At 58.7% G+C, this 51,890-nt stretch carries 50 protein-coding genes; 28 read left to right on the top strand and 22 right to left on the bottom strand.

The features are described 5' to 3' along the window. The 7 genes from VGC33_RS17080 to VGC33_RS17050 form a co-directional block, all read left to right on the top strand. Window positions 1–504, top strand: a 504-nt coding sequence (locus tag VGC33_RS17080; RefSeq protein ID WP_414636951.1) for an ABC transporter permease, incomplete at its 5' end; no start/stop codon positions are given. After that, complete coding sequence (locus VGC33_RS17075) at window positions 501–1,535, top strand: ABC transporter permease (RefSeq protein WP_331121966.1); 1,035 nt, start codon at window positions 501–503, stop codon at window positions 1,533–1,535. The genes VGC33_RS17080 and VGC33_RS17075, both read left to right, overlap by 4 nt. Before the next feature lie 49 nt (window positions 1,536–1,584). Further along, window positions 1,585–2,808, top strand: coding sequence for a sugar ABC transporter substrate-binding protein (locus tag VGC33_RS17070; RefSeq protein WP_331121965.1), 1,224 nt, complete (start codon window positions 1,585–1,587; stop codon window positions 2,806–2,808). Between the two features lie 69 nt (window positions 2,809–2,877). Continuing rightward, complete coding sequence (locus VGC33_RS17065; protein WP_331121964.1) at window positions 2,878–4,410, top strand: sugar ABC transporter ATP-binding protein; 1,533 nt, start codon at window positions 2,878–2,880, stop codon at window positions 4,408–4,410. Window positions 4,411–4,493: 83 nt separating this feature from the next. After that, complete coding sequence (locus tag VGC33_RS17060; protein ID WP_331121963.1) at window positions 4,494–5,303, top strand: ABC transporter ATP-binding protein; 810 nt, start codon at window positions 4,494–4,496, stop codon at window positions 5,301–5,303. Window positions 5,304–5,356: 53 nt separating this feature from the next. Next, the gene (locus VGC33_RS17055; protein ID WP_414636953.1) at window positions 5,357–6,301 is read left to right on the top strand and encodes an ABC transporter substrate-binding protein; all 945 of its coding nucleotides are present in this window, start codon (window positions 5,357–5,359) and stop codon (window positions 6,299–6,301) included. Window positions 6,302–6,365: 64 nt separating this feature from the next. Continuing rightward, window positions 6,366–7,370 (top strand): FecCD family ABC transporter permease, encoded by a 1,005-nt coding sequence (locus tag VGC33_RS17050; RefSeq protein ID WP_331121961.1) that lies wholly within the window; start codon window positions 6,366–6,368, stop codon window positions 7,368–7,370. A gap of 76 nt (window positions 7,371–7,446) precedes the next feature. Here VGC33_RS17050 and VGC33_RS17045 read toward each other — a convergent pair whose 3' ends face one another. The 6 genes from VGC33_RS17045 to VGC33_RS17020 form a co-directional block, all read right to left on the bottom strand. Beyond that, window positions 7,447–8,487: an aliphatic amidase gene (locus VGC33_RS17045; protein WP_331121960.1), complete on the bottom strand. Its 1,041-nt coding sequence runs from the start codon at window positions 8,485–8,487 to the stop codon at window positions 7,447–7,449. Between the two features lie 73 nt (window positions 8,488–8,560). Then, window positions 8,561–9,394, bottom strand: coding sequence for a HoxN/HupN/NixA family nickel/cobalt transporter (locus VGC33_RS17040; protein WP_331121959.1), 834 nt, complete (start codon window positions 9,392–9,394; stop codon window positions 8,561–8,563). Next, a complete protein-coding gene (locus VGC33_RS17035) occupies window positions 9,391–10,386 on the bottom strand; it encodes a CobW family GTP-binding protein (protein WP_331121958.1) in 996 nt (331 codons plus the stop codon). Before VGC33_RS17035 ends, VGC33_RS17040 begins: the two co-directional genes overlap by 4 nt. Before the next feature lie 74 nt (window positions 10,387–10,460). After that, on the bottom strand, window positions 10,461–12,116 hold the full coding sequence (locus VGC33_RS17030) for a hypothetical protein (protein ID WP_331121957.1): 1,656 nt from the start codon (window positions 12,114–12,116) through the stop codon (window positions 10,461–10,463). A gap of 85 nt (window positions 12,117–12,201) precedes the next feature. Further along, on the bottom strand, window positions 12,202–12,528 hold the full coding sequence (locus VGC33_RS17025) for a hypothetical protein (protein ID WP_331121956.1): 327 nt from the start codon (window positions 12,526–12,528) through the stop codon (window positions 12,202–12,204). An 11-nt stretch (window positions 12,529–12,539) separates the two neighbouring features. Next, window positions 12,540–14,051: an FtsZ/tubulin family protein gene (locus VGC33_RS17020; RefSeq protein WP_331121955.1), complete on the bottom strand. Its 1,512-nt coding sequence runs from the start codon at window positions 14,049–14,051 to the stop codon at window positions 12,540–12,542. A 661-nt stretch (window positions 14,052–14,712) separates the two neighbouring features. Here VGC33_RS17020 and VGC33_RS17015 point away from each other — a divergent pair. Together VGC33_RS17015 and VGC33_RS17010 are read left to right on the top strand one after the other, a co-directional pair. After that, window positions 14,713–15,864, top strand: coding sequence for a transporter substrate-binding domain-containing protein (locus VGC33_RS17015; RefSeq protein ID WP_331121954.1), 1,152 nt, complete (start codon window positions 14,713–14,715; stop codon window positions 15,862–15,864). Next, window positions 15,854–16,498 (top strand): ANTAR domain-containing response regulator, encoded by a 645-nt coding sequence (locus tag VGC33_RS17010; RefSeq protein WP_331121953.1) that lies wholly within the window; start codon window positions 15,854–15,856, stop codon window positions 16,496–16,498. The genes VGC33_RS17015 and VGC33_RS17010 overlap by 11 nt, the downstream gene beginning before the upstream one ends. A gap of 73 nt (window positions 16,499–16,571) precedes the next feature. Here VGC33_RS17010 and VGC33_RS17005 read toward each other — a convergent pair whose 3' ends face one another. The 6 genes from VGC33_RS17005 to atoS form a co-directional block, all read right to left on the bottom strand. Continuing rightward, window positions 16,572–17,753, bottom strand: coding sequence for an acetyl-CoA C-acetyltransferase (locus tag VGC33_RS17005; protein WP_331121952.1), 1,182 nt, complete (start codon window positions 17,751–17,753; stop codon window positions 16,572–16,574). Between the two features lie 11 nt (window positions 17,754–17,764). Beyond that, window positions 17,765–19,087, bottom strand: a complete 1,323-nt coding sequence (locus tag VGC33_RS17000) for a TIGR00366 family protein (RefSeq protein ID WP_331121951.1) — start codon at window positions 19,085–19,087, stop codon at window positions 17,765–17,767. Continuing rightward, window positions 19,084–19,749 (bottom strand): 3-oxoacid CoA-transferase subunit B, encoded by a 666-nt coding sequence (locus VGC33_RS16995; RefSeq protein WP_331121950.1) that lies wholly within the window; start codon window positions 19,747–19,749, stop codon window positions 19,084–19,086. Before VGC33_RS16995 ends, VGC33_RS17000 begins: the two co-directional genes overlap by 4 nt. Then, a complete protein-coding gene (gene atoD / locus VGC33_RS16990) occupies window positions 19,746–20,411 on the bottom strand; it encodes an acetate CoA-transferase subunit alpha (RefSeq protein ID WP_331121949.1) in 666 nt (221 codons plus the stop codon). Before atoD ends, VGC33_RS16995 begins: the two co-directional genes overlap by 4 nt. Before the next feature lie 320 nt (window positions 20,412–20,731). Further along, window positions 20,732–22,111, bottom strand: a complete 1,380-nt coding sequence (atoC, locus tag VGC33_RS16985; protein WP_331121948.1) for an acetoacetate metabolism transcriptional regulator AtoC — start codon at window positions 22,109–22,111, stop codon at window positions 20,732–20,734. Window positions 22,112–22,115: 4 nt separating this feature from the next. Continuing rightward, window positions 22,116–23,948 carry a two-component system sensor histidine kinase AtoS gene (atoS, locus tag VGC33_RS16980; RefSeq protein ID WP_331121947.1) on the bottom strand — a complete coding sequence of 611 codons (1,833 nt, stop codon included), beginning with the start codon at window positions 23,946–23,948 and terminating at the stop codon, window positions 22,116–22,118. Between the two features lie 262 nt (window positions 23,949–24,210). Between atoS and VGC33_RS16975 the strand changes: the two genes are divergently transcribed. Continuing rightward, a complete protein-coding gene (locus tag VGC33_RS16975; RefSeq protein WP_331121946.1) occupies window positions 24,211–24,780 on the top strand; it encodes a DJ-1/PfpI family protein in 570 nt (189 codons plus the stop codon). A 79-nt stretch (window positions 24,781–24,859) separates the two neighbouring features. Here VGC33_RS16975 and VGC33_RS16970 read toward each other — a convergent pair whose 3' ends face one another. The 6 genes from VGC33_RS16970 to VGC33_RS16945 all read right to left on the bottom strand — a co-directional run bounded on the left by VGC33_RS16970 (window position 24,860) and on the right by VGC33_RS16945 (window position 32,175). Beyond that, on the bottom strand, window positions 24,860–25,990 hold the full coding sequence (locus VGC33_RS16970) for a M20 family metallopeptidase (RefSeq protein WP_331121945.1): 1,131 nt from the start codon (window positions 25,988–25,990) through the stop codon (window positions 24,860–24,862). Between the two features lie 181 nt (window positions 25,991–26,171). Then, complete coding sequence (locus VGC33_RS16965; RefSeq protein WP_331121944.1) at window positions 26,172–27,248, bottom strand: ABC transporter ATP-binding protein; 1,077 nt, start codon at window positions 27,246–27,248, stop codon at window positions 26,172–26,174. Beyond that, entirely contained in the window at window positions 27,241–29,010 is a 1,770-nt protein-coding gene (locus VGC33_RS16960) for an ABC transporter permease (protein WP_331121943.1), read from the bottom strand. The genes VGC33_RS16965 and VGC33_RS16960 overlap by 8 nt, the downstream gene beginning before the upstream one ends. 91 nt (window positions 29,011–29,101) lie before the next feature. Then, entirely contained in the window at window positions 29,102–30,169 is a 1,068-nt protein-coding gene (locus tag VGC33_RS16955) for an ABC transporter substrate-binding protein (protein ID WP_414636952.1), read from the bottom strand. 245 nt (window positions 30,170–30,414) lie between these two features. Beyond that, window positions 30,415–31,200: an SDR family oxidoreductase gene (locus VGC33_RS16950; protein WP_331121941.1), complete on the bottom strand. Its 786-nt coding sequence runs from the start codon at window positions 31,198–31,200 to the stop codon at window positions 30,415–30,417. A 66-nt stretch (window positions 31,201–31,266) separates the two neighbouring features. Then, window positions 31,267–32,175: a GntR family transcriptional regulator gene (locus VGC33_RS16945; RefSeq protein WP_331121940.1), complete on the bottom strand. Its 909-nt coding sequence runs from the start codon at window positions 32,173–32,175 to the stop codon at window positions 31,267–31,269. 189 nt (window positions 32,176–32,364) lie between these two features. Here VGC33_RS16945 and VGC33_RS16940 point away from each other — a divergent pair, with 189 nt between their 5' ends. From VGC33_RS16940 to VGC33_RS16910, 7 genes are all read left to right on the top strand, one after another. Next, entirely contained in the window at window positions 32,365–33,183 is an 819-nt protein-coding gene (locus VGC33_RS16940; RefSeq protein WP_331121939.1) for an ABC transporter substrate-binding protein, read from the top strand. A 45-nt stretch (window positions 33,184–33,228) separates the two neighbouring features. Further along, window positions 33,229–33,948, top strand: coding sequence for an amino acid ABC transporter permease (locus VGC33_RS16935; RefSeq protein WP_331121938.1), 720 nt, complete (start codon window positions 33,229–33,231; stop codon window positions 33,946–33,948). A gap of 10 nt (window positions 33,949–33,958) precedes the next feature. Further along, window positions 33,959–34,702 carry an amino acid ABC transporter ATP-binding protein gene (locus VGC33_RS16930; protein ID WP_331121937.1) on the top strand — a complete coding sequence of 248 codons (744 nt, stop codon included), beginning with the start codon at window positions 33,959–33,961 and terminating at the stop codon, window positions 34,700–34,702. Between the two features lie 52 nt (window positions 34,703–34,754). Further along, on the top strand, window positions 34,755–35,918 hold the full coding sequence (locus VGC33_RS16925; RefSeq protein WP_331121936.1) for a M20 family metallopeptidase: 1,164 nt from the start codon (window positions 34,755–34,757) through the stop codon (window positions 35,916–35,918). Between the two features lie 9 nt (window positions 35,919–35,927). Further along, entirely contained in the window at window positions 35,928–37,139 is a 1,212-nt protein-coding gene (locus VGC33_RS16920; protein ID WP_331121935.1) for a mandelate racemase/muconate lactonizing enzyme family protein, read from the top strand. Further along, window positions 37,136–38,341 carry a M24 family metallopeptidase gene (locus tag VGC33_RS16915; RefSeq protein WP_414636950.1) on the top strand — a complete coding sequence of 402 codons (1,206 nt, stop codon included), beginning with the start codon at window positions 37,136–37,138 and terminating at the stop codon, window positions 38,339–38,341. Before VGC33_RS16920 ends, VGC33_RS16915 begins: the two co-directional genes overlap by 4 nt. 153 nt (window positions 38,342–38,494) lie before the next feature. Next, window positions 38,495–39,415: a dihydrodipicolinate synthase family protein gene (locus VGC33_RS16910; RefSeq protein WP_331121934.1), complete on the top strand. Its 921-nt coding sequence runs from the start codon at window positions 38,495–38,497 to the stop codon at window positions 39,413–39,415. On the opposite strand, the gene VGC33_RS16905 is transcribed toward VGC33_RS16910, so the two are convergent. Further along, window positions 39,416–40,702, bottom strand: a complete 1,287-nt coding sequence (locus VGC33_RS16905; protein ID WP_331121933.1) for a glutamine amidotransferase-related protein — start codon at window positions 40,700–40,702, stop codon at window positions 39,416–39,418. It lies immediately after the preceding gene. A 200-nt stretch (window positions 40,703–40,902) separates the two neighbouring features. On the opposite strand from VGC33_RS16905, the gene VGC33_RS16900 reads away from it, so the two are divergent. Continuing rightward, window positions 40,903–42,111, top strand: a complete 1,209-nt coding sequence (locus VGC33_RS16900) for an aminotransferase class I/II-fold pyridoxal phosphate-dependent enzyme (protein ID WP_331121932.1) — start codon at window positions 40,903–40,905, stop codon at window positions 42,109–42,111. Window positions 42,112–42,210: 99 nt separating this feature from the next. Here VGC33_RS16900 and VGC33_RS16895 read toward each other — a convergent pair whose 3' ends face one another. Continuing rightward, complete coding sequence (locus tag VGC33_RS16895) at window positions 42,211–43,143, bottom strand: sugar-binding transcriptional regulator (protein WP_331121931.1); 933 nt, start codon at window positions 43,141–43,143, stop codon at window positions 42,211–42,213. A 233-nt stretch (window positions 43,144–43,376) separates the two neighbouring features. On the opposite strand from VGC33_RS16895, the gene VGC33_RS16890 reads away from it, so the two are divergent. The 10 genes from VGC33_RS16890 (at window position 43,377) to frdD (ending at window position 51,356) form a co-directional block, all read left to right on the top strand. After that, window positions 43,377–44,321: a tagatose-bisphosphate aldolase gene (locus VGC33_RS16890; RefSeq protein ID WP_331121930.1), complete on the top strand. Its 945-nt coding sequence runs from the start codon at window positions 43,377–43,379 to the stop codon at window positions 44,319–44,321. 100 nt (window positions 44,322–44,421) lie between these two features. Continuing rightward, window positions 44,422–44,958 carry a P-loop nucleotide/nucleoside kinase family protein gene (locus VGC33_RS16885; protein ID WP_331121968.1) on the top strand — a complete coding sequence of 179 codons (537 nt, stop codon included), beginning with the start codon at window positions 44,422–44,424 and terminating at the stop codon, window positions 44,956–44,958. 235 nt (window positions 44,959–45,193) lie between these two features. Beyond that, window positions 45,194–45,637 carry a PTS sugar transporter subunit IIA gene (locus VGC33_RS16880; RefSeq protein ID WP_331121929.1) on the top strand — a complete coding sequence of 148 codons (444 nt, stop codon included), beginning with the start codon at window positions 45,194–45,196 and terminating at the stop codon, window positions 45,635–45,637. A gap of 105 nt (window positions 45,638–45,742) precedes the next feature. After that, the gene (locus VGC33_RS16875) at window positions 45,743–46,042 is read left to right on the top strand and encodes a PTS sugar transporter subunit IIB (protein WP_331121928.1); all 300 of its coding nucleotides are present in this window, start codon (window positions 45,743–45,745) and stop codon (window positions 46,040–46,042) included. Window positions 46,043–46,092: 50 nt separating this feature from the next. Next, window positions 46,093–47,358 (top strand): PTS sugar transporter subunit IIC, encoded by a 1,266-nt coding sequence (locus tag VGC33_RS16870; protein ID WP_331121927.1) that lies wholly within the window; start codon window positions 46,093–46,095, stop codon window positions 47,356–47,358. A 16-nt stretch (window positions 47,359–47,374) separates the two neighbouring features. Next, window positions 47,375–47,680: a hypothetical protein gene (locus tag VGC33_RS16865; RefSeq protein ID WP_331121926.1), complete on the top strand. Its 306-nt coding sequence runs from the start codon at window positions 47,375–47,377 to the stop codon at window positions 47,678–47,680. A gap of 367 nt (window positions 47,681–48,047) precedes the next feature. Then, entirely contained in the window at window positions 48,048–49,853 is a 1,806-nt protein-coding gene (gene frdA / locus VGC33_RS16860) for a fumarate reductase (quinol) flavoprotein subunit (RefSeq protein WP_331121925.1), read from the top strand. Continuing rightward, entirely contained in the window at window positions 49,846–50,580 is a 735-nt protein-coding gene (locus VGC33_RS16855) for a succinate dehydrogenase/fumarate reductase iron-sulfur subunit (protein WP_331121924.1), read from the top strand. The genes frdA and VGC33_RS16855 overlap by 8 nt, the downstream gene beginning before the upstream one ends. A gap of 16 nt (window positions 50,581–50,596) precedes the next feature. Beyond that, window positions 50,597–50,992 carry a fumarate reductase subunit FrdC gene (gene frdC, locus VGC33_RS16850; RefSeq protein ID WP_331121967.1) on the top strand — a complete coding sequence of 132 codons (396 nt, stop codon included), beginning with the start codon at window positions 50,597–50,599 and terminating at the stop codon, window positions 50,990–50,992. A 13-nt stretch (window positions 50,993–51,005) separates the two neighbouring features. Next, a complete protein-coding gene (frdD, locus tag VGC33_RS16845; protein ID WP_331121923.1) occupies window positions 51,006–51,356 on the top strand; it encodes a fumarate reductase subunit FrdD in 351 nt (116 codons plus the stop codon). On the opposite strand, the gene hybG is transcribed toward frdD, so the two are convergent. Both hybG and VGC33_RS16835 read right to left on the bottom strand, forming a co-directional pair. Then, window positions 51,353–51,637 carry a hydrogenase maturation factor HybG gene (hybG, locus tag VGC33_RS16840; protein WP_331121922.1) on the bottom strand — a complete coding sequence of 95 codons (285 nt, stop codon included), beginning with the start codon at window positions 51,635–51,637 and terminating at the stop codon, window positions 51,353–51,355. The two genes, frdD and hybG, sit on opposite strands and share 4 nt — an antisense overlap. A gap of 18 nt (window positions 51,638–51,655) precedes the next feature. After that, window positions 51,656–51,890: hydrogenase/urease maturation nickel metallochaperone HypA (locus tag VGC33_RS16835; RefSeq protein WP_331121921.1), on the bottom strand; the 235-nt coding region annotated here is incomplete at its 5' end.

Raw genomic sequence — 51,890 nt, 5'->3', positions numbered from 1 at the left:
GGCCTGACGGGCATGCTGTGGCAAAGCCTGCCGGTGTCCGCCCTGGTGCTGGCGTTTTTTGCCCTGGTCTGGCTGCTTATCAAGCGTACCGACACCGGCGTCGCCTTTTATGCGGTGGGCGCCGATGAAACCGCCGCCGCGCTGTCCGGCATCGCCGTCAAGTGGATGCGCTGCAAGGCGTTTATCCTGGCCGGCTGCTTCTACGGCGCGGCGGGATTTATGCTTAGCGCCCAGACCGCCACCGGCGATCCCAACTCCGGCCTGCCCTTTCTGTTGCTTTCCTTCGCCTCGGTGGCGCTGGGCGGCACCAGCCTGGCCGGCGGGCGCGGCGGCGCGTTCGGCTCGATGGTGGGCGCGGCGGTGTTGCTGTTAATGCAAAAAATGCTGTTCGCCCTTGGCGTCTCATCGTTTTATATCGGCTTCTTCCAGGGCGTACTGCTGGTGCTGTCCATCCTGTGCGAGAAGATACTTAACCGTTCGCCGCGCACAGGAGCGCATTTATGAGCAAAATCTCCCTGGCGGCGCCGGAAGCCGCACGTCTCGACCGGCGCGCCAACGCGCGCATGAGTCCCGAGTCGGTCGCGCCGGTATTGCTACTTGGCCTGACGGTGATAATGATCCTGGCGTCCCGCCTGATAAGCCCGTCCCTGGGCTCCTGGTCGCAGGTCCTGATGATCGTCACCCTCGGCTCCTTTTTGCTGGTGGTATCGTTCGGCCAGGGGTTGGTCATCCTGTCCGGCGGCATGGATCTGTCGGTGGCGTCGCTTTTTATGTACGGCGGCGTCATGTCGGCGGGCATGATAGGCGCCAACGGCGACAATATCGCCTATATGCTGCCGCTGATCCTGCTGTCCGCCGCGGCCATCGGCGCCCTCAGCGGCCTGGGGGTCCAGCTGCTGCGCATTCCGCCGTTTATCATGACCATGGGCACCGGCATCATCGTCGCGTCGCTGGCGCTTGGCGCCACCGGCGGCAGCACCCTTGGCGCATCGCCCGAACTGCTGGCTGACCTCGTCAAGGGCAGCGTCTTCGGCGTCCCCTGCATCGTTGTGTTCACCGTGGTTTTCAGCGTGCTGGGCATCGCGGTCCAGACGCGCACGGTGTTCGGACGCAACCTGTACGCGCTGGGAGGCAGCCCGGGCGCGGCCAGGGTCGGCGGCATCCCGGTCGGCGCGGCCACCGTGGCCGCCTATGCCCTGAGCGCCTTATGCGCGGCTCTGGGCGGCGCGCTGCTCACCGGCTATTCGGACGGCGCCACCCTGCGCATGGGCGACCCTTACCTGCTGCCCTCCATTGCCGCGGTGGTGGTGGGCGGCTCCTCGATATTGGGCGGCAAAGGCTCTTTTATCGGCACCATCGCCGGATCGCTGTTTTTGATGACCGTGGACTCGGTGATTGCCGCCACCAGCCTCGGCCAGGGCTGGCGACTGATCGTCTCAGGCGCGATTATTACCGTCGCCCTGTTATGCCAGTCCGGTTCGGCGCATTCATTCATCTTATTATCAGGAAAGGCCAGGACACTGTTTAAACGTTAATTTACACCGAATAGTTGAACTCAACTTAACAAGCCGATTGGGAGTGAATATGTCAATGCAAACACGTCTTAAAAGATGTGCGGCCGCGGCCGTGGTTTTAATAGGATTATCAGGTTATTTTTCGGCGGCGCAGGCGGAAGATGCACCAAAAAAATATAAAATATTCCTGAGCTTGAGTTATAGCGGAAATAATTGGATGAGCGAGACGGCGAATATTATCAAGTCTCTGGCGAAAACACCGCCTTATGACAAAATAGTGGATTTGCAGGAAGTTATTTCCGGTACCGACCCACAGGCGCAAATATCGGCTTATGAAAGCATGATTGCCGCCAAAGCGGACGGCATCATCAGTTTCCCCATTTCACCCACCGCCTTGAACCGCGTGATTCGGCGCGGCTGCAGCCAGGGCGTTAAGTTTTTCATGTTTGATTCCACGGTAACGGAAAAATGCGCCTATAACATCAGCTATATTTCAGCCGGCGCCGGCGAAAATATGGCCCAGCAATTAGTAAACGATCTGGGCGGCAAGGGAAAGATATTTATGAATCGCGGCGTACCCGGTACCTCGGTGGATAAACGCCATTTCGACGGCGCCATGCATATATTTAAACAGTATCCGGGAATTTCCGTGGTCTCGGAATACTATGGCTATTGGGACGACCGCATCAGCCAGCGGGAAACCGCCAAGGCCCTGGCGGCCCATCCGGACGTGGACGGTATTTGGTCTGAACTGGGCGAAGCCGGCGTATTAAACGCCGTCGCCGACCGTAAAGGCCGGATGATGCCCATCATGGGGGAAAACATGAACGGCTTTCGTCTCGGATTCCTCAATGACGACTACCGCAAGCGCGGTCTGACCGGCGTCTCCGCCGGTTCCCCCCCCGCCACCGCCGGCTACGCGTTCAAGCTGATGATGGAAGTCTTGACCGGTAAACGCAAACTGGAGCCGACCAATATCGAGTATCCGCTCCCCTGGGTCGCCGCCGACCAAATGAAGCTGTGCCAGGGCGGCGTCATTGCCGACGGGTGTAATGTGTTCGCGGCCAATCTGGTGCCGGAAGGTTTCTCGACCGAGATCTACCACCCGGTTTTCCTGCCGGAAATCACCCTGGATTCGGCGCTCAAGGGCATCGCCACACCGGGCACGACCATCCAGCCCCTGCCGGCGGAAATCACCAAAGCCGCGGATGAACCGGGTATCAACTGCGAACGCTGTCAGGCGGCGCCGGACCAGTACAAGCTGACCAAAGTCCAGCCGACGGTGAAACCCTAACGCGCCGGCCGGCAAACTCAGACCATTTACCCGATGGCCGCGCGCCATCGGGACAGGAGACCGCAATCCATGCAACAGTCCCTACCCCAAGCAGCCGCGGGCACGCAAGGCATGCGCCTGACCTCGGTATCAAAATCCTATGGCGCCACCGTGGCGCTGGAAAGCGTCTCATTGACTATCGAACCCGGGCAGGTACAGGCGATCCTGGGGGAAAACGGCGCCGGAAAATCCACGCTGGTGAAAATTCTCTCGGGGGTGGTGACGCCCAATACCGGCATCATGACCCTGGAAGGACAAAATTATGCGCCGCGCTCCCTGCTCCAGGCCCGTCATATCGGCGTCAGCACCGCGTTCCAGGAGCTCAGCCTGTTGCCCAATCTCAGCGTCGCGCAGAATTTTTTCCTGCCGCGCTCCCTGAAACAACAGCTTATCATCACTTCGCCAAAACAGATGACGCGCCGCGCCGAAGCGATTTTAGCCGATCACGGCGTACAGGACATCTCGCCGCATGCCTGCGTCGACACGCTCTCCCTGGCCGCGCGCCAGCGGGTGGAAATCGTTCGCGCCATGCATTACCGTCCCAGGCTGCTGTTGCTGGATGAGCCCACCGGCGCCCTGGCCGATGTGGACTGGCTGTTCAGGCTGATACGCCGTCTCACCGCCCAGGGCACCGCGGTGCTCTATATCTCGCACCGTCTGGCGGAAATCCGTGAAATCGCCAGCCATGCCATGGTGCTGCGCAGCGGTAAAACCATCTCGACGGTGGATCTGAAGCGGGTGACCAACGCGGACATTTTCGAGATGATGGTGGGACGCCGCTCGACGCACGCACAGGCGCGCGGACGCCCCTCGCCGTCGCACCCGCCGGGCGCCGCGCTGACGGCCAACGATCTGGGCGGGCAAAATTTCAGCGATATTTCTTTTGAACTGCGGCGCGGGGAAATTCTTGGCGTGGCGGGACTGGAAGGCCAGGGACAACGGGAGCTGTTCCGCACTCTGGCAGGCCTGATGCGCCACGACGCGGGACAAATGCTGCTGCGCGACCGCGAAGTGATATTGCGCAGCCCCCGCCATGCGCTGGGGATACACGGCGGCGTGGCATTCGTGCCGGAGGACCGCAAAAGCGAAGGGATTTTCCCTACCCTGTCGGCCGGCGCCAATATCACGCAATCCATGCTGCATCATTTAAGCCGGCTCGGGTTTATCCGCCGGGACAAGGAGCGCCGGGCGGTCAAAAGCGTGGCGCCGCGGGTGGAGCTTGATGAGCGCTATCTCTCATTTAAAATCAGCGCCCTTTCCGGCGGCAACCAGCAGAAAGCCTTGATTGCCCGCGCCCTGCTGACCGGCGCCAGCACGCTGCTGCTGTTTGATCCCACGCGCGGCGTGGATGTGGGCACCAAAGAAGTGATCTATCAGGCCATCAAGGCGTTTGTCGACAACGGCGGCGCGGTGTTGATCTACTCAACAGACCTGGCCGAACTGCAAACGCTGGTCGACCGCTGTCTGGTTATGTATCGTGGCCGCATCGTGGCCGATTTGCCGCGCGACAAACTGGATGAAGGCCAAATGGTCGGGCTGATGACGGGCAATACCGGCGAATGATGCGCTAAGGCGCCGGACGAGGGGGAGCCAAATCCGCGGTTATGCCTGCCGCCCGTTAATTTTTCACCTAAAGAAAAATATTTATGTATAATGTTATAACATCACATTTAAACTCGGACCCGCCGTTGCTGGAGATTAAAGGGATTACCGCCGGCGCCCATGGCCGCCCGGCGCTGCTTAAGGCGGTCAGCCTGACGCTTGGTAATCATCAATGCCTGGCGGTGATAGGCCCCAACGGCAGCGGTAAATCCACGCTGCTGCGCGCTATTATCGGCGAAATCACGCCGGCGTCGGGTACTATCCTGCTCGACAGCCGGCCCTTGGACAGCCTGTCCAGGCGGGAGCGCGCCCAGGGCATAGCGCTGATGGCGCAAAACGACATGCCCGACCTGCGGCTTTCGGTTGCCGAATACGTCGGGCTGGGACGACTGCCGCATCATGCGGAGTTTAGCGCGCGGCGGCATCAGGAAATCATTGACCAGGCCATCGAGGACACCGGCCTGCCGGCGCTGCGCCGCCGATTGCTGGGCACCTTGTCGGGCGGCGAGCTTCAGCGGGCCGGGCTGGCGCGCGCGTTCGCGCAAACGCCCCGGGTGCTGTTGCTTGACGAACCGACCAATCATCTCGATCCGCTGGCACGGACCCAATTACTCGGCCTGGTGCGCGCGCGCGGCATCGCCACTATCGCCGTGCTGCATGACCTCACCCTGATTGAAACCTTTGCCGACCGGGTGGCGGTACTGCAGCAAGGTCGCCTGGTGTGCTGCGACATCCCGGAACGGGCGCTGATATCCACGTGTATCGAACCGGTGTTCGGCATGCGCAGTTTTACCGTGCCGCATCCCGCCACCGGGCTGCCTTTACGCATTTTCGAAGCATCGTTACGCACGTGACGGCGTTGTTGACCTAAGGAGGGTTATCCGTGAAAAAATGTCCGAAAAAATATCTGCTGTCGGTGGTATTGTGTTTGCTGGCAACCTCGGCCCAGGCCTCGGGTTTCCCGGTTACGGTCTCCAGCTGCGGGCAGCCCTTGACCTTTACCCAGGCGCCGCAGCGCGCGGTAATCCACGATCTGAACATGACGGAAATGGCGTTTGCCCTGGGATTGCAATCCCATATGCGCGGCGTAACGGGTATCACCGGCTGGTATAAGGCCACGCCGGAATTCACCCGCCAACTCGGCGGCATCCCGGAACTGGCGCCCAAATACCCGACCCTGGAAAATCTGCTGGCGGTCAATCCCGATTTCTTTTTTGCCGGCTGGAACTACGGCATGAAAGTCGGCGGCGAGGTGACGCCGCAATCGCTGGCCCGTTTTGGCGTGCCGACGCTGGTATTGACCGAAAGCTGCGTGCATATCGGCCAGCAAAAACAGAAGGCCACCATGGATCTGCTGTACGGCGATATGCTGAACCTGGGCAAGATTTTCGGCCAGGCGGAACGGGCGCAGGCGCTTATCGACGGCTGGCAAGCGCAGATAGCCGCGCTGCGGCAAAAAATCGGCCAACACCCGCCGCTAAAGGTGTTTGTGTATGATTCCGGCGAGGATAAACCGTTCACCAGCGGTCGTTATGCCATGCCCACGGCGCTTATCGAGGCCGCGGGCGGGCGCAATGTCATGGATATGCTGGACACCAACTGGGGCACCACCTCCTGGGAGAGCGTGGCCACCGCCGAACCGGATCTGATCATCTTGCTGGATTACCAGACGGGCGGCGGCGCGCAGTCGCTGCAAGACTTCCTCGAGCGCCACCCCTTGATGAAACACACCCCGGCGGTGATGAACCATCGTTACCTGAAATTGCAGTATGCCCAGCTGACGCCGGGACCGGCCAACATCGAGGCCATCGGCCAACTGGCCCGGGCGCTGTATCCGGACAGTTTCCGGTAAATAAGGCCGTTTTATGCGGGAAAGCGTTTAATGAGGGATGGCATTTAATGAGGGATAGCGTTTCATGAAGCAGCGGGGCGGTGGATTTGCGCTCATCATCACCGTGGCATTGCTGGCCCTGGTGCTGATGGGGATGGCCAATGTGGTGTTTGGCAGCACCTCGCTCACGCCGGATGAAATACTGTCGGCCCTGGGTTTCGGCACCCGACCGGCCGAACCAATGGCGGCGCGGATCGTACTGGAGATCCGCCTGCCCAGGAGCCTGCTGGCGATGTTGACCGGCGCCGGCCTGGCCATGGTCGGCGCGTTACTGCAAACCACCACCCGCAACGATCTGGCCGATCCCTTTTTGTTCGGTCTCTCCTCCGGCGCCTCCGCCGGCGCGGTGGCCGTCATGACCCGCCTGGGCGATCGGCTGGGGGACTGGGCATTGCCGGTGGCGGCCTTTGCGGGCGGCGTGGTATCGGCTCTGGCCGTCATCCTGCTGTTTTTACAGCAAAAGTCGCGCGGCGCGGCGCGTCTGGTGCTCGCCGGCCTGGCGGTATCGTTCCTGTTCGGCGCCCTCACCAACTTCCTGGTGTTTTCGGGCGACCAGCGGGCGGCCAGTTCCATCCTGTTCTGGTCCCTGGGCGGGCTGGGACTGGCCCGGTGGGACAACATCGGTTTTGCCCTGGCGGGACTTTGCCTGCTGGGGGCGCTGGCCGCCCTGCGCTGGCGGGCGCTGGACGCCCTGCTGGCCGGGGAACAGAGCGCGGTGTCGATGGGCATCAACGTCACGGTTTTGCGCATCGAAGTGTTTTTATGCTGCGCGTTCGCCACGGCGCTGTTTGTCGCCCTGACCGGCGTCATCGGGTTTATCGGCCTGATGGTGCCGCATCTGGCGAGGCCGCTGGCGGGGGTGCGCCACCGGTGTTTATTGCCCATGGTGGCGGTGCTGGGCGCGTTGCTGATGTCGGCGGGGGATTTACTCAGCCGCAGCCTGCTGGCGCCGCAGGAACTGCCCATCGGCATTATCACCGCCGGCGTCGGCGCGATATTTGTCCTGGCCCTGCTGATGAGGCGGGATTAAAGCGCATGACCATGCCCGCTTAAGTTTCCTTAAGCGGGATGAATGGTGCGCTTTACCGCCGGCAAACGCTGGCGACTCAGCGTTTGCCGCCGACGGCATCATGCGGCAAATCCCCATAAGGACATTCCGCCACGCCGATGGTGCCGCGGGTGATGCGCTCCACGTTTTCCTGCGCTTTTTTCGCATCAAGCACCCAGGTGCGGTAGAAATCAAACGGACATTCGGCAATGCCCTTTTCGCCATCGCCCGAATGATAGACGCCGGTATAGCCCCGATGGAGCAGTTTAAACAGATGGTTCTGCGACTGATCGTATTTACGCGCATCGCGGATTTCAGGTATCGACAGTTGGGCATACTGGATGCCCATTTCCTCCTCGCCGCATTCGCCCAGCGTATGGCCGTCAAATCCGATAATGGCGGAATGGCCGAAATAGGTATAAACGCCGTCGAAGCCGGTGCAGTTCGCCACCGCGACATAGCAGTTATTCGCCCAGGCCATGGCTTTGGAAATCAGCACCTGCTGGTCTTTCGCCGGATACATATAGCCCTGGCACCTGACAATCAACTCGGCGCCCTTCATGGCGCAGTCACGCCATATTTCCGGATAATTACCGTCATCGCAGATGATAAGGCTGATATTGATCCCTTTCGGCCCCGCGACCACATGGGTGGTGTCACCCGGATACCAACCTTCAACCGGGACCCACGGCAGGATTTTACGGTATTTCTGGACAATCTCGCCCTGGCTGTTAATCAGGATCAGGGTATTGTAGGGGACTTTATTCGGATGCTCCTCATGCCGCTCGCCGGTAATGGAAAATACGCCCCACACCTTGGCCTCGCGGCACGCCGCCGAAAAAACCGCCGTTTCGTCACCGGGAATGGTCGACGCCGTCATCATCATTTCGTCCGGATCGTACATAATGCCCATGGTGCTGTACTCGGGGAAAATAATTAAGTCCAATCCCGGCAGGCCTGATTTAACGCCTTTTACGACATCCGCTATTTTTCGCGCATTCTCCATGACTTCCTCCCGGGAATGCAGACGCGGGATTTTGTAGTTTACAACCGCGACCCCGACACTGGTCGGGCTACTGGAAATATCACCATGGCGCATAATAACTCCTTACACGTATTTAAGAAAAAGGTTATCCATACATCGTTGCGATGTGAAATAGAATAATAATACTCTATGCCAACGTATCCATGGATTTTTTATGGCCGTACTTTTTATTGCGAAAATAATGAAAGACTAAAAACAGCAGCATTAAAATAACAAACCCCGCCCCGATCATAGTGAATACCAGCTCATTAAAAGCAATGCCGGGATTAAATTCGACCGTGATATTATAAACAGCCACAAAGAAGGACATAAATACAATCAGGTAGCCCAGGCTATTGCGCCAAACGGTTTTTGTCTGCATTGACTCCGTTTGCCGGCTCAGCCGGTTAACAATTCTGCCGTCCAGGGTATCTGTTATCATCATGCCGGTGGTAAATACGCATCCCATCACCGCCGCATACACCGTCTGCCAATGTTGACTGGTGTTGCTGGCAACATACCCCCAGGCCGCCGCCTGCGTCGCCGTATCGAATACCGCGGCGAATATGACCCCGACCAGGATAATGGACAGCGGATTGGACTGTTTTAATAATCTGGTAGGGAACAATTTCATTTTCCAGCCGACCGGGCGGTAATGCGCGCTGTTCATAAGCGTCCATAAATTTGTCACGCCAATGGCAAGCAGCATTAACGTCGGCAGCCAATCAAGGGAAAAACGCACCGCCGGGGGCAAGGTAAAGGTTTGCGTAAAATAGCTGACAAAAATGGCTATGCCGGTCACCAGCCCGCCATGGCCGATGGCAAACAATGTCCCCACCCATTTGGCATGGGCGTGCTTATGTTTGATGGAATGCCAGGTCAGGCCGTCAATACAGGCGATATGATCGGGATCAAGACCATGCCTTAATCCCAGGGCAAACATGATCAGTAAACTTGATAGCTGTAGGTTTAATTCAGTCATGATATATTCACTCCGTTCCGGGGGAGATAAACGCAATGGGAAAATTCAGCTTTCAGCATCTCGGGATCAAGATCCCTGCCAATCACCACCAGTTCGCTTTCCTGCACGGCATCCCCCGTCCAGGCATCGAGATGGTCTAGCGCGGTAAGCATGCGCACGCTTTGAAATACCACCGGTTGCGCAAACCCCTTGGCATTCAGAAGACCTTTGGTCCGAAGCATTTTATCGCCATCCACCTCGAGTAATGCGGTCATCCATGCCATGAAACGGTTAATATCCAGCGGTGAGCGTTCCCGTAGCACCAGGGTGGAAATAGAGGGGTCATGCTCATGGGCATGATCGGTTAATAAATCAGGCTCAATTTTCAATTTTTCCGTCAAACTAAAACCACGGGTATTGATCAGTTTGGTCAAATCAACCCCGCCATATTCACTAACGTGAATCCGGGCGATGGGATTGATTGAACGAATACGCTGCTTGACCTGATGAAGCCTTTCTGGCGTAACCAGATCGGCTTTATTCAGGATGATAATATCGGCAAAAGCAACTTGCTCTTTTGCTTCCATACTGCCTGCAAGGTTTTTATCAATATTTACCGCATCCACCACCGAAATAAACGCGTCCAGCTGGGTATGGCGGCTTATCTCATCGGAGACAAAAAAAGTGGACGCCACCGGTGCCGGATCGGCAAGACCGGTGGTTTCGATAAATATATATTCAATATCATCCGAACGCCGCATCAGCTGATCAATGGTTTCTATCAGGTCACCGCGCACCGTGCAGCATAAACAGCCGTTATTAAATTCAATCAGCTGCTCATCGCTATGTGTGACCAACAGTTTTGCGTCAATGCTCATTTCACCGAATTCATTGACGATGACCGCAATTTTAGCGCCTTCATTTTGCGAAAGCATATGATTTAACAAAGTCGTTTTTCCGGAACCTAAATAGCCGGTAATCACGGTTATGGCGATATGTCGTTCATTAATCATAATAGCTCCTGTTGCTGCTGACCTTTATGTCGGCAACCCTGATGATGAAAAATGCATCCTGGAAGAGCGGATTATTATTGCGGCGTGGCGACCACCGTTTCCGTCATTTTCCGGATCGCGTCCTCACGAATCACTTTACGGTTGGCCGGCGGCAACACATCGCCCCGCAGCTGATCGTAGGGCACCACCACCCAGCAAGCGCATCCCCAGATACATTCGCCAGCCATGCCTTTAAAACGAATGGCGGGCTCGGAAATCATCGGTCCGAGATCGATAAGCCAGGCATGTTCAGCCAGCTTTGCCTTCCAGTTGAGCGCATCGTAATTCTTTTGGCTATTCCAGAACGCGGCCAGATCGGTTTTTGCCACCCCGGGTAAAATCACATTGCAGTAAGACGTCAGGGCATCGAAAAATTCGTAATGATAGACTTGCAACGACGAGCCGGTGTCCATCAGATAGTTGCCGGTAATAGCTTCCTTGACGTTGTGCGTCAGCTTTTCCAGGTTCATATCGCGGGAACAATGGATGTGCAGTTCGGCAAAATCGGTTTCGAAACTGTCCGCCAAGCCGTCAAAAGTCGCGATGAATTTGGTCCACTGCGCCAGGGTTTCATCCCAGACATCGCCGCTTTGGCCAGGGAGCACCTGTACCCCGGGATGGGTTAGCTTGGCGACGTTAAACAACGTCCAGTTGCGGGATTTGGAACTGATGGTTTCATGCGGCGCGCCGGTGAAGCCGGTCGGACGTAAAGAACGAAACAGCACCCGGCTCTTGTCAAGCACCGCGAAGCGCATAAAAGAATCGGCGACAAAACGGTTGGTCACCAGTTGTTTAAACTCATGGCGCACCTTTTGATTGCCGGTATCGGTATAGGAAGACAGCCGCTGCCAGCTTTGCTCCGGATTTACCACAAAGAACCCGCCGGTAAAGGGGCTCCGGTACAGATCACCCCAGACCGTGGTCACGCCCGCATTTTTATCGTCATCGAGCATGCAATCGAGTTCATTAAGCGTGGTGTACAGCCCGGGACTTTCCTTATAAAGCGCCGGATCGCCGCTGTGGGGCAACTGGCCGACGCCTATCACCGGCATGCGGCGCCCCAGCTTTACCGTCGCCAGATGACGCGCCAGGTCCACCACGATCCCGCTGCCGGTTCCCCCCGCCAGGCTGAAAGACACGGTGATCATGGAAGGCAGGGTTGCCTCTTCAATATGGCTGACGAATTGGTCCAATGCTTTATGCATGGGACGGTCGCCATCATAATAGGCATTGGCGTATAACCCCTTGGCGATGGATCGCGGGAAGTGCTCGCCCGGCTTGGGGAATTTGGTGTCATGCGGCACATAGGATTCGTAGTTCGGATTCCAGTAATAACGCGGATATTCCAGCTTCAGGTATTCCCGCGTGCGATTCATACCCGAAAAATAGCTTTCCGTATCCTTCATCTCCAGCACAATAGCCTGAAATTGAAAGCGCGAAGCGGGAATGCCGCGTTCCTCAAGGCGTTTTACCAATGCGCCGGCGTAATCCTTAACGATATGGATATCCTGGTCGCCGATATCAACCACCATGGCGGCAAAGCGGGCGCGCGGATCCTCCAGTAAATCCTCGACTTCACCGGTGCGCAGCAAGGCTTCCACATACGCAATGCCGGTCCTGCCAATACCGATGGCATGCAAGCAGTGCGGAGCCTGGACACCGGTAGCGCTGTTATATAAAGAAGCTGTCATTTTATATTCTCCTGGGATACATGAGTAACATTACGCATATTCGGCCGAATATGCGGTATAAAGACCCAACTTAATAACAAAGGATTCAACAGCGAATAGAAAATGTTTCGGTTTTATCCAAAAATCCTAGATCTCGTAAAATATGCGCAACCGAGGTTGCCCGCTCATTGGCGACATATAAGATATAGTCTTCGACAAATAACCCCGGGTCAGGGGATATAATACCTTCCTCTATTAACCTGACGCCTTTTTCCAGGTTTTCCCTGTGCAATTGTGTACGCCAAATAGGTGATGAGATGGTAATAGCCTTATTATCGACTTTCTCGATATGCAGAAATTTGTCGCCCACAATAGTGGGAACCTGATAACCGTCACCGTATTTCTTGATCACATCGTTCCAGCTAAGCGGCATGGCGGACTCCTTTATATTTCGCCCCGGATGGCCGGGTACGGCAGATTTATCCACCGTTTGCCCGTGGTGATATTGCGGGCGGCCACGCCGGTCTGCGTGTCGGAAGGCTCGCAAAGCAGCAAACCTTGTTCGAGCAATAAGGCATGGCAAAGCCGTTTTTCATGTTGGCTGCAGGCGTCATAACGCGCTTTGGCCCGCGCAAACAGCCGCAGGTCGCTTTTCGCCAGGCACGGCAGGACAAACCGTAGCGCTTTAGCCGTCCCGGCCGCGTAATGATTTACCACAATCTCATCGCCGAAAGCCTGGCGGATGGCACGGGTGAGTTGTTCGGCCTCTTTTTTACTGAAACGCGCGCTTACCAGTTCAATAAAAGCCGGTTCATAACCATCGATTATACCGAGCCGTGTGTTCAACGCGGCTGCCGGGGAGGCATCTTTTACCGCCAGCATAACCAAAACATGCAGCCAGCGGCCGCCCCACGGGGTGCGCGCGGCGGAATGTTGCGTTAATGGCGCCGCCAGCCAGTTAAGCTGCCGCAGTATTTCCCACAACCCTGCCCCGGCACGATCCTGCAACAAAGTGGATAACGCCTTATACAGCATTCCCTCTTCCGGTGTGTCCATATCCAGGTCCGGCACCATCAGGAAACCGGCGGTAAAAGGATTTTTGAATAATTCGCCGCATGCCGGCGTCAGGCTCTGGTTCAGCTCCTCATTACACAGGCATTCCAGTTCATTTAATGCGGTATACACATTCGCCGTCGCCCAATCCTCCTCCGCCGCCGGGGACGGTGCAATGCCGATGCCGGTCACCAGGATCCGCCGGCCAAAACGCACGGTGGATAAATGCCGGCTGAGATCCAGCGCCATGGCGCTACCGACCGCATCGGCCAGGGAAAACACAATGCAGACCACCGATTCTGTTTCAGTCTGTCCGACGCTGCGGCTGAATCTTTTCAACGCATGCCAGGCGGGCCGTTCACCGTGATAATAGGCCCGGCTGTACATGGCCTTGACATAAGCGCGGCGCAGGGGGCCCTTATCCGGCGCGTGTCGCTCCGCTTGCGTCAGCCAGGGAGAGAATGTCTCCGGGCTGGGTATCAGGGGATATTCCAGTTGGAGCTGCGCGGCGTGCCGGCTGAAAAAATCGCCCAGCGCGTCGGGGTTACCGCGTTCGATTGACAATGATTCATAAAAGTATTTTTTGCGGTCCAGGGCCGCGGGCAAGGCGGGCAGCCCAGCGCCGGACTCTCCGGCCATATCCACCGACAGAATGCTGAGACGCGACTGTTCATGATCTAAAAGCGTGTCGGGCATCTGGCGGATAAACTGACGCAAAAACGGGTTTGCCGCCGCGCCGATACACACCAGATGGACACTGTAGGGAATCGCCTCATCATCGCTGATACGATGTATGCCCCGGGTTAACGCATCCAATTTGCGCTGGCGCAGTTTGGCGTCGGTGCTGCCGATAGCCGGGACCGGCCTGCCGCGTAATAAATCAATCCCAATCGTTGATGGCATACATTACACCTCATCTCTGTGTGACATTTCAGCCCGGCGAAAACGTTACCCGCCCTCGCTGACCAGCGCGTTCCATCGGCACGTCGGCAGCCTGGCCGGCGGCAAACCGACGGGCGTTATATTCCATCAAGGCAAAAAAAAAGAGCCTCCTGAAATGCGTGGTTGAACGCATTTTTGGAGGCTCTCTTGCCTGGAGTGATATCGGCCATCTGGGCGATAACATGGTTAAACCTTAATCATCAGGATGGCTGAAGTCAACACCCCGGCAACATAAGACCAATTTTTTTAACCTGTTGATTTTAGGCATTATGAATATAGCGTTTTTTAAATTTCCTTTAATATTAAGATAGTTACATAAAGGATGGCCTAGAAGATCTTTTTCTTATAGGGCAAAAAAAATCATTATCAGACTTAAATATCACAAAAAATAATCATATTGAATTTATATGCTGAAGAAAATGAAAATCATGGCGGGTTTGGCAGGATGAAGGAGGATTTATCACGCATTTCATGAGCGGAGAAGTATAAGTTAATATGATTCACAAGCTTGTTGCTTTATTTTAAATTCTGTTTTTAACTACAGGGCATCGCGGTTGGAGATTAAATTCTGACAATTTATTCAGCAAAGTTCCTGGTAGGCGATGAACAAGGAAATGATCAAATGACTACAAAAAAACACAGCGATGCCGTGAGGGTTGGCGTATTATTTTCCTCAACGGGATTTACTTCTAAAATTGAGCGTTCGCAAATGGAAGGGACACTATTTGCCATTGATGAAATAAACCAAAATGGAGGAGTTAATGGCAGGGAAATTATACCTTTTTACTATGACCCCGCCAGTTCACCTCACGCGTTTGCCGCCTATGCGGAAAAGTTGATAAAAAGGGATCAGGTGAACGTGATATTCGGCTGTTATATGTCAAGCACGCGAAAGGCGGTCATTCCCATTATCGAAAAATGGCAAAAATTACTGTTTTATCCCACACCCTATGAAGGATTCGAATTCTCAAATAACATTATCTACACAGGCGCATCGCCTAATCAAAACAGTTTTTTTTTGGCTGACTATATGGCCAGTCATTATGGCACTCGCGTTTATATGGTCGGCAGTAATTATATTTATCCTTATGAATCAAATCGTATTATGAGCGACTTCATGACTAATTTCCCGGGCGGGGCGGTAGTGAGTGAACGTTACATGGATCTTAATGCCGGCCGGGAAGATTTTCGCAGCATTGTGCAAGACATTAAATTGGCGCGTCCTGATTTTATTTTTTCCACGGTGGTTGGCAAAAGTACCCAGGAATTTTATTTGGCTTGCCACGATGTCGGCCTACATCCGGATGAAATTCCGATAGCCAGTCTAACCACCAGCGAAGCGGAAATATCAGAAATGAAAAGTGGCGTGGCGGCCGGGCATATTACTTCAGCACCCTACTTTCAATCTATTGATTCTAAATGTAATAAAGATATTATCAGCCGTTTTAAAAAAAGCCGGTTTTATACTGTTGAACCGAATATGTGCTGGGAAGCCGCCTATTTCCAGGTACACTTATTTGCTAATGCCATGAAAAAATCCAACAGCGATGATATCAGTCAGCTCTTGCCACATCTGCTCAACAGTGAATATGACGCCCCCCAGGGTAAGGTAAAAATCAATCCGCATAATAACCATACGTTATTGTATCCCAAGATTGGCATGGTTGATAATCAAGGCCAATTTTCCATCCTTAAAGAAGTGAGCCAAGGGGTGGATGCGGATCCTTACTTTGTCAACTACTCGCCGCCTGGGGTTGATAACGATGACCAATAAAATTTTCAACCGGGCGAAAAACAAAAGCGCCAGCCTGCGTTTTTTTAAACGGATCAGGAACTGTAAAGTTGCTATATTTCATCCCGATGATGAAGATCTGAAAATCCTCACGGAGCAATTGCACCGTATCGGTTGCCAGAGCCTGATTTTATGGCCGCCGATAAAAGAGGTGCCTGTCGATATAGACGCGATATTCTGGGCGGTGCGCATGGAATATTTAGCCGACGAATACCTGATGCAGCATACGGATATCCCGGTCATAGCCATCATCAATTACGAAAACCCCACCGTTATCGACGCCGCGCTGCATTTGGGAGCCAAGACGCTGATGAGCAGTCCCATTCGGCCCATGGGCGTACTGTCAACCCTGGTGATAGCATTTAATAATCATCTTGACTGGAAGGATTTACACCGGCGCGTGGACAAACTTTCCACCAAATTACGCAGCGCCGACGTTATCAGCCAGGCCAAGGTGATTATCTCGACCGTGCGCGGCGTTAATGAAATCGACGCCTATACGATAATACGTGAGTTGGCGATGAATGAAAGAATGTCGATAGAAGACATGGCGAAATCATTGATTCGCGCCAATGAATTGCTCCAGCTGAATAAAAAAAGACACGACGAAAAATAACCGGCGCCCCTGGCGGCGCGGTTTGGGATACCCCTCTCGCCCGCCGGGCAGCGCCGGCGGGGCCGCCGTTCAATTACAGCCGTTCGATTACCATCGCAATCCCCTGCCCGCCGCCGATGCACAACGTCGCCAATCCCAGGGTTTTATCCCTGGCCTGCATGGCATACAGCAGCGTCACCAGGATACGGGCGCCGCTGGCGCCGATGGGGTGGCCCAGCGCGATGGCGCCGCCGTTGACATTGACTTTCTCCGGGTCCCATTGCAGGCTGCGGCCCACGGCGCCGAACTGGGCGGCAAACGCCTCGTTGGCCTCGATCAAATCGATATCGGACAACGCCACCGCGCTGTTTTTCAGCGCCGCCAGGGTGGCGGGCACCGGTCCCATGCCCATCAGCGCGGGATCGACGCCGGCGCTGGCATAACCACGGATGCGCGCCAAGGGCGTTAGCCCCAGGTCGTGCGCCATCCGCCCCGACATCACCACCAGCGCGGCCGCGCCGTCGTTGATTCCCGAGGCGTTGCCCGCCGTTACCGTACCGTCCTGGTTAAAGGCGGGACGCAGTCCGGCCAGCTTTTCCAGCGAGGTTTCCGCCCGTGGATGTTCATCGGTATCAAATACCCGATCGCCTTTTTTGCTTTTAATCACCACCGGGGTAATTTCCCGGGCAAAGGCGCCGGCGGCAATGGCGGCTACGGCCTTTTGCTGCGAGGCCAGCGCGATACCGTCCTGCGTCTCGCGGCTGATGCCATGCGCGGTCGCCACGTTTTCCGCCGTGATCCCCATATGATAACCCGCCATGGCGCACATCAGGCCGTCCTGCAGGATCACATCCCGCACTTCGTCGTTGCCCAGCCGATAGCCCAAGCGCGCCCTGCTGCCCAGTAGGTAGGGCGCCAGGCTCATATTTTCCATTCCGCCGGCGACAATCGCCCGGGCGTCGCCGGCGCGGATGGCCTGCGCCGCCAGCGCCACGCTTTTCAAACCGGAACCGCACACTTTATTGACGGTCAGCGCGCCGACCCGAAACGGGATACCGCCTTTAAGCGCCGCCTGGCGCGCCGGGTTCTGTCCCAGCCCGGCCTGCAGCACGTTACCCATGATCACTTCATCAATCATATCCGCGTCAATACCGGCGCGGCCTAGGGCCGCCTGAATCACCAGGGCGCCCAGATCCACCGCCGGCGTCGAGACCAGCGAACCGTTAAAACTGCCCACCGCGGTACGGGTGGCGCTGACGATTACCACGTTATCCATGATTTTTGTCCTTAAAACAGAAGGAGGCCGATAATAAAAATCGGACAGGAGAACAACAGGGCGGTGACGCAATAGCCCATGATGTCGCGTACGCCCAAACCGGCGATGGCCAGGGCGGGCAGCGCCCAGAAGGGTTGCGCCATGTTCATCCACTGTTCGCCGTAGGCTATCGCCATGGTGGCTTTGCCCAGATCGGCGCCCAATGCCTTGGCGGCGGGGATCACGAACGGCCCCTGGATAACCCAATGCCCACCGCCCGACGGCACGGCGAAATTGATCAGCGCCGAGCTGAAGAAGGTCATGATCGGGAAGGTATCTTTATTGGCGACGTCGATAAAAAACTGGGTGATCATGCCGCCGAGGCCGGAATGCTCCATCATCAGCTGGATACCGGCATAGAACGGGAACTGCACCAGGATGCCGGCCGTGCTGCGCGCGGCGGCGGTAATGGCCCGCATATAGGCCATCGGGGTTTTGTGCAACAATAATCCGCCAATCAGAAACATCAGGTTGACGGTGTTGATAGTCAGGTTGAAGCCGTTTTTCCAGAAATACATGCCCAGATAGCACAGGCCGATGGCGCTGATAATCAAGGTCATGATCCGGCTTTCTTCCATCCTTTCGGCAATCGAGGCGTCGGCGGCCAGTTTTTTCTGGAAATCGGGTTCTTCCTGCAGCAATGCCGGGTCAATGGTTATCACCCGGCCGGCTTTCGGCACCATCATGCGGGTGACGAAGGGCAGTACCACAATCAGCGCCAGAATGATAAAAATGTTATACCCCGCCAGCAGGGTATGGCTTACCGGGATAATGCCGGCGATATGCTCCACCGGATTGCCCGGCGTCGCCGCCAGCAGCGGCATGGATCCCGAAAAGCCGCCGCCCCAGGTCATAAACCCGATATAGGCGCAGGCTATCAGCAGCGGGTAGTCGGAACCCGGCACCCGCCGCGCCACTTCGCGGGCAAACATCGCCCCGACGATAAGGCCGAACCCCCAGTTGATGACGCAGGCCACCAGCCCGAAGAACGTCACCAGCATCACGCCCTGCGTCGGGGTTTTCGCCAGGGAGGCGATATCCTTCAGCAGGCGTTTGACCGGGGACGAGCTGGCAAGGGCATGACCGGTGACGATAATCAAGGCCATCTGCATGCCGAAGGCGAGCAGGTTCCAGAAGCCGTCACCCCACATCTGCACCATGTCCAGCGGCGTATGCGGGGTAAAGGCCACCCCGATGCCAAACATCAGAATGGTCAGCAGCATGGCGAAGATCAGCGGATCGGGCAGGTAACGGTTCACCACCACCGTCATGGCGCGCGCGATTTTTCCAATCATAAGTCCGCCCCGGCCATGCCGATCGGCATCTCTTTGACATCGGCGGCCACCTGATACTGCGCGGCGGTTCGCGCGCGGATGGTCTCAAGTTGGACCCCGGGCGCGTACTCTTTCAGCACCAGCGTACCGTGGCTGAAAACAAACACCGCCAGTTCGGTCACCACCACGCTGACCTTGTTTTTCGCCGTCAGCGGCAGGGTACATAACGGCATGATTTTCGCCGAGCCGTCTTTGGCGTTATGCTCCATGGCGATGATGACCTTGCGCGCGCCGGTCACCAGATCCATGGCGCCGCCCATGCCAGGCACCATTTTGCCCGGCACCATCCAGTTGGCGAGATTGCCCTGCTGATCGACCTGCAGGCCGCCCAGCACGCTGACATCCACATGGCCGCCGCGTATCAGGGCGAACGAGAAAGCGCTGTCGAACATCGCCCCGCCCGCCACCAGGCCGCAGGGTTTGCCGCCGGCGTCCACCAGGCTGGCGTCCGGCCGGGTCACGGGGCCCAGGCCAAGAAAGCCGTTTTCCGATTGCAAGGTGATATCGATATGCCGCGGCAGATAATTCACCACCTGGGTCGGCAGGCCGATGCCCAGGTTCACCACATCACCATCGTTCAGTTCCAGCGCCACGCGGCGCGCAATGAGTTCTTTGGCGTTCATGCCTGTATCTCCCGGGGAATAACGAGGTAGTCGACCAGCGCGCCCGGCGTAACGATATGTTCCGGCGGCAGGGCGCCAATAGCGACAATACTGTCGGCCTCGGCGAACACCCGATCGGCGGCCAGGGCAATCAGCGGATTAAAGTTGCGGGCGGTGAGCCGGTAGGTCAGGTTGCCGCCGTAATCGGCGGTGTGGGCCTGTATCAGCGCCAGGTCGGCGCGCAGCGGCAGTTCCAGCAGGTAGTCCACCCCGTCCAGGGTGATCTTGCGTTTGCCCTCCTCCACCACGGTGCCGACGCCGGTCGGGGTCAGCACGCCGCCGAGGCCGGCGCCGCCGCAGCGGATGCGCTCGATCAGGGTGCCCTGGGGGACCAGCTCTACCTCGATCTCGCCGGCTATCATGCGCCTGCCGGTTTCAGGATTGGTGCCGATATGGGAGGCGATGACTTTCGCCACGCGTCCGCTGGCTATCAACGGGCCAACCCCGGTATCCACAAATGCGGTGTCATTGCCGATAAGCGTCAACGCCTTCACGCCGGAATCCAGCAATGCCTCGATCAGGCGCGCGGGGGTGCCCACCCCCATAAAACCGCCGAACATAATGGTCATGCCATCATGAAAATGCGGGGTGACATCGGTTATTGTTATTCGTTTATCTTTCATCGTAACTCCTTGGTTTTCTCCGCGCTGGGAGTGGCTAAGGAATTGCAATGAACAGACCAGTTATGGCGGCGGGAAAAATAAAACACCATCCATGGTAATTAATTGAAAATAAACATAAATAAAAAAGGCCAGGGCTGATTATTATTAATAACCAGCCCTGGCCTGTGAAATGAATTGCGCGGGTGCGCAGTTTATTTCTCACACCCCCCCGGTATATTTGTGATCGCGATTAAATAACGCGCGACCCGCGCGGCGCCCAAAAAAATATGCCGTGAATTATGATGTTAATAATTATCAGTCTTTATTAATATATTGTTCACTTATTCAATGCAATATTCTTGCAATTTATATATCAACGCGCGGCGGCTGATGCCGAGCGCTTTGGCGGTTTGCACCCGGTTGCCCTGGTAACGGCTTAATACCTTAACGATAAAGTCCTTTTCATAGGATTTCATGTGCTCCTTCAAATTCAGCTCGCCATCCATGCCGTCCACGCCGTCGTCCGCCGGCCCGCAGGGCTTGACCGGCTGGAGCTGCCCGGGCAGGTCATCGGCAAAAATCATGTATCCGGTGCTCATCACCACCGCCCGCTCAACCGCGTTGGACAGCTCGCGCACATTGCCCGGCCAGCCATAGTCCTCCAGGGCGCTCAGGGCGCCGACATCAAAACCAATAATTTCCTTGTTGTTTTCAGCATTGAATTTTTGCAGGAAATGGCGGGCCAGCAGCAGGATGTCTTGCGGACGTTCGCGCAGCGGCAGCGCCGACAGCTGCATCACGTTAAGCCGGTAGTAAAGATCGCGCCGAAACGACCCCTGCTCGATCATCGCGGCAAGATCGCGGTTGGTGGCGGCGATGATGCGGATATTGGTCTTAATCGTCCGGCTGCCGCCCAGCCGCTCGAACTCTTGTTCCTGCAACACGCGCAGCAGCTTTACCTGCAGGTTAAACGGCATTTCCCCTATTTCGTCCAGCAGCAGGGTGCCTTGGTTGGCGCGTTCAAACAGTCCCTGGCGCTGCATCTGCGCGCCGGTAAACGCCCCTTTCTCATGGCCGAACAGTTCGCTTTCCAGCAGCGATTCCGGCAGCGCGCCGCAGTTGACTTTGATAAACGGCCCTTTGGCGCGCGGACTATTATAATGGATGGCCTTGGCGATCAATTCCTTACCGGTGCCGCTTTCGCCGGTCACCAGCACGCTGGCGCTGCTTTGCGCCACCTTGGCGATGGTGCGGCACAGTTCCATCATTTTCGGGTTATTGGTCAGGAAACGATCGCAGCGATAGCTGTCGGATAATTCGCGGTGCAGCAGATTTATTTCCCGCTTCATCTCCCGTAATTGCAGGGCGCGGCCCATCAGCAGCTTTAATTCATCCAGTTCAAAGGGTTTCACCACGTAATCAAACGCGCCCAGACGCAGGGCTTCCACCGCCGTTTCAATCGCGGCATAGGCGGTCATCAGGATAATCGGCACATCCTGATGTATGCCGCGCATGATTTGCAGCGCCTCGATACCGTCGATATTCGGCATGCGGATATCCATTAAAACAATATCCGGCTTATGTTCTTTGAACAAGGCAATCGCCTGCTCACCGTCATCGGCGCAGGTAATGTGATGGCCATTTTGCGAAAATACGGCGGTCAGCATGATGCGCACGCTTTTTTCGTCGTCGGCGATAAGAATATGATAAGGCTGGTTCATAGCGTTAACCCGTGATTTTTTTAATCGGAAGAATAAGGGTCACCGTGGTCCCGCGCTGGAGCTCACTGTCAATGATAATATCCCCCGCGTGATCGTTGATAATCCGCTGGGCGATGGATAAGCCCAGGCCGGTGCCGGAAGGCTTGGTGGTAAAAAAGGGGGTAAAGACTTTTTTGCGCGCCTCGGCGCTCATGCCGATACCCGTATCGGTAATTTGTATCCGCAGTTTATTCGGCGCCTGCAGACCGGTGGATACCGTAACATCCCCCCTGGCCGGAATAGCCTGCACCGCGTTGATCATTAAATTCAGCATCACCTGTTTAAGCAATCCGGCATCGGCCTCGATATCCGGCACCGTGTCGTCGAGCCGGATATGGAAATCGATGCGGTTATTGAGCGCATTGGTGAGCACCAGCACCAGCGTTTCGCGGATAATCTGGTTAACGGCAATAGGCTGGAAACTGCGCGTATGCGGGCGGGCAAATTCCAGCAGCTGTTCGATGACTTTATTGATCGAGCGTACTTCCTGTAACACTATCTGGATATATTCAAGGCGCTGCGGGTCTATTTCACCTTCTTTTAAATATTGCACGAAACCGCTGATGGCGGTGAGCGGATTACGGATCTCATGGGCGACCCCCGCCATCAGCTCACCCAACGTCGCCAGCCGCTCGGCCTGGGCGATATGGCGCTGCATTTCTTTTTGCGCGGTGAGATCGGTAAAAATGACCAGCGCGCCGATAATATTGCCCTGCGCGTTGCGCAGCTGGCTGCTGCTGGCCTTGATTTGCAGGATTTGTTCCTTGGCCGGATAGTCCACCTCCACCCCGACGTGATCGATGCCGCGCATCAGCGTATCCAGCACCGGGCTGTGATAGCCCTCTTTTTCAAATAAGGATTTGTAATGCTTGCCGATCAGTTCGTCGCGCCGGTAGCCGGTAATGGCGCGCGCCGCGGGATTACACATGATAATGCGGCCATGGATGTCCACGCTTATCATGCCGTCGGCGGCGCTTTCCACGATCAGTTCATTGAGCGTTCGCGCCTCGCGCAGCGCGTGGGAAAGATGATTGATATTATCGGCGATGCCGCCCATCTCGCCTTTCAGCGGCGGGATACGGGTATTTAAATCGTAGGGAAGCTGGCTTAATCCTTTTTTAATCACCTCGACGTCGCGGGACAGCCGATGGGAAAAGGTAATGATCAAAAACAGGCTGCCGACCAGCCCGATGCTTATTACGCTTAAAATACTGGCGTCCATCGCCAGCGCCTGTTTGTCGATATCATGGGATAATTCATTGGCCCAGATATATCCCACCACCTCGCCGTGGCGTCTGATCGGCGTCATGGCGTTCATGATATTGCCGCGCACCTGGGAACCGGATTTGATCAATGGCTCGCCGGTGGCCATCACCGTGCGGCCGGGGTGATCGGTCGGGATGGCGAGGCCCACGGTATTGCCGTACTGCTGTTGCGGCGCGTAGGTAATGATGGCATCCAGCTGGCGGTGATAATAACCCGCCGCAACGTTTGGGAAGGCGGCGGTAATCGTATCGGTGACCTGTGATAAATGGTGGTTGAGCGCCCTGATGCGCTCGTCGCGGGGCAGATCGGGAAATAAACTGAAGCTGTCCCCCAGCGCCGCATTCAGTAAATGGGTCACCGCGTACAGCTTGTTTTGTTTTTCGCCGATCAAGGCGTCCCGTCCTTTCACCTCGACAATATAAGACATCAATAATATTGGCAGGAAGACCATAAAAACGGCCAGCAGGATCATTTTGCCGCGCAACGTCTTGGGCAGCAAACTGGGAAAACCGGAGTATATAATGCTGGACACGGATCCTTTTCCAATGAATAAACTCAAGCCGCAAGCGTAACACGCCGGCAATTCCCGCGGTGCGATCCTGTTAACACCGTGGGCGGCGGGTTGCCGCCGCGGGCAAAGGCCCTCCAGACGCCGTTTTGTTAGCCAAATGCCATTATTCCGGTGATTTCCAGGCTAAAATAACGCCATAGCGGCCGCTATCGCCCGCCGGCCCCGCGCCGGCATGGGCTGAACATCCAGCCTTCCCCCTCCACCTATCCAGGGAGTTTCCGTTATGACAACCAAAAAGATTTTGCTGCTGGTCGGCGATTACGTTGAAGATTACGAAACCATGGTGCCCTTCCAGGCGCTGCAGATGCTGGGCCATGTCGTGGACGCCGTCTGCCCGGATAAGGGCAAGGGCGATTACGTGCTGACCGCCGTCCATGATTTCGACGGCGCCCAGACCTACAGCGAAAAGCCCGGCCATCGCTTTGTGCTTAACGCTGATTTCGCCCAGGCGCGGGCGCGGGATTATGACGCCCTGGTCATACCGGGCGGGCGGGCGCCGGAATATCTGCGGCTTAATCCCGCGGTCATCTCTTTGGTGCAGGATTTCGACGCCGCCGATAAACCCATCGCCGCCGTCTGCCACGGCCCGCAAATCCTGGCGGCGGCCGGCGTGCTGAAGGGCCGCACCTGTAGCGCCTATCCGGCCTGCGCCCCCGAGGTTCGCCTGGGCGGCGGCACCTATGCCGATATCGGCGTCGATCAGGCCTGGGTGGATGATAACCTGGTGACGGCGCCGGCCTGGCCCGCCCATCCGCAGTGGCTGGCAAAATTTGTCGAGCTGCTTAACCGCTGAGTGGCCGTTGCCGTCGCTCGTCGGATGGCGGACGAACAACGGGCAATCGGCGCAGGGGATAACGCGCGCCAGGCGCGCCTCAGTCAATATCGCCGCGGATAATCTCGGCCAGCAGCGCGGCGCGCAGCGGGATATCGGCGATAATGATATGTTCATGCCTGGCATGTATGCCGGCCCCGGTCGCCCCCAGCCCGTCGAGGGTGGCGATGCCCAGCGCGGAGGTAAAATTGCCGTCGCTGCCGCCGCCCACCGCCTTGCCGGCAAGCGCAATGCCGAGGCGCCGGGCGGCCCGTTGCGCCTGCTGGAATAACGCCGTATTTTGCGGCGTTTGCTCCATCGGCGGCCGGGACATGCCGCCCGTGACCTTGATGTCGATACCCGCAACCGTGGGCGCGATACCGTTAATCGCCGCCAGCAGGCGCGCCGCCTCCGCCATATGGGTGACGCGTAAGTCCACGCCGAGCCAGGCCTGGTCGGCCACCACATTGATTTTGCCGCCGCCCTGGGCCGCGCCGACGTTCACGGTGGTGCCGACATCCGGCGCGTTCAGGCCGTGCAGGTAGAGGATCTGCCGCGCCATTTCCTGAATGGCGCTAACGCCCTCTTGCGGATTATTACCGGCATGGGCGGCGCGCCCGGTAATCCTGATATCAAAGCGGCCCACGCCCTTGCGGGCGATTTTCGCCTCATGGGTATCGGCGACGGCCGGCTCCGCCACCAGGACGCGATCGGCGCCGGTCGCCAGCCGTTCAGTCCATTGGCGCGAGCTGGGACTGCCCAGTTCCTCATCCGACGGACAGATAAACGTGACCCGGTGGCCGTGCAGCAATCCGCACTGCCGCAATGCCCGCACCGCCCATATCGCCTGGATCAGTCCCGCCTTCATATCCAGCACTCCCGGACCGAAAAGCTTGCCGTCCCGTTCGGACATCTCCAGTTCGTCAAGGTCCCACACGGTATCGAAATGGCCGAGGATACAGGTCAGCTGGGGACCCTCGCCGACGGTAAAGGCCAGGTGATCGCCAAACCTGTCCTGCAGGCAGACCTGGGCAACCGCGCCCAGGCGCTCGCCGACAATGCTTTGCAGCGCCGCGCCGCAGCGGTCCGCCGCGGCTTTGTCTAACGAAGGCGACTGCGCCGCCACCAGGCGCTTGATATCGTCAAGCAGGGCTGAAGCATGGTGTTGCAGGTAGTCTAGGGGGGTTGGCATGGGTCGGGTTCCTGTCCGGGAGAGCATGTGCGATCGGATATCTATAACGTACTCTCCGTCACATTTCCAGGTTTTACCGGCGATCGGCAGGGCAACCGGACGACTGGCGAAGCACGTCCCCGCCGGTCTGGCCGCGGTGACGGCCGGGTCTTGCTTGCGTTCATGTGCCGCCCGCCGGCGCTTATACCGGGAATATCCAGACATGCCCGGCCGGCAACGACAGCCGGCACAGCCCGTCGCGCGCGGCGCTATCGCTATAGGCGCGCACCGGGATGCCCTCGGCGGCGGTGCGGAACAGATATTCCCACCGGTTGCCCAGGTACATGCGCGTCAGGAGCGGCAGTGATAACTGATTGTCGCCGGCGTCGGCGGCCGGGTCGGCAAAACGCACCTGCTCCACCCGGATCACGGCCGCCGCCGGTTGTCCGACCGCCAGCCCCGCGCCCGCCCCGCCCCACAGCGACCAGTCCTGCCCGTCGATGCGCGCCAGACCGTCGCGCAGTTCCATGACGCGGCCGTTCAGGCGGTTGTTGCTGCCCATGAACTCGGCGGTAAACAGGCTGGACGGCGCGCCGTACATCTCCTGCGGCGTGCCCTGCTGCTCTATCATGCCGTTATTGAGCAAGAGAATACGGTCTGAAATGGCCATCGCCTCATGCTGGTCATGGGTCACCATCAGCGCCGACAGGCCGAGCCGGATAATCAGCTCGCGCAGGAATACCCGCGCTTCCTCGCGCAGCTTGGCGTCCAGGTTGGACAGCGGCTCGTCGAGCAGGATAATCGGCGGGTTATAGACCAGCGCGCGGCCGATGGCCACCCGCTGCTGCTGTCCGCCGGAGAGCTGGTGGGGATGGCGCCGGCCCAGATGGCCGAGGCCCAGCTGATCGAGCATCGCCTGTACCCGCCGGGTCAGCTCCGCTGACGGCACCTTGCGCAGCTTGAGGGGATAAGCCACGTTGTCGAATACCGTTTTGTGCGGCCACAGGGCATAGGACTGGAACACCAGCCCCAGATTACGCTCCTCCGCCGGCAGCTCAACGTTTGCCGCGCCGTCATACAACCGGGTCTCGCCGATGGCGATGCGCCCCTCGGTGGGTTTTTCCAGCCCGGCCACCGCGCGCAGCAGCGTGGTCTTGCCGCTGCCGGACGGTCCCAGCAGCGACACCACCTCCCCCTTGGCCAGTTGCATGGATACGCCGCGCAATACCGAATTATCGCCGTATTTCAGGTGCAGGTTTTCAACCGACAGCTCAATCATACATTTTCACTCCAAAACGTAAGGCGACGCCCAGGCCGAGCACGACAATCACGATATTGATAAACGACAGCGCCGCGACGATGTCGATGGCCCCCGCCGCCCACAACGACACCAGCATCGACCCGATGGTTTCGGTGCCGGGCGAGAGCAGGTACACGCCGGTGGAATATTCACGCTCGAAAATCAGGAACATCAGCAGCCAGGAACCGATAAGGCCGAAGCGCGACAAGGGAATGGTGACATGGCGGGTAACCTGGCCCTGCCGGGCGCCATGCGTGCGCGCGGCCTCTTCCAGCTCCGGCCCCACCTGTAGCAGCGTCGAGGAAATCAGCCGCAGCCCGTAGGCCATCCATACCACCGTGTACGCCAGCCAGACGCTGAAAATGGTGTTGCGCAGGGAGCGCAGCCAGACGATAAAATGCTCGCGCAGTCCGTCGGCGAACGGCAGCGCCGACAATAATCCGTCTTTCAGCGAGCGGTCCAGCCACATGGGGATAAACAAGAACACCCACAAAAACGCCAGCCCCGCCAGCAGGCCCGGCACCGCTCTGGGCACCAGCACGCTGTAATCCATAAAGCGGGTGACGCCGTCGGGTTTGCGATGCAGCGCCAGGCCGATAAACAGATAACACATCACCGCGATGGCGCCGCCAATCACGCCGATGCTGATGGAATTGACGATGGCGCGCATAAGATTGGTCTGCCCGAGGATGAGGCGAAAGGTCTTGAGCGACAGCTGCGCCCAAATATCCACCCCTACCCCCCAGTTGGTGATAAACGCGCGCAGCATCACGCCCGCCAGCGGCACGCCGATGGTGACCGTCAGCCAGACCACCACCACCACGCCCGCCACCCAGCGCCACTTGCCCAGCGGCAGCAGCCTGGCCTGCGCGGCTTTGCCTTTGACGGTGACAAAGCGGTTCGCGGTGCGCATCAGCCGCCGTTGCAGCATCACCAGGGGGATGGTGAGGCAAATCAAGACGACCGCCACCGCCGCCATCAGATGGTAGGACGGCGTGCCGAGCTTATTGGTCAGTTGAAACAGATAGGTGGCCAGCACCAGATTGCCTTCGGGGTCGCCGAGCACCAGCATCAGGCCGAACACTTCAAGCCCAAGGAAAAACAACAGCACGCAGGCGTAGAGGATCGCCGGGCGCACCATCGGCAGACTGACCGACAGCATCACCTGCAGCGGCGTGGCGCCCACCGTGCGCGCCGCTTCCTCCACATCCGAACCCACGCTCCTGAGCGCCGAGGAAATATAAAGATACGCGTGCGGCACGTGGGTCAGCCCGGCAATGACCACGATGCTGCTCATGGCGTAGATATCCCAGGGAATAAACCCCACCAGGCTTTGCGCCCAGAGGGAGAAAAACCCCACCGGCCCCGCCGCCACCACATAGCCGAACGCCAGCACCATCGGCGAGACGAACACCGGCACCAGGATCAGCGGCTCGATAAACCGGCGGCCCGGCAGGTCGGTCCTGATCATCAGGAACGCCAGGATGCCGCCGAGCGGAATGGCGATGGCCACCAGACCGAAAGCCAGGATAAAGCCGTTGCGCAGCGCCTTATAAAAATCGGGGTCGGTGAAGATAAAGCGGAACGCCTCAAGGCTTATCACCTTCGACGGTGAAAAGAACGGAGCCGACAGGAAGCTTTGGATAATAATGAATGACAGCGGTACATAGATAACCAGCGCGGTTAATAGTACCACCACGCCGCGCGGCAAACGCCGCCAGATGTTTCGCAATGTCTGCATGTGGTATCCCGTTGATCAGCGGCGATGGGGCTGCGGCTAAAGCACTGTGCGGGCGCGCTAACGCCTGGGCGCCGCGCGCCGGACGTTATGGCTATTTGTTCACCGCCGCGCGGAATTTTTTGATGAAATCCAGCCGTTTATTTTGTTCCAGGTATTCCAGCAGGCTGTCGTCCACCGGGATGGGCTTGATCGCGCCGGCCAATTTTTTAGTCATGCCGTCCAGATCGTTATCCCCGGCAATATCATTGCGCAGGGAGGTAATATCGGCCTTGTTGGCCAGCACGTCCTGCCCTTGCGGCGATAACACGTAATCCAGCCAGAGCTTGGCGGCGTTTTTATTTTGCGCTTCGTCGCTGATAAACATGACCCTGGAGAGCACCAGGATATAGTCGTTGGGATAAGAAATCCCCATGGACGGATCGGTCTTGATGCGGGCGTCGGCATAGGATCCCAGGATGTTATAGCCTATCAGGTTTTCCCCGGAGGAGACCCGTTCCAGCATGGTGCCGGTGGACGACTGTACCGACAGCCCGCCTTTTGCCGTTTGGGCAAGCTGGTCGTAGTAGTGCGGATCGGCTTTCATATCCTGTACCGCCAGCATAAAGCCGAGGGCGGATTTTTCGATATCGTAGGTGGTGACCTTGTTTTTGAAGCGGTCCGGCTGGCTTTGGACCAATTTGGCCAGCGCCGCGTGGGAGTCCGGCACTTCATTGGCCGCGATCAGCCGTTTATTATAGATAAACACCAGCGGCTCATAGGTGGTGCCGTAGGCCTTTTCTTTCCATACCGACCATTTGGGCAGGCTTTTCTCCTCAGGCGAGGCGTATGCGAGCGCATAGTCGGCGGCCAGTTTCAGCGCGGTATCCATGGAGGAGCTCCAGATAACGTCGCCGCTGTTGCCGCCGGCCGCCTGTTCGCTGATATAGCGGTTATAGAGTTCGGTGCTGTTCATATCGTTATATTCCACCTTCACCCCGGGATACGCCGCCTCGAACCCCTGGATCAGGGGTCCCGCGGCCTGGGTGTCGGTGGTGGAATAAATAACCACCTTGCCTTCTTTTTTAGCGCCGTCCACCACCTGTTGGTAATCGGCCGGATAACCCGCCGGCAGCGCCAGCGCCGGCGCGGCCGCGCCCAGTAAAACAGCAAAACCGATCATGGGTTTACAGAATTTTATCGACATGGGTCGTGTCCCATAACAATTATTGTAAGAAAAATTAACATATAGTTAAAGAATCCATGGGCGCAAGAGCGCCATTTCGTTATCTTCCCGATTTGTGAGTGGACGCATATAAAAAAATTGATGCATGGCCGGGGAGCGCCTGCACCATTTTGAGGCGGCACGCGTGGCGTCGTGGCAGGGGATGACGTCGCCGGCCAGGCGTGGCCGGCGGTATGCTTGGCTTAGAGGGAGGGGATCATGCCGCCGTCGACGCGGATCACGCCGCCGGTCATATAAGAGGCCGGGCTGCTGGCGAGGAATGCCGCCACCGCGCCGTATTCCGCGGGGTTGCCATAGCGTCCGGCGGGGATGGCCGCCGCGCTTTTGGCCGCCACCGCGTCCACGCTGACCCCTTCGCGTCCCGCGCGGGCGGCGTCAAGCTGTCCTACCCGGCGGGTGGCGATGCGGCCCGGTACCATGACGTTTACCGTGATGCCGTCGCGGGCGACCTCGGAGGCGAGGGTTTTCGACCAGCCGGCGAGTGCGATGCGCAGGGTATTGGAGATGCCCAGGTTGGCGATGGGCGCCACAATGCCGGACGAGGTACTGGTGATAATGCGGCCCCAGCCCGCCGCGCGCATGTCCGGCAACACCTTGTCGGTCAGCAGGATAAGCGATCCGACCATGGCGGAAAACTGGGCGTTCCACTGTTCGGGCGCCACGCCCGTGGCACCGCTGGGCTGGGGTCCGCCGGAATTATTGACCAGGATGCCCACCGGCCCGAGGCTGGCGCGAATATCGGCCAGTACGGCGTCAAACGTGTCCTGGCGGGTGAGATCCAGCGTCCAGGCGCGGGCGCTGCCGCCTTGTGCCGCGATAAGCGCCACGGTTTCATCAAGCGTGGTTTGCGTGCGTCCGCAGACCGCCACCTTTACGCCTTCCGCCGCCAATGCCAGGGCGATGGCGCGCCCCAGGCCGCCGCCGGCGCCGCTGACCAGCGCCACGCGCCCCTGAATGCCAAAATCCATTACCGACTCCTGATTTATTAAACTAAGGTTAAACAGCGGAGTATTCCGCCTGCGTTAAGCCTGGTGTTAGCGTTCCTGGCTGATTTTGCTGACTTTATTAAGTACGTTTTCATAGGCGGACTGCAAATGGCGGCGCATCATTTCGGCGGCTTCAGCCGTGCGGCTCTCCAGCACGGCGTCGATAATCGCCACATGTTCGCCGCACCATTCGCGCACCCGCTGCTTGTTGGTATAGCTGCCGAACTCCAGCAGCCGGCGCAGGCGGTTCTGCTGTACGATGGCCTGCAGGACAAAAATATTGCCGCTGAATTCCGCCAGCGTTTCGTGGAAACCGGCATCGGTGTCAAAAATCAGCCGTCCGTCGACGCTTAGGATATCCGGGTGGGAAATCAGGAACATATGCTGTTGTCGCAGCCGTTTAAGCGCGCTTTTGTCCGCCTGGAAACCGTCGGACAGCAGCCCGCCCGGCTCGATCATCAGCCGGAACCGGTAACCATTGCTGAGCGCCACGTCAGTATTGAGCGTCGGCAGAAACGACCAGCCGTGGCCCTTATTGCGCGCGATCAGCCCGTCCTCGGATAGCCGCAGCAGCGTGCGCGCCAGTACATTGCGATCGACGTCGTAACGCTGGGAGATTTCGATCTGGGTCAGGGATTCCGGCAGTTTGCCGGCAATGCGATCCTTGACCAGTTGTTCATACAGATCCTGATCGCTGCTGGCGGGCACGTCTATGCTGATGCGCTGGATTTCATCAAAGGGCTTGAGCAGGAAGAACCCCTGGTTGCGCCGCGTTTCGATAATGCCCAGTTCGCACAGCAGCTTCATGGCCGCGCGCACCGGGGTGCGCGATACGCCCGCCATATCCGCCAGTTGCTGCTCGCGCAGGTGGTGCCCCGGCTCGAATTTGGCCTCGCGTATCAGATCAAGGATTTGATTTGCCAGCCGCCGTCCGCTGGCCGTCGCCGTTTGAGTCATGTAGTGCGCATCCGAAAGTATTTGTTGTATATTATTATACAATATCCAATTACACAATAACACCGGAAAACAGCGCCAAAGCCCCTAAATAGTGCAGTTAATGCACCAAAAAAGAGCCTTGACAACCCCTATCAATTGTATTTAATGATACACAAAGAGCAATTACGCTTATCATCCCCGGAGCCTGACATGTCTAAAAACCTGTTTTTGCGTCGCTATGCCGTCGTTACCCTGGCCGCGTTATGTCTGGGCGCCCCCCTGATAAGCCAGGCCGCCGCGCCGGCGCTTATCAGCAAGGGCGAGCTGACCTACGGCACCGCCGCCACCTTTATGCCGTTTGAATACATGTTGGACGGCAAGATGACCGGTTTTGATATCGATTTGATCAACGCGCTTTCCGCCAAGCTGGCGCTGAAACCGCAGCCGATGTCGATGGAATTCAAGGGGCTTATCCCCGCCCTGCAGGGTAAACGCGTGGATATCATCAATTCGGCGATGTATATCAACCCGGTGCGTTCGGAGCAGGTGGAGTTTGTGCCTTACCTGAAAATAGGCAGCCGGGTGATTGTCGCCAAGGGCAACCCGGCCGGGATCACCGGCCGCGACATGTCGCTGTGCGGTAAAAATGTCGCCGTGACCCTCGGCGGCATCGAGGAAAGCCAGGCGCGGGTAACCAGCAAACAGTGCCAGGACGCCGGCAAGGCGGCCATTAACGTGATGACCTTCCCGGCGGGCACCGATTCGGCGGTGGCGGTGGCGCAAAATCGCGCCGACGCCGAGTTTACCTCCACGCCGGGCGCCGTGGCGCTGCTGAGCGAAAAGGCCGATACCTTCGAGACCACCGGCGATGAGTTCGAGGCGGATACGCATATCGGTTTTGCGGTGCGCAAGGGTGATGAGCAGATGAAAACCCTGCTGGAAACCGGCCTGAAACAACTCGTTGCCGACGGCACCTACCAGAAATTGATCGCTAAATGGCGGTTCCCCGCGTCGGTGGCTATTTTTTGATCTTAAAGACGATTACCGACCGGTCACGGCGTTTAAGGAAAGTTCATGTCCCTTGATCTTGTTTGGCAGTACCTGTTCTCACCGGCGTTTATGCAGGGCGCGTTGATGACCCTGCTGTTAACGGTGTGTTCGCTTTTTTTCGGCATCATCATGGGATTGGTGCTGGCCCTGTTGCAGGAATCCCGGTTGCGTGTCTGCAAAGGGCTGGCCTTTTTTTACCTCTGGCTGTTTCGCGGGACGCCGGTGCTGTTCCAGATCATTTTTGTCTATAACGTCCTGCCCGGATTCGGCGTGCGTTTTTCGGCGTTTACCTGCGCGATCCTGGCGCTGTCGCTGAACGAAGGCGCGTATATGGCGGAAATCCTGCGCTCCGGCCTGCAGGCGGTGCGCAGCGGGCAGCGCACCGCGGGCATGGCGCTGGGCATGACCGGCGGTCAGATCATGCGCAAGATCGTGCTGCCGCAGGCGGCGAGAATCGTGCTGCCGCCGATGGGCAACCAAATGATCAGCATGCTGAAATCCAGCGCCCTGGTCTCGGTGATTGCCGTGCAGGAACTGCTGCTGATAGCCAACCAGACCGCCAGCGCCAGCTTTCGCTATTTCGAGGCCCTGTGCGCCGCCGGTATCTACTACCTGGTGCTGACCACCCTCTTTATGCTGGGACAGGCCTGGCTTGAACGCTACCTCGACCCGAAAAAACGCAGGAAGCCCGCCTTGTCATTCACCGAACGCCTGTTGCGCGGCACCACCAGCGCGACACACTGAGGGAACGTAGATGAAAAGCACAAAACCGGTACTTGAAATCATCGGCATCGATAAACACTTCGGCGCCCAGCATGTGCTGAAAAACTGCTCGCTTAACGTGGCCGAGGGCGACACCGTGGTGCTGATTGGCCCCTCCGGATCGGGCAAATCCACCCTGCTGCGCTGCGTCAACCTGCTCGAGCCGATTCAAGGCGGCGCCATATTTTTCCGCAACCAGGATATTTCCCACGCCGATATCAAGCCGCACCGTCTGCGCCAGGACATCGGCATGGTATTTCAGAGCTACGAGCTGTTTTCCCATCTCACCGCCGCGGAAAACATCATGCTGGCGCCGATGACGGTACGCGGCGTCGGCCGCGCCGAAGCCCAGGCCCAGGCGCTGGAGCTGCTGGGCAAGGTGCGCATTCCGGACAAGGCCGATGCGTTTCCCGACGAATTGTCCGGCGGCCAGCAGCAACGGGTGGCCATCGCCCGCGCCCTGGCGATGAAACCCAGGCTGATGCTGTTTGACGAACCGACCTCGGCGCTGGATCCGGAAATGATCCGCGAAGTGCTCGACGTGATGGCCGATCTGAGCGCCGAGGGCATGACCAGTATCGTGGTGACCCATGAGATGGGCTTTGCCCGGCGCGCCGCCAACCATATCGTTTTTATGGAAAACGGCGAAATCATTGAAAACGCCCCAAGCGAGAAGTTTTTTGGCGGCGACGTGAGCGAGCGGGCGCAGCGCTTCCTCGATCAGATATTGCACTGATATCCACCCTACGCCCTCGTCGGGGGCTTTTTATTCACCTCAGGAGATGTCGATGAGTCTTTCATCGCCCGATATCGGCAGGATGAAACGCGATCTTGCCGCGCTGGTCGCAATCAATACCGAAAACCCGCCGGGGCGCGAGCGCGAGGCGGCCGAACATATCAGCGGACTGCTGGCCGACGCCGGCTTTGACCTGGCCCTTAGCGAATACCTGCCGGGCCGGACCAATGTGATCGCGCGCCTGGAAAACGGCCCCGGTCCCTGCTTCGCCTTTAACACCCATATCGATGTGGTGCCGGCGGGCGCCGGCTGGAGCCAGGATCCGTTCGTGCTCACCGAGCGCGACGGCAAACTCTACGGGCGCGGCTCCTGCGATGCCAAGGGTCCGCTGGTGGCGATGCTTGAAGCCATGCGGATGCTGGCGGCCAATCCGGACAGCTGGCGCGGCACCCTGATGGGCATTTTTGTCGCCGATGAGGAGGTCGCAAGCGAAGGCGCCAAATTCTACGTGCGCGAAGCGCCGGCGAAAATCGATTACGCGGTCATCGGCGAACCCACCTCCAATACCACTTACTCCGCCCATAAAGGCAGCCTGCGTCCGCTGGTGCGGGTACATGGCGTCACCGCGCACTCCGGCACGCCGGAGCTGGGCGAAAACGCCATTTTCCGCGCGGCGCAACTGCTGGGGCTGGTGGAGCACGCTCACCAACACAGCGTGCGCTGCCATTGCCATCCGCTGGTGGGATCCGCCAGCCTGACGGTGACGCGCATCAGCGGCGGCCATGCGGATAACGTGCTGCCGGACAGCTGCGAGCTGCTGCTGGACCGGCGGATGGTGCCTGGCGAAGACGAAGAGCGCGTTAAGCAGGAGCTGCGCGATTTGCTTACGCTTGCGCACGATAAGTTCGGCGTGCGCAGCGAAATCATCACCTTTAAGCCGACCACCGGCGGCGCGACGGAAACCGATTCCGGCGACCCCATCGTGCTGGCGGGCCTGGACGCCTGCCGCGCCCAGGGCAACGCGGAGCCGGGGCCGTTCGGCTTTCAGGGCGGTTGCGATCTGGTGCATTTTCGCAGTCTCGGCACCAAGGGCATCGTCATCGGCCCGGGGTCGCTTGCCGACGCGCATAAGCCCGATGAGTTCGTGCCCATCGATGAATTTATCGCCGCCAGCGTTATCTATCGCGACGTGGCGCTGGCGATGATGAGCCGCTAAGGAGCCACAGTGAAAGCCACATTATATCGCGCCGCGCTGCGCTATCCCCATTTGCGTCTGTATACCGCCTCCTCGGGAAGCGTGGCGTCGCTTGACGAACTTTACCTGCTGCTGGAAGACCAGGGCCGCCAGGGACTGGGCGAGGTGCGGGTGAATATCGCCTACCTCAACGGCTACAGCCCGCAACAGGTCCTGGACGATGTCATTCGCGTCCTGGGGCTTATCGATCTTGACCTGGACGCCCGCGGGCTGCTGGCCGCGCTGAATAGCCGGACGCACCGAAGCCTGGCGCCGACACGCATGCTGCTGGATATGGCGCTGCATGATCTGCTTGCCCGGCAGGCCGGGGTGAGCGTCGCCCGCTGGCTGGACGGTGAAACGACCGGGGATCACCGCCCTGCGGGCATCGCGTTATCTGCGGGCGCCGGCGCGGCGATCGGCCAGGGCGTTAGCCCCATTGCGCCAGTGGACGCCGGCGCGGCATTACCGCCGGTACGCTATCACACCAACCAGACGCTGTTCTGGTCCACGCGCGAACAGATGCTGCAACAGGCCGAAACCTATGTGGATCGGGGTTTTACCGAGCTGAAACTGCGGGTCGGCGTGGCCGGATTCGACCAGGATCTGGACCGCGTCGCCGCCCTGCGCCGTCGTTTCGGCGCGGGCATCAACCTGGCGGCGGACGCCAACGGCCAATGGCCGGCGAGCGAGGCCCTGGCGCGCCTGCGGGCCTTGGCATCCTATGATTTGAGCTATATGGAACAGCCGATTGCCGACGGCCATGCCGACCATCCCGACCATGGCTATGCGGCGCTGGCCGACGCCAGCCCCATTCCGCTGATGCTGGACGAGAGCATGAGCAGCGAGGCGGATCTGGCGCGTATTATCGGCCTGGGCGGCAAGGTATGGGCACACCTGAAGCTGGTGAAAATGGGCGGCGTCGGCCCGGCTTACGACGCCGCGCGGCGGCTTAACGCCGCCGGCGTGCCCTTTATGATCGGTCAGATGAACGAGGGCGCCGCCGCCACCGCCGCCGCCCTGCACACCGCCTGCGCCGCCCGGCCGGCGTTTGCCGAACTGTACGGCGCCGACGGGCTGGGCAACGACCCGGTCGACGGTCTTATCTATTCCCAAGGGCTGGTCAGCAGCCCGAGCGCGTGCGGGTTGGGGGTCAGTTTTGACCCCGCGCGCGCGCAATTTATCCAGGAGTTCATTAAATGACGACACCAACGACAGCAGTGACCAAAACCCCGTTGCCCGATCTGGGCCGCGTGGTGCCGGGCGGCGAATCCGCCTTTCTCCAGGAGGAGTATCGCGGGCGCATCGAGCGCGCGCGCGCGCTCCTGATCCAGGCCTCTTTGGATGTGATGGTCATCACCAGCCCGGAGAATATTTTTTACCTGACCGGCCAGCAGACCCCGGGCTATTACACCTTTCAGACCCTGGTGCTGCCGGTGGACGGCGAGCCGGTATTTGTGATCCGCCAGCTGGAGTATTTCAATTTTATTTCCAATACCTTTATCCGCGACGCCGCCATTTATACCGACGGCGATAATCCGGTGAATTTCCTGCTCGGCGTTCTGAAGGAACGCGGCTGGACCCAACGGCGCATCGGCATCGATAAACGCGGCTGGTTTTTGCCGATCGCCGTTTATGAGGCGTTACAGGCCGAATTGGGCGTGATTCACGACGCGGCGGGCGTGATTGAACAGCTGCGCGCGGTGAAATCCGCCGCCGAGCTGGAAAAAATGGCCCACGCCGCCCGCTATGTCGACGCGGGCATGCTGGCCGGGCGCGCCGCCATCCAGGCCGGCGCCACCGAGAACGACCTGGTTGCCGCCATGATGGGCGCCGCCATTGCCGCCGGCTCCGAATATATGGGCATGGAGCCGCTGGTATCCTCCGGCCCGCGCACCGGCGTGCCGCACGGCACCTGGCGCCGGCGCAAAATCGCCGACGGCGATCCTATTTTCCTGGAAATGGCCGCCACCCACGACCGCTACCACGCGGCGCTGATGCGTTCCGCATGGCTTGGCAAGCCGCCCGCCGTGGCGCTGGAAATGGAAAAAACCTGTCAGGAAGCCCTACAGGCGGCCCTGGACGCCATCCGCCCCGGCGCGACCTGCGAAGCCCCGCATATCGCCTGCCAAAAGGTGATCGACCGCGCCGGGTATACCGATAACTTTAAAAAACGCACCGGCTATTCCATCGGCGTGTCATTCGCGCCGGACTGGGGCGAGGGGGCGATCCTCAGCCTGTACAGCGGCATTACCACCGAACTGCGCCCGGGCATGACCTTTCATATCCCGCCGGCGCTCAGGATCTACGGTGAATTTACCGTCGGCGTCAGCGAAACCATCGTGGTGACGGAAACCGGCTACCGGGTGCTCGGGTCGGTGGATCGCCCGCTCTACCGCCTGTAATCCTCTGGCGGACCCCGGCCGCCGTCCCGTGCCCGGCGCGCGGACGGCGCCCTGCCCGTCCGGCGTTTTTTCCGCCGCGAGGCGTTGCTTAAACCGTCGCCCGGCCACGCTACCGGGCGGCGGGCATTCTCTTATTGAACAGGAAGCATTTTTATGAAAGACATCAGTGAAAGCCAGGCCCGCCTGCACGGCATTTTTAACATCACCGTCACCCCGTTTACCGCCGATGGCGCGTTTGATTTCGTAGGTCTTGCGCGCAATATCGAGCGGGTCATCGCGCTGGGCTACGACGGCGTGCTGATTGGCGGCACCTATGGTGAATTCCCGGCGATGAGCGCCGATGAACGCGCCCTGCTGTTTCGCCGGGTGATGGATGTGGTGGGCGATCGGGTGCCGGTGATGTTGTGCAGCGCCGGGTCCGACGCGCGCACGGTGCGGGACCTGACGACGCTTGCCGGCGACCTGGGCGGCCTGCCGATGGTTACGCCGCCGTTTGTCTCCGAAGTCACCGACGCGCAGATCGTCAGCTTCTTTAAGCAAATGGCGCCGCTGTCGCGCACCGGCATCCTGGTCTATAACGCGCCGGGCATCGGCATTACCCTACCGCCGGCGGTACTTGAGCAACTGGCGGACATCGAGGGTGTGGTGGGCATCAAGCAGGGCGATCTCAACCCGACCGCCATCGACCAGATCGCCAACCGGCTGGCCGGCCGCCTGCGGCTGTTCTGCGCCTCCGACCTGGCGTTCCTCGGGCCGATGATGTGCGGCTTCGACGGCATCAGCAGCACCAACAGCTGCGCGCTGCCGGAAATCATCCTGGCCGCCTATCGCGCGATTGAGCGCGGCGACGCCGCCACCGCCCGCGATCTGCACCAGCTGTGGTATCCCTACCGCGCCCTGGCCCGCCGCCACGGCCAGCCGCAGCTGGTCAAGGCCGCCATGAACCTGCGCGGATTCGACGGCCACCATGTGCGCGCGCCGCTTATCGATCTTGAGGCGGACGTCATCGCCCAGGTGGCGGCCGAGCTTGCGCGCCTGGCCGACGATCCGCGCGCCGGCGTGACCCTGAAGTAGCTACCCCTCCCGCCGCCGCGCCGCCGCCGTTAACAACGCCGTCAGCAGCGGATGCGGCCGGCCGGGGGAAGACGACAGCTCGGGATGGCCCTGGACGCCGAGATAAAAATCATGGTCGGTCAATTCAATGCCATCGGCGATGGCGCCGCTGTCATCGGTGGCGCTGATGCGCAGGCCATACCGCTCCAGATCCGCTTTCAACGCCGGATTAAGCTGGAAGCGGTGGTTATAGCGCATGACCGACCGTTGGCCGAGCAGCCGGTGCATGCGGCTGCCCGGCCGGCTCAGCATGACCCGATCGCCCAGACGGTGCCGGGGCAGCCCGGGCGTGTCCAGCAGGGGAATAAAGGATTTGACCGGCGCCAGTGGGTCGGCTTCGGCCAGGTTGATGTCGGTGGAACGCAGCATGCGCTGGGCTACCGCCGTGGTCATGGTTTGCATGCCCAGGCACAACCCCAGGGTGGGAATACCGTTATCCAGCGTATAACGGGCGGCGGCAATCTGCCCGGCCACGTTGGCCATGGAGGCGCCGCCGGGCAACAGGACGCCGTCCGCGCGCGCGAGGATATGCGCGCAGGGTTCCTGCGGCGAGGCGAAAATGATATCCACCCTCAAAGACAAGGCGTCGGCGGCGTCGCCGATCGCGGCCGCGATCGCCGGATAGGCATCAAGCTGATCCCGCCGCGAGCCGAGCAGCGCGATGCAAAGCGGCGCACCGTCGCCAGGACACGCGTTCGCGGGCGCCATGGCCGGCGCGGTATCGGCCATCGGCATATCCTCCCCCGTCGCCATGCCGGAAGACCGGCCGGCGGTGGGCGCGATGTCCTGTGCTATCCAGCGGCCATAACCGTCGCGTCGCCACTCTCCCCAGGCGGTTTGCGCGGCGCCGTCGCGCGTAAAGACCAGCCCCCTGGCGGTGGGCGTCACGCGCACCAGCTGATAGTCCACGGCGAGACGGCGTAATGCCCGCAGCCGCGCCGGCAATTCGGCCAACTGCGCCGGCCCGAGCGGTATCACCCAATCCTGCCCGGACGGCACATCGGGCAGTTCGGACCAATGTTTCGCCGCGCCGGCGCCTTGAACGCCCAGGCGTTCCTGCCAGATAAGCCCGCTGGCGACCAGCGGACCGACGGCAGGCGCGTGCTGGCAGGCATCGGGATAAAGCGCCAGATCCCACTCCTGCGCCAGATGGGCCAGCGGCAGGCGCAGCCGGGCGGCCAGGATGGCGGCCATGGCCCCGTGGAGCGCCGGTTCCGGCGTGTCGTGCGCAACAAAAATCAATGTCATGGCTGGAAGTCCTGTAGCAGTTAACCGGGCCGGCCTCGCAGGAAACCGGTTTAAGTCCGGACGCTCGCGCCGTCGCCACCGCTGAATGATGGCATAAAGACGGCAAAAAAAGTGGTCAATCCGGGTGTGGACGTGATAGCTTAAATTGATTTTATTGTATCACATAATACAATTTTATTATTTCTGATAAAGGGGAAATGATGTCAACCGAATTACTTGCGCCTCGCTTACGCCGGGCCAGACCTTCGCCTACGGCGGCGATTTCCGACCAGGTTCGCGCGCTAACCGCCGCCGGACAGGATGTTATCAATCTTGGCGAAGGCGAACTCGACTTCGAAACGCCGGCGCACATCAAGCAGGCCGGCGTCGACGCGATTGTACAAGGTGATACAAAATACACAGCAGTGTCGGGCACCGCGGCGCTGAAAAATGCCATTATCGCCAAATTCGGCCGCGAAAACGGCCTTCACTACGCGCCTGAGGAAGTTATCGCGGGCAGCGGCGCCAAACAGCTCATCTTCAACGCCCTGCTGGCGACGGTGGCGGCCGGCGATGAGGTCATTATTCCCGCCCCGTACTGGGTTTCCTATCCGGATATGGTGGCGCTGGCCGAGGGTGAAAGCCGCCTGGTGCCCTGCGCCGAGGACCGGGGCTGGAAACTGCGGCCGGCCGACCTGGCCGCCGCCATCGGCGCCAAAACCCGCTGGCTTATCCTGAACTCCCCCAACAACCCCACCGGCGCGGTATATTCACGCGCCGAGCTTCAGGAGCTGGCCGCGGTACTGCTCGATCATCCGCGGGTACTGGTGATGGCCGATGATATCTACGAGCATATCTGCCATGCGCCGGGCGAATTCGCCACGCTGGCGCAGGTGGAGCCCAGGCTTAGGGATCGTGTCCTGACGGTGAACGGCGTGTCGAAAGGCTATTCCATGACCGGCTGGCGATTGGGCTATGCCGGCGGTCCGGCCTGGCTGGTGGCGGCCATGCAGATCCTGCAATCGCAAAGCACGTCCAACCCCAGTTCCATTTCACAGGCGGCAACGGTGGCGGCGCTGGAGCAGGGCCTGGACTTTATGGACGACTGGATGGCGACCCTGGCGAGACGCCGCGCCATAATCATGGACTGCGTCAACGCCATCGACGGCCTGGATGCGGCCGAGCCGCCGGGCGCGTTTTATGTGTTTGCCAACTGTTCGGGCATAATCGGCAAAAAAACGCCGGCCGGCGCCACGCTCGCCAGCGACGGCGACGTTGCCGCCTACCTGCTGGACGCCGCCCATGTCGCCACCCTGCAAGGTTCGGCCTTCGGCGCGTCGCCCTACCTGCGCATCGCCTACGCCATAGACGATAGGCGCCTGATCGAGGCCTGTGAACGTATCACCCGCGCGTGCCGGGCGTTACGTTAACCCTGCGGGAATATTCCCCCGGCCGCCCCGAATATCGGGGCGCGCATTATCCCTTCCCCGCCCGGTAAAACTCCCGGCGGCGGCCCGGGCCGAAACCGGCTAGGCCGCCGGCAGGCGATCCAGTATGGCCTGCGCGGTATTCACATCGGTCACCAGGCAGTTGATCATGCCCGAACGCACCGCGCCGATAATGCCGGCGGCCTTTTCCGGCGTGGCGGCCACGCCGATGGTCAGCGGCGTGCGCCTGAGCTGTTCAGGCGAGGCGGCAATCATCCGCGCCTCCCCTTCCCAATGCAACACCTCGCCGGTTTCGGCAACGTAATGGCGCAGCACGTCGCCGGCGGCGCGGCTCAGCGTCTTTTCATCGGCGGTGGCGGTGGTGGATTCGCCGGGTTTCGGCGCATGGGTCAGGCCAATGCCGACGATCGCCACATCCAGCCGGTCCCATAGCGAAATAATATCCTGCACGCTGCGATCGGCGAGAAACGCATCGCGCAGCTCGGCGGAGGAGATATAGGGCGCATGCAGGAAATAGGGCTTGCCTTCGAGCTGCTCGGCGGCGCGCCTGACGAACTCCGTTATCTGGAAATGCGGCGCGGCCTGCTGCATGCCGCCGTTTAGCGCCACGGTCAAGGTGCCCGGCAGCCGCGGCATGCCGGCCAGGGTCACTTCCCGTATCGCCCTGCCCCAGCCGATGCCCAGAACCGAGCCGGCGCCCAGCCCCGCCTGCTCCAGCAGCCTGGAAAGCGGCGCGGCCAGCGAGCCCAGCACGTTGGCCGGCGGCGCATCCACCACAAAGGCCTTCTTTAATCCCAGACGCTTAATCAGATCCGCCGTCATATTCTCAGGCGAAGAAAGCGCCACCACCTCGATGCGCACAATGCCCGCGGCGCGCGCCTTGTTCAGCAGCCGCGAGATGGTGGCGGTGGAGACATTGAACTTGCGCGCAATCTCCACCTGGGGCATGTCGGACTCATAGTGCAGCTTCGCCACCATATGCATCATGGCGCGCGTGGCTGCAAGATCTTGCAAAATTGGCTCTTTCAGCTTGAAATTCCTTTCTGTAATGTATTACACTCATTCTGTCGATGGGGGAATTATTGCGCAATATGCTGGAAATTGCAATCCGCCAGGGGGGTTAAACCCCTTATAAACCGCTGGATTGGCGCATTTTTCTCCCCATTAATCAAAGACGATGACGGTAACGGGTATCTGCTACAACAGCGTTTTTCATCTGTAATATATTTCATGTTAAGGAGAGTTTCATGTCAAAAATGTCCACCTCAGAATTACGCAGCTATCAGCAAATCTGTGGCAGCAACGGCGCCATGATGGTGATCGCCTGCGATCAGCGAGGTGCCATGCGCAGCCTGCTATCGAGCGATCCCGCCCGGCAGGCGCAGATTTCAGAACGGGAGCTGGGGCAGATCAAGGCCGATATCACCCGTTATCTGGCAAGCCAAGCCTCATGCGTACTGGTCGATCCGGTCTGCGCCGTGCCGCAGCTGGTGGATGACGGTATTATAGCGCGCGACACGGCGCTGCTTATCGGCCTTGACGCCTCCGGATTCGACACCACGCCGGAAGGCTACCGCCTTTCCCGGCTGGCTGAGAATATCAGCGCGCGGCGGGTGCGCGAACTGGGCGCCACCGGCGGCAAAATCATGGTGTATTTGCGCGCGGATCGCGAGGGGGCGAACCAGCATAATATCGACATCCTGCGCCATTGCATCGAGGATTTCACCCGCGAGGATTTATTGTTGGTGGTTGAGTTCCTGACCTATAAACTCGATGATGAAACCGACGAGGAATTTAAACGGAAAATTCCTGAACTTATCTACGGCGGCACCAGAATCGCCCTTGAATGCGGAGCCAAGGTATTGAAATTGCCCTACCCCGGATCGCCACAGGCCTGCGCCGACATCACCCGACTTGCCGGTGAAGTGCCGTGGGCGGTGCTCTCCGCCGGCGTCGACCACGCCACCTTTCTTACCCAGGTACAGCACGCCATGAGCAAAGGCGCCTCCGGGGTGATAGCGGGCCGTTCGTTATGGAAAGACTGTATTTCGCTGGATCGGGGCGCCACCCGGGAAAAACTGGAAACCCTGGCCATTCCACGGCTCAATGAGCTGCAGGCGGTGATTAAACAATATTTCCACGCGGGCCGGCAACACGACAACGCGCGGGCCGGGCAGGTAAAACATGTCTGACAAGAGCAGGACGCACGGCATCGACCGGTTATCCCAGGCAAACAACGCCGAGGTGTCGCTTCATGGGCAACGGGCCGGGGAACAAGGCAAACGGATTATCATGGTCAACGGTATTCCCGCCTCCGGCAAAAGCTCCCTCGCCAAACGTCTTTCGCAACAGGCAGGCTGGCTCAAGCTTTCCCTGGACGACATAAAAAATCCTTTCCTGCAGCGCCTTGAGGGTGTGGATCGGACCTTGAATCGCACCCTGGGTAAAGCCAGCTATCAGGTGATATGGTCCATTGTGGCGGATGCCCCGGCGGGCAGCACCTTTATTATCGACGCCTGGTTTGGTTTCCAGCCAAAGGCATTGTTGCAGGATTACCTGGCGCGGGCGGGCGTGACGCGCCTGCTTGAGGTCTGGTGCCAGATTTCGGCCGACCAGGTCGCCGGCCGGTATCTCGCCCGACTCGGGGAAAGACTGCCCGGTCATCCCGGCGCCGACTATATTGCCGAACTGCGGACGCTGGCGGAACGCGCCGGGCCGATGCAATTAGGGCCGGTATATTCCGTCGACCAGGACCGACAATCTCCGCCGGACATCGACCTCATATATGACTGGATAGCACATCAACTGCCGCAGGCGAAAATAATATAACCACTTATTGTAAGGAGATTACCGGCCACCGGTGTTAAATAATATAAGATTGCCTTTTTAAAATGGCCTTCCGACGATATTAAGAATGTCAACAGCACTGCTCGTGATTATTTTATTAACATATTGTTGTCATTATTTACTACAAGGTAGAAATAGATAAACTTAGATCACAGTTTTTATCATTTAAAGAAACCATACTAGTATAATACTAGTGCCATAAAAAAGAAGGGTCTTTATGTTAACGGACTGGATTAATGAAAGTAATGTTCGATTAATTGATCGGGCGGAAGACTGGCAAAGCGCGGTGGCATTATCCGTGCAGCCATTAATCGATCAGAAGGCGGTCGAGAGTCGGTACCTTCAGGCTATTTTCGCCATGCACCAGCAAATCGGTCCTTATTATGTCCTGGGCGAAGGCATTGCCATGCCCCATGCCCGGCCGGAGGAAGGCGTAATCAAAACCGCGCTTTCCCTGGTTATCGTTTCACAAGGCGTGGCGTTCGGCAGCGAGGACAACGATCCGGTATATATCATATTTGCCCTGGCGGCGGTCGACAGTCATTCACATATCGAAATGATCGTGAGCCTGTCAAAACTGTTTTGCGATGAGGCGGCGGTAAACACCTTGAAACGGGCGCAAAACGAACAGGAGATCCTGGCCCTGCTTCGCCAATTCTGAGATAAAAATAAACATAGATGGATCTTTATGAAAAACCAGCCGTTATTGCCGATGGCACTGACGTCGGCGATTAACCTACAGATCATCACCTAAGGAACCTTTGTTATGAAGAAATTATCAATTCTGGCGGTATGCGGGGCAGGACTGGGCAGCAGCTTTGCATGTGAAATGAGCATTGAGGCGGCATTAAAAGATCTGGGCGTAGCCGCTGATTTGTCTCATTGCGATATTTCCAGCGCTACCTCGACCAGGGCGGACATTATCATGACCGGTGAAAATTTTCGCTCGCAGTTCCAGCACTACACCATCAATGCCACCATTATTTATCTTAAAAGATTAGTTGATAAGAACGAAATAAAAGAAAAACTAACGCCGGTATTGCAAGCAAAAGGCTATCTGGCTTGACCGCTATTTAATTATAATTCGATTATTGCGAACCCTACAGGGGACTTATTATGTCTTTCCTCCATTTTATTGTCAACGATGTGCTTGGGCAGGCATCCATACTCATATCATTGATCGCGATGATTGGGCTTATTGCGCTAAAGAAAAGCCCAGGCCAGGTTATTACCGGCACCATGAAAACGCTATTAGGTTTTTTAGTCCTTCTGGCGGGCGCCAATATTATCGTTACCGCATTGAACTTTCTTGGCGACGTTTTCCAGAAAGGATTCCACATGCGCGGCGTGGTCACCGACGTGGGGTCCATTGCCGGTATCGCTCAACAAACCCTGGGACGGGAAACCGCCCTGATTATGGTTCTGGCGTTTGTGATAAATATTCTAATCGCCCGCTTCACGCGCTATAAATATATATTCCTTACCGGCCAGGCCTCGCTCTGGATGGCGACGGTCTGTTCGGTTATCGGCTATATGGGCGGGCTGCGGGGAACGGAATTAATTGTCATCGGCGGGGTGATCGCCGGCGTCATGGCCGTCGCCATGCCGGTGCTGGCGCAGCCCATCGTGCGCAAGATCACCGGCTCGGACGATATAGCGCTGGGCCATTTCTGCACCATCGGTTATATCGTGCAGGCCGGCGTGGCGAAGCTCACCGGCGATGTGAGCAAAAGCACCGAGGATCTGGAGCTGCCGCAATCGTTTTCCTTTCTGCAGGATACCTATCTTTCCATGATGGTGGTGATGATCCCGGTATATCTGATCCCCTCCATTGCCGCCGGTCCCGCGGTGATTGCGCCTTACGCCAACGGCGTTAACTACCTGGTGTATGCCTTCTTGCAATCGGTGCAGTTCGTGGTCGGGGTTTATGTGCTGCTGGCCGGCGTCAGGCTGCTGCTGGCGGAAATCGTACCGGCGTTTCGCGGCATCGCGCTGCGTATCGTGCCCAACGCCATCCCGGCGCTGGACTGTCCGGTGCTGTTTCCCTATGCGCCCAACGCGGTGATTATCGGCTTTATTTCCACCACTATCGGCTCGGTTATCGGCATGTTCCTGTTCCCCAGTATCGGACTGGCGATGATCCTGCCGGGCATGCTGACCAATTTTTTCGCCGGCGGCACCGCGGGTATCTTCGGCAACGCGGTGGGCGGCCGGCGGGGCGCCATAATCGGCGGCGTGTTCCATGGGCTGTTCATTACCCTGCTGCCGGCGCTGCTGCTGCCGCTGCTCGGCCAGTACGGTTTTTCCAATGTGACATTCAGCGATTCGGACGTGATCGGCGTCGGGCTGGTGTTCGGCCACATTCTTAACTTTTTCCATTAATCACTAAGGAGGCGGTATGGACTCGTCAATTGAGGCAATTCTGGCGCAGGATCTGGCGCCGAAAGAGCGCGCCAGGGCGCTTAACGAGCTGGGCAAGACCCTGTTTGCGCAGCGGGACGAGGACGGCGCCATCGCCTGTTGGGAAAAAAGCGTCGCGTGCTATGGCAAGCCCGGCCCCGCCCAGGCGCAGCTGATGAAGGCCTATAACCTGAAACGGCGTCAATGTTCGGAACGCGGCGATAGCGCGGGCATTGAGACCTTTTCCCAGAAAATCGATGCGCTGATGCAGCAAAGCAAGGACGCGATCCGCTATGGCTTCTGACGCCCGGCGCTGATATGGCGCGCAGGCCATGGTTAACGCCTGCCGCCACCCTTACCCCCTCCCACCCCATGGCGCGAACAGAGCTGAACGCCAATTATTTCGCTTTCACTTCGATTTAACAAAATGATTTCACTTTGCTTTTTTGTTGATCTGCGTCATACCTATATTCATCCACACTCGCATTATTAAATATACAGAATATATTATTCTTTAGTGAATTAAGGCATCAGTAGAAGAATCTAATTATAATTATTGTGCTTAATTTAGTTAACAAAAAAGAATTCAGTTATTTTAATTATTAAAGTCAATGAATATTCCGCTGTGTTTTGTTGATTTTAATGCAATGTCCGATGAGCAGGAGAATAAAGTGCAAACCTTTAACGCCGATATCGTCATCGTCGGGGCGGGGGGCGCGGGTTTACGCGCCGCCATTGCCGCCGCGCAGGCCCATCCCAACATGACCATCGCCCTGGTATCGAAAGTATACCCCATGCGCAGCCATACCGTGGCCGCCGAGGGCGGGTCCGCCGCCGTCACCCAGGATCATGACTCCTTTGACTCCCATTTCCATGACACCGTCTCCGGCGGCGACTGGCTGTGTGAACAGGACGTGGTCGATCATTTCGTCCGCCACTGCCCCGAGGAGATGACCCAGCTGGAACTGTGGGGCTGTCCCTGGAGCCGCAAGCCCGACGGGCGGGTTAACGTTCGCCGCTTCGGCGGGATGAAAATCGAGCGCACCTGGTTTGCCGCTGATAAAACCGGCTTCCATATTTTGCATACGCTGTTCCAGACCTCGCTGAAATATCCGCAGATCAAGCGCTTTGACGAACACTTCGTGCTGGATATCCTGGTGGACGACGGCCAGGCGCGCGGACTGGTGGCCATCAATATGATGGAAGGCACGCGGATCTGCATCCGCGCCAACGCCGTGGTCATGGCCACCGGCGGCGCCGGCCGCGTTTACCGCTATAACACCAACGGCGGCATCGTCACCGGCGATGGCATGGGCATTGCCCTGCGTCACGGCGTGCCGCTGCGCGATATGGAATTTGTACAGTATCATCCCACCGGCCTGCCCGGCTCCGGCATCCTGATAACGGAAGGCTGCCGCGGCGAAGGCGGCATCATGGTCAACAAAGACGGCTACCGTTATTTGCAAGACTACGGCATGGGTCCGGAAACGCCGCTGGGACATCCGGAAAACAAATATATGGAACTGGGTCCGCGCGATAAGCTGTCCCAGGCATTCTGGCACGAATGGCGCGCCGGCCGCACCATCTCCACGCCGCGCGGCGACGTGGTCTACCTGGACCTGCGCCATCTGGGCGAGAAAAAACTGCTGGAACGCCTGCCGTTTATCTGTGAATTGTCCAAAGCCTATGTCGGCGTCGACCCGGTCAAGGATCCGATCCCGGTACGCCCCACCGCCCATTACACCATGGGCGGCATTGAAACCGACCAAAGCTGCGAAACCCGTATCCGCGGGCTGTTCGCCGTCGGCGAGTGTTCATCCGTGGGTCTGCACGGCGCCAACCGTCTCGGCTCCAATTCACTGGCCGAGCTGGTGGTGTTCGGCCGCGTGGCGGGCGAACAGGCCGCGGCCAGCGCCGCCGGCGCGTCGGCCGCCAATAACCTGGTGCTCGACGCCCAGGCGCGGGATGTGGAAACCACCCTGCAAAACCTGATGGACCAGCGGGGCAATGAAAAATGGTCGGCCATTCGCGATGAGATGGGCCTGTCGATGGAAGAAGGCTGCGGCATCTACCGCACCCCCGAGCTGATGCAAAAAACCATGGATAAGCTGGCCGAGCTGAAAGAGCGCTTTAAGCGGGTGGCCATTACCGATACCTCAAGCGTATTCAATACCGATTTGCTCTACACCATTGAGCTGGGCAACGGGCTGGAAGTGGCGGACTGTATGGCGCATTCGGCGTTTAACCGCCGGGAATCCCGCGGGGCGCACCAGCGGCTCGACGAGGGCTGCACCGAGCGCGACGATGTGAATTTCCTCAAGCATACCCTGGCGTTTTATAATCCCGACGGCGCGCCGCGCCTGGAATACAGCGACGTGAAAATCACCACCCTGCCGCCGGCCAAACGGATGTACGGCGGCGAGGGCGCCGCGGCCGCGGTACAGGATAAAAAGGATAAGGAGCAGGCTAATGGCTGACACAAACACGCTGAAGCTTGAGGTGATGCGTTATAACCCCGAGCGGGACCAGGCGCCCCACCCCGTGGTTTACGACGTGCCCTATGACGAGCAAACCTCGCTGCTGGACGCCTTGGGATATATCAAGGATAACCTGGAGCCGGACCTGTCCTTCCGCTGGTCGTGCCGCATGGCGATTTGCGGATCCTGCGGCATGATGGTCGACGATGTGCCGAAGCTGGCCTGCAAAACCTTTTTGCGCGAATATCCGCGCGGCATGAAGGTCAAGGCCCTGGGCCACTTCCCCATCGAGCGCGACCTGGTGGTGGACATGACCCACTTTATCGAGAGCCTGGAGGCGATCAAGCCTTATATCATCGGCAATAATCGCCAGCCGTCGGAAGGCACCAACCTGCAAACCCCGGCCCAGATGGCCAAATATCATCAGTTCGCCGGCTGCATCAACTGCGGTTTATGCTATGCCGCCTGCCCGCAGTTCGGACTGAATCCCGAGTTTATCGGCCCGGCGGCCATTACGCTTGCCCACCGCTACAATCTGGATAACCGTGACCATGGCAAAAAGGAACGCATGGCGCAGCTGAACGGCGAAAACGGCGTCTGGAGCTGCACTTTTGTCGGTTACTGTTCGGAGGTGTGTCCCAAACATGTGGATCCCGCCGCCGCCATTCAGCAGGGCAAAGTGGCGAGTACCCAGGATTTTATGATCGCCATGCTGAAACCTCGCTAAGGGAGTGATTAACATGATAACAACCAAACGCAAGCCCTACGTCCGCGCCATGCCGGCCAACTGGTGGCGCAAGCTGGGATTCTACCGCTTTTATATGCTGCGCGAAGGCACCGCCGTTCCGGCGGTTTGGTTCAGCCTGGAGCTTATCTACGGGTTGTACGCTTTAAAAGCCGGCGAGGCCAACTGGGACGGGTTTGTGCATTTCCTGCAAAACCCGGTGGTGCTGGCGCTTAATCTGCTGACGCTGCTGGCGGCGCTGCTGCATACCAAAACCTGGTTTGAGCTGGCGCCCAAGGCCACCGTGCTGGTCGTCAAGGATGAAAAGGTCGGTCCGGCGCCGTTTATCGCCACGTTATGGGGCGTTACCGCGGTGGTGACGGTGGTGATACTGGCCGTGGCCCTCATCGTTTAATCAGGAGAACGCTATGAATCAGAACCCAAAACGCGCCGATGAACCGGTTTTCTGGAGCCTGTTCGGCGCCGGCGGCATGTGGAGCGCCATCGTTGCGCCGGTGATTATCCTGCTGGTGGCCTTTTTGCTGCCGCTGGGCTGGTATCCGGGCGAGGCGCTCAGCTATCCGCGCGTGCTCGCGTTTAGCCACACCCTGATCGGCCGCCTGTTCTGGCTGCTGATGATTGTCCTGCCGCTGTGGTGCGGGCTGCACCGCATCCATCACTGTACCCATGACCTGAAAATCCATGTGCCGGCCGGCAAATGGGTGTTTTACGGACTGGCGGCCATCCTGACCGTGGTCACGCTGGTGGGTATTTTTTAATAACCGGCGTGGCTGTCGCCACGCCGCATTTCATCCAGCTCCAGACCGACCAGTTGCATGGACGTTAGCGCCGCCAGCGTCTCGCGCGCTTCGTCCTCATCCAGCAGGCTCATGGCAAATCCCACGTGTACCAATACCCACTGGCCGACCAGGCCGGCGGGCTCGCCTTCGCACACCAGGGCGATATTGACCGCGCGCTGTACGCCGCAGACCTCGATACAGGCAGGTTGATGGATATCAGCCCCGACGGATACGATCTTTCCGGGAATGCCTATGCACATATTCTCTCCAAAGGGGGTTTACTCCAGCTCCAGCTGCCTGACGCGCAGGCTGTCGCCGCCGTTAACCTGCAACGCGTGACCGCCGCAGCGCGGGCAGCCCGCGCCATGGTGCGTTATCTCGACGGCGGCGCCGCATGACCAGCACCAGGCCGGCGCCGGGCGCACGTCAAGGTGCAGCGCGCTGTTCTCGGCCAGCGTGCCGCGGCAGGCGGCGCCGAACGAAAAACGCAGGGCGCTTTCCTCGATGCACGAC

This window comes from Acerihabitans sp., assembly GCF_036398755.1.
Taxonomy (GTDB): domain Bacteria; phylum Pseudomonadota; class Gammaproteobacteria; order Enterobacterales; family Enterobacteriaceae; genus Acerihabitans.
This window is presented reverse-complemented; position numbering and strand designations above follow the sequence as displayed.

Coding starts and splice junctions, on each gene's coding strand:
- VGC33_RS17025 (WP_331121956.1), bottom strand. CDS start 12,528: ATGCCGCTTAGCTGGAACGATGTGATCAAGAAATACGGTGACGGTTAT.
- VGC33_RS16945 (WP_331121940.1), bottom strand. CDS start 32,175: ATGACTCAAACGGCGACGGCCAGCGGACGGCGGCTGGCAAATCAAATC.
- VGC33_RS17075 (WP_331121966.1), top strand. CDS start 501: ATGAGCAAAATCTCCCTGGCGGCGCCGGAAGCCGCACGTCTCGACCGG.
- VGC33_RS16925 (WP_331121936.1), top strand. CDS start 34,755: ATGAGTCTTTCATCGCCCGATATCGGCAGGATGAAACGCGATCTTGCC.
- VGC33_RS16930 (WP_331121937.1), top strand. CDS start 33,959: ATGAAAAGCACAAAACCGGTACTTGAAATCATCGGCATCGATAAACAC.
- VGC33_RS16905 (WP_331121933.1), bottom strand. CDS start 40,702: ATGACATTGATTTTTGTTGCGCACGACACGCCGGAACCGGCGCTCCAC.
- VGC33_RS17005 (WP_331121952.1), bottom strand. CDS start 17,753: ATGGATAACGTGGTAATCGTCAGCGCCACCCGTACCGCGGTGGGCAGT.
- VGC33_RS17065 (WP_331121964.1), top strand. CDS start 2,878: ATGCAACAGTCCCTACCCCAAGCAGCCGCGGGCACGCAAGGCATGCGC.
- VGC33_RS16960 (WP_331121943.1), bottom strand. CDS start 29,010: ATGCAGACATTGCGAAACATCTGGCGGCGTTTGCCGCGCGGCGTGGTG.
- VGC33_RS16900 (WP_331121932.1), top strand. CDS start 40,903: ATGTCAACCGAATTACTTGCGCCTCGCTTACGCCGGGCCAGACCTTCG.
- atoD (WP_331121949.1), bottom strand. CDS start 20,411: ATGAAAGATAAACGAATAACAATAACCGATGTCACCCCGCATTTTCAT.
- VGC33_RS16955 (WP_414636952.1), bottom strand. CDS start 30,169: ATGATCGGTTTTGCTGTTTTACTGGGCGCGGCCGCGCCGGCGCTGGCG.
- VGC33_RS17045 (WP_331121960.1), bottom strand. CDS start 8,487: ATGCGCCATGGTGATATTTCCAGTAGCCCGACCAGTGTCGGGGTCGCG.
- VGC33_RS17060 (WP_331121963.1), top strand. CDS start 4,494: ATGTATAATGTTATAACATCACATTTAAACTCGGACCCGCCGTTGCTG.
- frdD (WP_331121923.1), top strand. CDS start 51,006: ATGAATCAGAACCCAAAACGCGCCGATGAACCGGTTTTCTGGAGCCTG.
- VGC33_RS16965 (WP_331121944.1), bottom strand. CDS start 27,248: ATGATTGAGCTGTCGGTTGAAAACCTGCACCTGAAATACGGCGATAAT.
- VGC33_RS16940 (WP_331121939.1), top strand. CDS start 32,365: ATGTCTAAAAACCTGTTTTTGCGTCGCTATGCCGTCGTTACCCTGGCC.
- VGC33_RS17015 (WP_331121954.1), top strand. CDS start 14,713: ATGACTACAAAAAAACACAGCGATGCCGTGAGGGTTGGCGTATTATTT.
- VGC33_RS16910 (WP_331121934.1), top strand. CDS start 38,495: ATGAAAGACATCAGTGAAAGCCAGGCCCGCCTGCACGGCATTTTTAAC.
- VGC33_RS17010 (WP_331121953.1), top strand. CDS start 15,854: ATGACCAATAAAATTTTCAACCGGGCGAAAAACAAAAGCGCCAGCCTG.
- VGC33_RS17070 (WP_331121965.1), top strand. CDS start 1,585: ATGTCAATGCAAACACGTCTTAAAAGATGTGCGGCCGCGGCCGTGGTT.
- VGC33_RS16890 (WP_331121930.1), top strand. CDS start 43,377: ATGTCAAAAATGTCCACCTCAGAATTACGCAGCTATCAGCAAATCTGT.
- VGC33_RS16880 (WP_331121929.1), top strand. CDS start 45,194: ATGTTAACGGACTGGATTAATGAAAGTAATGTTCGATTAATTGATCGG.
- VGC33_RS17040 (WP_331121959.1), bottom strand. CDS start 9,394: ATGACTGAATTAAACCTACAGCTATCAAGTTTACTGATCATGTTTGCC.
- VGC33_RS16970 (WP_331121945.1), bottom strand. CDS start 25,990: ATGCCAACCCCCCTAGACTACCTGCAACACCATGCTTCAGCCCTGCTT.
- VGC33_RS16950 (WP_331121941.1), bottom strand. CDS start 31,200: ATGGATTTTGGCATTCAGGGGCGCGTGGCGCTGGTCAGCGGCGCCGGC.
- VGC33_RS17000 (WP_331121951.1), bottom strand. CDS start 19,087: ATGATTGGAAAAATCGCGCGCGCCATGACGGTGGTGGTGAACCGTTAC.
- hybG (WP_331121922.1), bottom strand. CDS start 51,637: ATGTGCATAGGCATTCCCGGAAAGATCGTATCCGTCGGGGCTGATATC.
- atoC (WP_331121948.1), bottom strand. CDS start 22,111: ATGAACCAGCCTTATCATATTCTTATCGCCGACGACGAAAAAAGCGTG.
- VGC33_RS16995 (WP_331121950.1), bottom strand. CDS start 19,749: ATGAACGCCAAAGAACTCATTGCGCGCCGCGTGGCGCTGGAACTGAAC.
- VGC33_RS16855 (WP_331121924.1), top strand. CDS start 49,846: ATGGCTGACACAAACACGCTGAAGCTTGAGGTGATGCGTTATAACCCC.
- VGC33_RS17050 (WP_331121961.1), top strand. CDS start 6,366: ATGAAGCAGCGGGGCGGTGGATTTGCGCTCATCATCACCGTGGCATTG.
- VGC33_RS17035 (WP_331121958.1), bottom strand. CDS start 10,386: ATGATTAATGAACGACATATCGCCATAACCGTGATTACCGGCTATTTA.
- VGC33_RS17020 (WP_331121955.1), bottom strand. CDS start 14,051: ATGCCATCAACGATTGGGATTGATTTATTACGCGGCAGGCCGGTCCCG.
- VGC33_RS17030 (WP_331121957.1), bottom strand. CDS start 12,116: ATGACAGCTTCTTTATATAACAGCGCTACCGGTGTCCAGGCTCCGCAC.
- VGC33_RS16870 (WP_331121927.1), top strand. CDS start 46,093: ATGTCTTTCCTCCATTTTATTGTCAACGATGTGCTTGGGCAGGCATCC.
- VGC33_RS16935 (WP_331121938.1), top strand. CDS start 33,229: ATGTCCCTTGATCTTGTTTGGCAGTACCTGTTCTCACCGGCGTTTATG.
- VGC33_RS16975 (WP_331121946.1), top strand. CDS start 24,211: ATGACAACCAAAAAGATTTTGCTGCTGGTCGGCGATTACGTTGAAGAT.
- VGC33_RS16865 (WP_331121926.1), top strand. CDS start 47,375: ATGGACTCGTCAATTGAGGCAATTCTGGCGCAGGATCTGGCGCCGAAA.
- VGC33_RS16875 (WP_331121928.1), top strand. CDS start 45,743: ATGAAGAAATTATCAATTCTGGCGGTATGCGGGGCAGGACTGGGCAGC.
- VGC33_RS16885 (WP_331121968.1), top strand. CDS start 44,422: ATGGTCAACGGTATTCCCGCCTCCGGCAAAAGCTCCCTCGCCAAACGT.
- VGC33_RS16915 (WP_414636950.1), top strand. CDS start 37,136: ATGACGACACCAACGACAGCAGTGACCAAAACCCCGTTGCCCGATCTG.